Origin of the sequence: Alloalcanivorax sp. (assembly GCF_964221125.1) — a bacterium.
Lineage (GTDB): Bacteria > Pseudomonadota > Gammaproteobacteria > Pseudomonadales > Alcanivoracaceae > Alloalcanivorax > Alloalcanivorax venustensis.
In genome coordinates this window covers 1-55,587 of record NZ_CAXPXK010000096.1, presented here as the reverse complement: position 1 = coordinate 55,587, position 55,587 = coordinate 1, and the positions used below count along the sequence as shown (strand labels likewise).

General features: G+C 66.0%; 53 protein-coding genes. 19 read left to right on the top strand and 34 right to left on the bottom strand.

Annotated elements, in window-relative coordinates; translation table 11 throughout:
• Nucleotides 1–228: 228 nt before the first annotated feature.
• From mazG to cysM, 5 genes are all read right to left on the bottom strand, one after another.
• Nucleotides 229–1,032: a nucleoside triphosphate pyrophosphohydrolase gene (gene mazG / locus ACEQZD_RS11480; protein WP_370185563.1), complete on the bottom strand. Its 804-nt coding sequence runs from the start codon at nt 1,030–1,032 to the stop codon at nt 229–231.
• A 170-nt stretch (nt 1,033–1,202) separates the two neighbouring features.
• Nucleotides 1,203–3,440, bottom strand: a complete 2,238-nt coding sequence (relA, locus tag ACEQZD_RS11475) for a GTP diphosphokinase (protein ID WP_067611372.1) — start codon at nt 3,438–3,440, stop codon at nt 1,203–1,205.
• Between the two features lie 27 nt (nt 3,441–3,467).
• The gene (gene rlmD / locus ACEQZD_RS11470; protein ID WP_067611375.1) at nt 3,468–4,799 is read right to left on the bottom strand and encodes a 23S rRNA (uracil(1939)-C(5))-methyltransferase RlmD; all 1,332 of its coding nucleotides are present in this window, start codon (nt 4,797–4,799) and stop codon (nt 3,468–3,470) included.
• 135 nt (nt 4,800–4,934) lie between these two features.
• Complete coding sequence (locus tag ACEQZD_RS11465) at nt 4,935–5,708, bottom strand: 3'-5' exonuclease (RefSeq protein WP_142950102.1); 774 nt, start codon at nt 5,706–5,708, stop codon at nt 4,935–4,937.
• Nucleotides 5,705–6,619, bottom strand: a complete 915-nt coding sequence (gene cysM / locus ACEQZD_RS11460; RefSeq protein ID WP_142950106.1) for a cysteine synthase CysM — start codon at nt 6,617–6,619, stop codon at nt 5,705–5,707. The genes ACEQZD_RS11465 and cysM overlap by 4 nt, the downstream gene beginning before the upstream one ends.
• A gap of 100 nt (nt 6,620–6,719) precedes the next feature.
• Here cysM and ACEQZD_RS11455 point away from each other — a divergent pair, with 100 nt between their 5' ends.
• Together ACEQZD_RS11455 and ACEQZD_RS11450 are read left to right on the top strand one after the other, a co-directional pair.
• Entirely contained in the window at nt 6,720–9,440 is a 2,721-nt protein-coding gene (locus tag ACEQZD_RS11455; RefSeq protein ID WP_370185559.1) for a response regulator, read from the top strand.
• A gap of 65 nt (nt 9,441–9,505) precedes the next feature.
• Nucleotides 9,506–10,981: a YdiU family protein gene (locus ACEQZD_RS11450; protein ID WP_370185556.1), complete on the top strand. Its 1,476-nt coding sequence runs from the start codon at nt 9,506–9,508 to the stop codon at nt 10,979–10,981.
• A gap of 17 nt (nt 10,982–10,998) precedes the next feature.
• Here the strand turns inward: ACEQZD_RS11450 and pdxJ are convergent, their stop codons facing one another.
• The 12 genes from pdxJ to rpoE form a co-directional block, all read right to left on the bottom strand.
• A complete protein-coding gene (pdxJ, locus tag ACEQZD_RS11445) occupies nt 10,999–11,751 on the bottom strand; it encodes a pyridoxine 5'-phosphate synthase (protein WP_335628746.1) in 753 nt (250 codons plus the stop codon).
• A 54-nt stretch (nt 11,752–11,805) separates the two neighbouring features.
• Nucleotides 11,806–12,483, bottom strand: a complete 678-nt coding sequence (recO, locus tag ACEQZD_RS11440) for a DNA repair protein RecO (protein ID WP_370185553.1) — start codon at nt 12,481–12,483, stop codon at nt 11,806–11,808.
• Complete coding sequence (era, locus tag ACEQZD_RS11435; RefSeq protein ID WP_142950097.1) at nt 12,470–13,366, bottom strand: GTPase Era; 897 nt, start codon at nt 13,364–13,366, stop codon at nt 12,470–12,472. The genes recO and era overlap by 14 nt, the downstream gene beginning before the upstream one ends.
• Complete coding sequence (gene rnc / locus ACEQZD_RS11430; protein WP_194856645.1) at nt 13,363–14,043, bottom strand: ribonuclease III; 681 nt, start codon at nt 14,041–14,043, stop codon at nt 13,363–13,365. The genes era and rnc overlap by 4 nt, the downstream gene beginning before the upstream one ends.
• Nucleotides 14,043–14,423: a DUF4845 domain-containing protein gene (locus ACEQZD_RS11425; RefSeq protein WP_228548156.1), complete on the bottom strand. Its 381-nt coding sequence runs from the start codon at nt 14,421–14,423 to the stop codon at nt 14,043–14,045. Before ACEQZD_RS11425 ends, rnc begins: the two co-directional genes overlap by 1 nt.
• Nucleotides 14,423–15,214 (bottom strand): signal peptidase I, encoded by a 792-nt coding sequence (gene lepB / locus ACEQZD_RS11420; RefSeq protein ID WP_370185549.1) that lies wholly within the window; start codon nt 15,212–15,214, stop codon nt 14,423–14,425. The genes ACEQZD_RS11425 and lepB overlap by 1 nt, the downstream gene beginning before the upstream one ends.
• On the bottom strand, nt 15,215–17,014 hold the full coding sequence (gene lepA / locus ACEQZD_RS11415) for a translation elongation factor 4 (RefSeq protein WP_142950094.1): 1,800 nt from the start codon (nt 17,012–17,014) through the stop codon (nt 15,215–15,217).
• A 133-nt stretch (nt 17,015–17,147) separates the two neighbouring features.
• Nucleotides 17,148–18,635: a DegQ family serine endoprotease gene (locus ACEQZD_RS11410; RefSeq protein ID WP_335628749.1), complete on the bottom strand. Its 1,488-nt coding sequence runs from the start codon at nt 18,633–18,635 to the stop codon at nt 17,148–17,150.
• Between the two features lie 40 nt (nt 18,636–18,675).
• Nucleotides 18,676–19,164 carry a SoxR reducing system RseC family protein gene (locus tag ACEQZD_RS11405; protein WP_142950092.1) on the bottom strand — a complete coding sequence of 163 codons (489 nt, stop codon included), beginning with the start codon at nt 19,162–19,164 and terminating at the stop codon, nt 18,676–18,678.
• Nucleotides 19,161–20,135, bottom strand: a complete 975-nt coding sequence (locus ACEQZD_RS11400; RefSeq protein WP_142950091.1) for a MucB/RseB C-terminal domain-containing protein — start codon at nt 20,133–20,135, stop codon at nt 19,161–19,163. Before ACEQZD_RS11400 ends, ACEQZD_RS11405 begins: the two co-directional genes overlap by 4 nt.
• Nucleotides 20,136–20,139: 4 nt before the next feature.
• Nucleotides 20,140–20,769, bottom strand: a complete 630-nt coding sequence (locus ACEQZD_RS11395; protein WP_142950090.1) for a sigma-E factor negative regulatory protein — start codon at nt 20,767–20,769, stop codon at nt 20,140–20,142.
• Nucleotides 20,770–20,773: 4 nt separating this feature from the next.
• The gene (gene rpoE, locus ACEQZD_RS11390; protein ID WP_142950089.1) at nt 20,774–21,358 is read right to left on the bottom strand and encodes an RNA polymerase sigma factor RpoE; all 585 of its coding nucleotides are present in this window, start codon (nt 21,356–21,358) and stop codon (nt 20,774–20,776) included.
• Nucleotides 21,359–21,507: 149 nt separating this feature from the next.
• Between rpoE and nadB the strand changes: the two genes are divergently transcribed.
• On the top strand, nt 21,508–23,103 hold the full coding sequence (nadB, locus tag ACEQZD_RS11385) for an L-aspartate oxidase (RefSeq protein WP_142950088.1): 1,596 nt from the start codon (nt 21,508–21,510) through the stop codon (nt 23,101–23,103).
• Here the strand turns inward: nadB and ACEQZD_RS11380 are convergent, their stop codons facing one another.
• Both ACEQZD_RS11380 and ACEQZD_RS11375 read right to left on the bottom strand, forming a co-directional pair.
• Entirely contained in the window at nt 23,104–23,487 is a 384-nt protein-coding gene (locus tag ACEQZD_RS11380; protein ID WP_335628750.1) for a hypothetical protein, read from the bottom strand.
• Entirely contained in the window at nt 23,468–23,743 is a 276-nt protein-coding gene (locus ACEQZD_RS11375; RefSeq protein ID WP_142950086.1) for a succinate dehydrogenase assembly factor 2, read from the bottom strand. The genes ACEQZD_RS11380 and ACEQZD_RS11375 overlap by 20 nt, the downstream gene beginning before the upstream one ends.
• A gap of 142 nt (nt 23,744–23,885) precedes the next feature.
• On the opposite strand from ACEQZD_RS11375, the gene ACEQZD_RS11370 reads away from it, so the two are divergent.
• Together ACEQZD_RS11370 and ACEQZD_RS11365 are read left to right on the top strand one after the other, a co-directional pair.
• Nucleotides 23,886–24,851: a folate-binding protein YgfZ gene (locus ACEQZD_RS11370; RefSeq protein ID WP_370185541.1), complete on the top strand. Its 966-nt coding sequence runs from the start codon at nt 23,886–23,888 to the stop codon at nt 24,849–24,851.
• A 23-nt stretch (nt 24,852–24,874) separates the two neighbouring features.
• Entirely contained in the window at nt 24,875–25,879 is a 1,005-nt protein-coding gene (locus tag ACEQZD_RS11365; RefSeq protein ID WP_370185538.1) for an NAD(P)H-dependent flavin oxidoreductase, read from the top strand.
• 102 nt (nt 25,880–25,981) lie between these two features.
• Here the strand turns inward: ACEQZD_RS11365 and ACEQZD_RS11360 are convergent, their stop codons facing one another.
• From ACEQZD_RS11360 to recJ, 7 genes are all read right to left on the bottom strand, one after another.
• Nucleotides 25,982–27,088 (bottom strand): enoyl-CoA hydratase/isomerase family protein, encoded by a 1,107-nt coding sequence (locus ACEQZD_RS11360; RefSeq protein ID WP_370185535.1) that lies wholly within the window; start codon nt 27,086–27,088, stop codon nt 25,982–25,984.
• Nucleotides 27,089–27,125: 37 nt separating this feature from the next.
• A complete protein-coding gene (ung, locus tag ACEQZD_RS11355; RefSeq protein WP_370185532.1) occupies nt 27,126–27,809 on the bottom strand; it encodes a uracil-DNA glycosylase in 684 nt (227 codons plus the stop codon).
• Complete coding sequence (locus tag ACEQZD_RS11350; RefSeq protein ID WP_142949463.1) at nt 27,802–28,470, bottom strand: TetR/AcrR family transcriptional regulator; 669 nt, start codon at nt 28,468–28,470, stop codon at nt 27,802–27,804. The genes ung and ACEQZD_RS11350 overlap by 8 nt, the downstream gene beginning before the upstream one ends.
• A gap of 44 nt (nt 28,471–28,514) precedes the next feature.
• Nucleotides 28,515–30,008 carry a lysine--tRNA ligase gene (gene lysS / locus ACEQZD_RS11345; protein ID WP_370185529.1) on the bottom strand — a complete coding sequence of 498 codons (1,494 nt, stop codon included), beginning with the start codon at nt 30,006–30,008 and terminating at the stop codon, nt 28,515–28,517.
• A gap of 12 nt (nt 30,009–30,020) precedes the next feature.
• Nucleotides 30,021–31,140, bottom strand: a protein-coding gene (gene prfB / locus ACEQZD_RS11340; protein WP_142949465.1) for a peptide chain release factor 2 whose coding sequence is annotated in 2 segments (ribosomal slippage) — nt 30,021–31,067 and nt 31,069–31,140 — 1,119 coding nt in all. Because the reading frame shifts where the segments join, the coding sequence is not laid out codon by codon here.
• Nucleotides 31,141–31,237: 97 nt separating this feature from the next.
• Nucleotides 31,238–31,522 carry a hypothetical protein gene (locus tag ACEQZD_RS11335; RefSeq protein WP_142949466.1) on the bottom strand — a complete coding sequence of 95 codons (285 nt, stop codon included), beginning with the start codon at nt 31,520–31,522 and terminating at the stop codon, nt 31,238–31,240.
• A gap of 126 nt (nt 31,523–31,648) precedes the next feature.
• Nucleotides 31,649–33,352 (bottom strand): single-stranded-DNA-specific exonuclease RecJ, encoded by a 1,704-nt coding sequence (gene recJ / locus ACEQZD_RS11330; RefSeq protein WP_370185526.1) that lies wholly within the window; start codon nt 33,350–33,352, stop codon nt 31,649–31,651.
• A 292-nt stretch (nt 33,353–33,644) separates the two neighbouring features.
• On the opposite strand from recJ, the gene fadB reads away from it, so the two are divergent.
• From fadB to ACEQZD_RS11310, 4 genes are all read left to right on the top strand, one after another.
• Entirely contained in the window at nt 33,645–35,795 is a 2,151-nt protein-coding gene (fadB, locus tag ACEQZD_RS11325) for a fatty acid oxidation complex subunit alpha FadB (protein ID WP_335628757.1), read from the top strand.
• A gap of 24 nt (nt 35,796–35,819) precedes the next feature.
• The gene (fadA, locus tag ACEQZD_RS11320; RefSeq protein ID WP_370185524.1) at nt 35,820–36,995 is read left to right on the top strand and encodes an acetyl-CoA C-acyltransferase FadA; all 1,176 of its coding nucleotides are present in this window, start codon (nt 35,820–35,822) and stop codon (nt 36,993–36,995) included.
• Nucleotides 36,996–37,149: 154 nt separating this feature from the next.
• A complete protein-coding gene (locus ACEQZD_RS11315; protein ID WP_370185522.1) occupies nt 37,150–37,407 on the top strand; it encodes a type II toxin-antitoxin system ParD family antitoxin in 258 nt (85 codons plus the stop codon).
• Complete coding sequence (locus ACEQZD_RS11310; protein WP_370185520.1) at nt 37,407–37,703, top strand: type II toxin-antitoxin system RelE/ParE family toxin; 297 nt, start codon at nt 37,407–37,409, stop codon at nt 37,701–37,703. Before ACEQZD_RS11315 ends, ACEQZD_RS11310 begins: the two co-directional genes overlap by 1 nt.
• Here the strand turns inward: ACEQZD_RS11310 and ACEQZD_RS11305 are convergent.
• On the bottom strand, nt 37,700–39,565 hold the full coding sequence (locus ACEQZD_RS11305; protein WP_370185518.1) for a DEAD/DEAH box helicase: 1,866 nt from the start codon (nt 39,563–39,565) through the stop codon (nt 37,700–37,702). The two genes, ACEQZD_RS11310 and ACEQZD_RS11305, sit on opposite strands and share 4 nt — an antisense overlap.
• A gap of 563 nt (nt 39,566–40,128) precedes the next feature.
• Between ACEQZD_RS11305 and ACEQZD_RS11300 the strand changes: the two genes are divergently transcribed.
• The 4 genes from ACEQZD_RS11300 (at nt 40,129) to ACEQZD_RS11285 (ending at nt 42,371) form a co-directional block, all read left to right on the top strand.
• Nucleotides 40,129–40,848 (top strand): RNA polymerase sigma factor, encoded by a 720-nt coding sequence (locus ACEQZD_RS11300; RefSeq protein ID WP_370185516.1) that lies wholly within the window; start codon nt 40,129–40,131, stop codon nt 40,846–40,848.
• Between the two features lie 45 nt (nt 40,849–40,893).
• Nucleotides 40,894–41,526: a hypothetical protein gene (locus ACEQZD_RS11295; RefSeq protein WP_370185514.1), complete on the top strand. Its 633-nt coding sequence runs from the start codon at nt 40,894–40,896 to the stop codon at nt 41,524–41,526.
• A 73-nt stretch (nt 41,527–41,599) separates the two neighbouring features.
• Nucleotides 41,600–41,938 (top strand): hypothetical protein, encoded by a 339-nt coding sequence (locus tag ACEQZD_RS11290; protein ID WP_370185512.1) that lies wholly within the window; start codon nt 41,600–41,602, stop codon nt 41,936–41,938.
• Nucleotide 41,939: 1 nt separating this feature from the next.
• Complete coding sequence (locus tag ACEQZD_RS11285; protein WP_370185510.1) at nt 41,940–42,371, top strand: DUF2231 domain-containing protein; 432 nt, start codon at nt 41,940–41,942, stop codon at nt 42,369–42,371.
• Between the two features lie 76 nt (nt 42,372–42,447).
• Here the strand turns inward: ACEQZD_RS11285 and ACEQZD_RS11280 are convergent, their stop codons facing one another.
• Together ACEQZD_RS11280 and ACEQZD_RS11275 are read right to left on the bottom strand one after the other, a co-directional pair.
• Entirely contained in the window at nt 42,448–42,900 is a 453-nt protein-coding gene (locus ACEQZD_RS11280; protein ID WP_370185508.1) for an SRPBCC family protein, read from the bottom strand.
• Between the two features lie 109 nt (nt 42,901–43,009).
• Nucleotides 43,010–44,293: a hypothetical protein gene (locus ACEQZD_RS11275; protein ID WP_370185506.1), complete on the bottom strand. Its 1,284-nt coding sequence runs from the start codon at nt 44,291–44,293 to the stop codon at nt 43,010–43,012.
• A gap of 218 nt (nt 44,294–44,511) precedes the next feature.
• On the opposite strand from ACEQZD_RS11275, the gene ACEQZD_RS11270 reads away from it, so the two are divergent.
• The 5 genes from ACEQZD_RS11270 to ACEQZD_RS11250 are packed head-to-tail and all read left to right on the top strand — an operon-like array spanning nt 44,512 to nt 48,623.
• Nucleotides 44,512–45,147: a penicillin-binding protein activator LpoB gene (locus tag ACEQZD_RS11270; RefSeq protein WP_335628764.1), complete on the top strand. Its 636-nt coding sequence runs from the start codon at nt 44,512–44,514 to the stop codon at nt 45,145–45,147.
• Nucleotides 45,131–46,366 (top strand): hypothetical protein, encoded by a 1,236-nt coding sequence (locus ACEQZD_RS11265; RefSeq protein ID WP_370185504.1) that lies wholly within the window; start codon nt 45,131–45,133, stop codon nt 46,364–46,366. Before ACEQZD_RS11270 ends, ACEQZD_RS11265 begins: the two co-directional genes overlap by 17 nt.
• Nucleotides 46,363–46,809: a hypothetical protein gene (locus ACEQZD_RS11260; RefSeq protein WP_194855853.1), complete on the top strand. Its 447-nt coding sequence runs from the start codon at nt 46,363–46,365 to the stop codon at nt 46,807–46,809. Before ACEQZD_RS11265 ends, ACEQZD_RS11260 begins: the two co-directional genes overlap by 4 nt.
• On the top strand, nt 46,806–47,651 hold the full coding sequence (locus ACEQZD_RS11255) for a hypothetical protein (protein ID WP_370185502.1): 846 nt from the start codon (nt 46,806–46,808) through the stop codon (nt 47,649–47,651). Before ACEQZD_RS11260 ends, ACEQZD_RS11255 begins: the two co-directional genes overlap by 4 nt.
• Nucleotides 47,652–47,681: 30 nt before the next feature.
• Complete coding sequence (locus ACEQZD_RS11250; RefSeq protein WP_370185500.1) at nt 47,682–48,623, top strand: PDZ domain-containing protein; 942 nt, start codon at nt 47,682–47,684, stop codon at nt 48,621–48,623.
• Here ACEQZD_RS11250 and ACEQZD_RS11245 read toward each other — a convergent pair.
• From ACEQZD_RS11245 to ACEQZD_RS11235, 3 genes are all read right to left on the bottom strand, one after another.
• Nucleotides 48,596–49,990 (bottom strand): PepSY-associated TM helix domain-containing protein, encoded by a 1,395-nt coding sequence (locus ACEQZD_RS11245; RefSeq protein WP_370185498.1) that lies wholly within the window; start codon nt 49,988–49,990, stop codon nt 48,596–48,598. The genes ACEQZD_RS11250 and ACEQZD_RS11245 overlap by 28 nt on opposite strands.
• On the bottom strand, nt 49,990–52,152 hold the full coding sequence (locus ACEQZD_RS11240) for a TonB-dependent receptor (protein ID WP_370185496.1): 2,163 nt from the start codon (nt 52,150–52,152) through the stop codon (nt 49,990–49,992). Before ACEQZD_RS11240 ends, ACEQZD_RS11245 begins: the two co-directional genes overlap by 1 nt.
• Nucleotides 52,153–52,239: 87 nt before the next feature.
• On the bottom strand, nt 52,240–53,832 hold the full coding sequence (locus tag ACEQZD_RS11235; RefSeq protein WP_370185494.1) for an ABC-F family ATPase: 1,593 nt from the start codon (nt 53,830–53,832) through the stop codon (nt 52,240–52,242).
• A gap of 128 nt (nt 53,833–53,960) precedes the next feature.
• Between ACEQZD_RS11235 and ACEQZD_RS11230 the strand changes: the two genes are divergently transcribed.
• Complete coding sequence (locus tag ACEQZD_RS11230; protein WP_370185492.1) at nt 53,961–54,620, top strand: YoaK family protein; 660 nt, start codon at nt 53,961–53,963, stop codon at nt 54,618–54,620.
• 39 nt (nt 54,621–54,659) lie between these two features.
• On the opposite strand, the gene ACEQZD_RS11225 is transcribed toward ACEQZD_RS11230, so the two are convergent.
• Complete coding sequence (locus tag ACEQZD_RS11225; protein WP_194855845.1) at nt 54,660–55,073, bottom strand: hypothetical protein; 414 nt, start codon at nt 55,071–55,073, stop codon at nt 54,660–54,662.
• 152 nt (nt 55,074–55,225) lie between these two features.
• A partial coding sequence (locus ACEQZD_RS11220) for a phosphoadenosine phosphosulfate reductase family protein (RefSeq protein WP_370185490.1) occupies nt 55,226–55,587 on the bottom strand: 362 nt, incomplete at its 5' end.

The following is a 55,587-nucleotide window of genomic DNA, read 5'->3' as shown; positions in this document are numbered from 1 at the left end:
ACCATCGGTTACGGACTGCCGGACTTCGCAGAGGAACTCAACTACGGAGTCGATCTATCAACCATCTGAGGGTGGTATCAGATTGATGGGGTGAAGGTGCCCCATCAACCATTAAATCCGTATACCCCTTTTTATTTCACCCGGAACTTTCTCGGATTTTACCGAGCTAGAACCCCCGGCTGAGGCGGTGGCCGGTCGGGGTAGGAAGGTCGGGTTAGCGGCCCGGCACTAATCGGATTGGCGTTTGGCCTGACGCCAGAGGGCGTCGAGGTGGTCGTCGTCGAAATCGGACAGCGGCGCGCCGGCCAGTTGTTCAACCTGGCGGAAACGGCCCTCGAACTTGTTCGAGGCGCGGCGCAGGGCCAGGTCCGGGTCCAGCTTCAGGTGCCGGGCCAGATTCACCAGGGTGAACAGCACGTCGCCGAATTCGTCCTCGATGGCGTCGCGGTCGCCGGACGCCATCGCCTGATCCAGTTCCTCAAGTTCGCTGTCCACATGGGCGCGCACCGGCGCCGTGGCGCGCCAGTCGAAGCCCACCTTGGAGGCTTTCTTCTGCAGCTTGTGAGCGCGCTGCAGGGCCGGCAGCCCCTCCGGCACACCGTCCAGGGCGCTGTCGTACTCACGGCCCTTGCGGGCGCGCTCCTCGGCTTTGATCGCCTCCCAGTTTACTTTCACCGCCTGCTCGTCCTCGGCGGTCCGGTCCCCGAACACGTGCGGGTGGCGGCGCACCATTTTGTCGTTGAGCACCGCTACTACTTCGCTGAAATCAAACAGCCCCTGTTCGCGGGCCATCTGCGAATGGAACACTACCTGCAGCAGCAGGTCGCCGAGCTCTTCCTTGAGCTCAGGGTAATCCCGCCGCGCCACCGCTTCAGCCACTTCAAAGGCCTCTTCCACGGTGTAGGGCACGATGCTGTCGAAGTCCTGTTTCAGGTCCCAGGGGCAGCCGCCGTCCGGGTCGCGCAGCCGGGCCATGATCGACAGCAGTTCGGCGATGGCGGCTTCGGCGGAAGGGCGGGACTTATCGGACATGGGAGTGCTCCGTTTTTGGTTTGGCTTCAAGCCGCAAGCTTCAAGCTGCAAGCAGGCCGTGCCACCCGCTGGGCCGTGCTAATGACGGGCGTAGCAAGATGAAACTCACCATTAGCACGGCCTTGCCCCCGGGCACGGCCTGCTTGCGGCTTGCAGCTTGAAGCCTGCAGCTATTTTTTATAGCGGCGCACTTCGAGGACGCCCTTGAGCTGGTCCATCTTCGCCAGCACCTTGCCGAGGCCGCCCAGGGAGGCGATTTCCAGGGTCAGCAGCATGGTGGCGGTGTTGTCCTCGGTGTGCGACTCGGTGTGCACGGCGGTGACGTTGACCTTCTCGTTGGCGAGCACGGCGATCACGTCGCGCAGCAGGCCCTGGCGGTCCCAGGCGCGCAAGAAGATGTCCACCGGGTAGAAGATGCGGTCCGCTTCCCCCCAGCTCACTTCGATGACCCGGTTAGGCTCTTCGCCCTGCATCGCCAGAAGATTGTGGCAGTCGGCGCGGTGCACGGTGACGCCGCGCCCCTGGGTGATGAAGCCCATCACCTGGTCGCCGGGCACCGGCCGGCAGCAGGCGGCCATGTGGGTGAGCAGGTTGCCCACCCCCTGGATGGTCACGTCGCCGCTTTCCGACGCCTTGGAGCGCGCCGGCACGAACGCCAGCTCCTGCTGCGGGTCGTCGCCGAGCAGGGACTGGGCCTGGTTGACCACATGGCCGGGGCGCAGATCGCCGGCGCCCAGGGCGGCGAGCAGGTCGTCGCCGGTCTTCAGGTTCATTTGCGGCGCCAGGGCGTCCAGATCAATGCGGTCCAGGGCCAGGCGGGAGGTTTCCCGCTCCAGAATGGCGCGGCCCTGGGCAATGTGCACGTCCCGGTCCTGGCGCTTGAACCACTGCTGAATGCGCGCCCGCGCCGAGGACGTGGCCACATAGCCCAGCGACGGCGTCATCCAGTCGCGGCTGGGGCCGCCTTCCTTGGCGGTGAGAATCTCCACCTGCTCGCCGGTGTTGAGGTTGTAGTTGAGCGGCACGATGTGGCCGTTCACCTTGGCGCCCCGGCAGCGGTGCCCCACCTCGGTGTGGATGTGGTAGGCGAAATCCACCGGCGTGGCGCCGGCTTCCAGATCCACCACATGGCCGTCCGGCGTGAACACATAAACCCGGTCGCTGACCAGGCCGTGCTTGAGCTCGTCGATCATGGTGTCGGCGTTGTCGCCCAGCTCGTCGTGCCACTCCAGCACCTGGCGCAGCCAGGCGATGCGCTGCTCGTAGGAGCGGCTCTTGCGGCCGGCCTTGCTGCCTTCCTTGTAGCGCCAGTGGGCGCACACGCCGAGCTCCGCCTCTTCGTGCATGTCGAAGGTGCGGATCTGCACCTCGAGCATCTTGCGCTCCGGGCCGACCACGGCGGTGTGCAGGCTCTGGTAGCCGTTGTCCTTGGGGCTGGCGATGTAGTCGTCGAATTCCTTGGGCACGTGTTTCCACAGCGAGTGGACGATGCCCAGGGCGGCGTAGCAGTCTCGCACTTCGCGCACCAGCACGCGCACCGCGCGCACGTCATAGACCTCGCCGAAATCGAGATGCTTTTTCTGCATCTTCCGCCAGATGCTGTAGATGTGCTTGGCGCGGCCGTACACCTGGGTGCCCTTGATGCCGTTGCGGTCAAGATGGCCGCGCAGGCTGTCGATCACCTCGTCGATGTAGCCTTCCCGGTCCAGGCGTTTTTCGTCCAGCAGCTTGGCGATCTTTTTATAGGCGCCGGGCTGCAGGTAGCGGAACGACAGGTCCTCCAGCTCCCATTTCAACTGCCCCACGCCCAAGCGGTGGGCCAACGGCGCGTAGATGTCGAAAATCTCGCGGGCCACTTTCTGCTGGCGCTCGGGGTCGGATTCCTTCACCGCGCGGATAATCACGGTTCGCTCGGCCAGCTTGACCAGCGCCACGCGCACGTCGTCGACCATCGCCAGCAGCATCTTGCGGACGTTATCGAGCTGGCCGTCCTGCTGGCCGAGCACCGCCTTGCGGGTGGGGTTGAGGCTGGTGCCGATGGCGGCCATGCGCAGCACGCCCTCGATCAGGCGCGCCACCGGCTCGCCGAAATCCTTGTTGACGTCCGCCAGGGTCAGTTGCCCTTCGCGCACCGCCCGGTACAGCACCGCCGCCGGCAGCGCTTCCGCGTCGGCCCCCAGGTCGGCGAGCACATCGGCCATTTCCAGGCCAATGGTCAGGCAGCCCTTTCCGTAGGGCCACAGGCGACCGGCGGCTTCGCCGGCCCGCTCACAGCGCTCGGCCACCTGGCAGGCACGCTCCAGAAGCGCCGGGTCGCGCACCGGCACCCGGGCATTAAGTTGTTCCAGCCATGCGTTCCAGTCCCGCGCATCCACTTCGGCGGGCTGTTGCCGGCGTACGGTTACCATTGGCTATCCTCTAACGACGGTCGCTCTTTAACGACGATCAAACACGGCAATCGATTCCACGTGCGCGGTGTGCGGGAACATATCCATCACCCCGGCGCCACTAAGACGGTAACCCCGGGCCACCAGTTCCCCAGCATCGCGGGCCAGGGTGGCCGGGTTGCAGGAAACGTACACCAGTTTCTCCGCACCAAATTGGGGCATCATGCGCACCATTTCCAAGGCGCCGCTGCGCGGCGGGTCCAGCAGCACCCGCTCGTAGCGCTGCCGCGCCCAGGGCTGGCCCTTGGGCTCGCTGTCCAGATCCCAGGCGTGGAAGGCCAGATTCTCCAGGCCGTTGCGCCGGGCGTTCTCGTAGCCGCGCCGCACCATGGCGTCGCTGGCCTCCACGCCCACCACCCCGGCGGCGCGACGCGCGGCGGGGATGGTGAAGTTGCCCAGGCCGCAGAACAGGTCCAGCACCTGGTGGTGCGCCTGCACCTCCAGCAATTCCAATGCCAAGGGCACCATGCGGCGGTTGATCTCCGCGTTGACCTGGGTGAAGTCCGACGGGTGGAAGGCCATTTCCACGTCCGCTTCCGGATGGCGGTAGTAGAGCCGTTCCTCGCCCTCTTCCGGCCACACCCGGTGCACCGTGCTCTCGTTGCCCGGCTGCAGATAGCACTGCAGGCCGTGCTCGCGGCAGAACGCCACCAGCGCGTCCTGGTCGGCCTGGGACAGCGGGTCCAGATGGCGGAACACCAGCGCCACGGCGTCGTCACCCCGGGCCACCTCGATCTGCGGCAGGCGCCGCCGGCCATCGAGCCCGTTGATCAGCGCGCGCAGGTCGCGGAAGCGGTGCCCCACCTCGGGAATCAGCACCTCGCACTGCGCCAGGTCGGCGATCAGGCTGTTCCGTTTCTCGCGGAAGCCGACCAGGGTGTCCCCCTTGGCGTCCACGTACTTCACGCCCAGCCGCGCCTTGCCCCGGTAGCCGGTGACCGGCCCGGTAAGCGGCTCCAGCCAGCGCTCCGGGCGCAGGCCGCCAAAGTGCTCAAGCTGCTCGGCGAGCACCGCCTGCTTGCGCTGAATCTGCACCGCCGGGTCCAGGTGCTGCAGGCTGCAGCCGCCGCAGATCAGGCTGTGCGCGCAGGGCGGCGTGACCCGGTCCGGGGACGGCTCGAGGATGTCCACCGCGCGGCCCTCGTCGAACTTGCGGCGCATGAAGGTGTACTGGAAGAACACCTGCTCGCCGGGCAGGGCGTTGTCGATAAAGGTGGTCTTGCCGTTCAGGCGGGCAATGCCCCGGCCATCGTGGCTGAGACTCTCGATGGTGGCGGCCACCGGCGTTTCCGGCAGCTGCTTCTTGCGACGTCGAGCCATAGATCAAATTCAGTTGATAGTTGATAGTGGACAGTTGATAGCTACGCGATAGAGGTTTGCAGAGACAGCGCCGTGGGGGGCCGCGCCGAAAGTCTGAGCGCGGTTTTTACGCTGTCAATTATCAACTATCAACTGTCAACTGCCCTCCCAGGCTTCCAGGAAGCTCAGGAAGTGCGGATGCCCTTCGGCTTTCAGGTAATCCCGGAGCAGGTCCAGCTCGGCCTGGTAGCCGGTGGCGTCGAGTTCGCCGCGCAGCATTTGGAAGCGCAGGAACACCAGCCAGGTGTTGAGCACGTCGGTTTCGCAGTAATCGCGGATCGCCTTGAGGTCGCCGGCCTGGAAGGTGTCGAACACCTTGGCGCCGCTCATGCCCATCTTGCCGGGAAAACCCAGCAGGGTGGCGATCTGGTCCAGCGGCGCGTTGGCGCGGCCGTTGAACATGGCCAGTTGTTCCATCAGGTCCAGGTGGCGCTGGTGGAAGCGGCTCAGGTAGTTATTGAAGCGGAAGCTGGTGTCCTCGTTGCCGGTTTCCCAGAACCGGCGCGCCACCACGCCGTGCTTGAGGGCGCGGTAGTTGAGCACCGGCAGGTCGAAGCCGCCGCCGTTCCAGCTGACGATCTGCGGGGTGAAGCGGTCGATGCCGTCGTAGAAGCGTTCGATCAGCTCCTTCTCGGTGCTGTCCTCGTCCCCCAGGGACCAGACTTTCACGCCCTGGGCGGAGCGCAGCACCACGGAGATCGCCACCACCCGGTGCAGGTGCAGGCGCAGAAACTCGGAGCCGTTTTCCTGGCGGCGCAGATTGAACAGCGCGCTGGCGGTGTCCTTGTCACTGAGGCCGTGCAGGTCGTAAATGCGGCTGCCGCCTTCCAGGTCGGGCACCGTCTCGATATCAAACACCAGCACGTTCATTGGCCGGCCTCCGCGTTGCCCGCCTCATTGAAGACGCCGGTGGACAGGTAGCGGTCGCCCCGGTCGCAGACGATGGCCACGATCACCGCGTTCTCCAGTTCCTCGGACAGCTGCAGGGCGGCCGCCACGGACCCGCCGGAGGAGACCCCGCAGAAGATGCCTTCCTCGCGGGCCAGCCGGCGCATGGTGCGCTCCGCCAGGTCCTGGCCCATGTCGATCACGCGGTCGACGCGGGCGGCGTCGAAGATGCTCGGCAGGTAGGCCTCGGGCCAGCGGCGGATGCCGGGAATCGAGGCGCCGTCGGTGGGCTGCAGGCCGACGATCTGGATCTCCGGGTTCTTCTCCTTGAAGAACTGGCTGCAGCCCATGATGGTGCCGGTCGTGCCCATGGAGCTGACGAAATGGGTGATCGCGCCGCCGGTCTCTTCCCAGATTTCCGGGCCGGTGCTTTCGTAATGGGCCAGCGGGTTGTCCGGGTTGGCGAACTGATCCAGCACCCGGCCCTCGCCGCGCGCCTGCATCGCCTGGGCCAGGTCGCGGGCGCCTTCCATGCCCTCTTCCTTGGTCACCGAGATCAGCTCGGCGCCGTAGGCGGCCATCGCATCGCGGCGCTCCTGGCTCTGGTTGGCGGGCATGATCAGCTTCATCTTGTAGCCGCGCATGGCCGCCGCCATCGCCAGAGCGATGCCGGTATTGCCGCTGGTGGCCTCGATCAGGGTATCGCCGGGCTTGATCTCGCCGCGCTGTTCCGCCTTGATGATCATATTCAGCGCCGGCCGGTCCTTGACCGACCCGGCCGGGTTATTGCCTTCCAGCTTCACCAGAATGGTGTTGGTCGTGTTCCCCGGCAGGCGCTGCAGGCGCACCAGTGGCGTGTGGCCCACCGTGGATTCAATGGTCTTGTAGGTCATGGGGCGCATTGTAGCTTAACTCCGGGGCCGTGACAGGGCGGGATGCGCCGCTCGCCAACTGCGGCATAATGGCGACACAAGAACAACGTTCAGGGGAACCATGGCCCATTCGAGCCTGCGCACACGCATTCTGATGATGACCGCCCTGCCCGCCTTTCTGGCGGCGCTGGTGATCGGCGGCTACACGCTGGTCCACCGGGTGCTGGAGGTGCGCGCCGACACCGCCCACCGCCAGCAACTGATCATCGAGAGCTACGCGGCCCGTCTGGCGGCGCTGGGCGACGCCGACCAAGCGGCCTATGAGCCGCTGCTGCGCGCCCTGCTGGAAGAGCCGGACGTGCGCGCCGCCTCGTTGCTGGACAACCCGTCCGGCTGGCAGTCCCACGCCGGCCCGCGGCTGCGCCCGGTTCAGGAGGCGGAGAGCCTGGAAGGCGGCGACCGCCGCCTGGTCACCGATTCCAGCTGGCAGCTGGTGCGCGCCCTGCCCGGCCAGCGCAACCGGCTGCTGACGGTGGAGTTTTCCCGGCAGGGCCAGTACATCGAGATCCTGGAAGCGGTGCTGACGATGATCGCCGTGGTGGCGGTGCTGGTGCTGGTGGCGGTGGTGCCGGCGGTGCGCTTCGCGAAACGGCTGACGCAGCCGGTGGACACGCTGGTGGACACGGTGCGCCGGGTGCGCGACGGTGACCTCAGCCCGCCGCCGCCGGCCGGCGCCCAGGGCGAGCTCAAGGAACTGGAAGACGCGCTCGGCAATATGGTGGCGGCCCTGGACGAGGCCCAGGCCGAGCTGCAACAGAACGTGGACCAGGCCACCCAGGATCTTCGCGAGACCCTGGAAACCATCGAGATTCAGAACATCGAGCTGGACATGGCCCGCAAGGAGGCGCTCAAGGCCAGCCAGATCAAGTCGGAATTCCTGGCCAATATGAGCCACGAAATCCGCACGCCGCTGAACGGCATCATCGGCTTCACCCGCCTGCTGGAGCGCTCCACCCTGTCGCCCCGCCAGCAGGATTATCTGGGCACCATCCGCAAAAGCGCCGAATCCCTGCTGTCGATCATTAACGACATTCTCGACTTCTCCAAGATCGAGGCGGGCAAGCTGTCGCTGGAACATATTCCACTGGATCTGCACGACATCATCGAGGACGTGCAGACCATGCTGGCGCCGATGGCCCAGGAAAAAGGCCTGGAGCAGGCGGCGATCATCTACTCCGACGTGCCCACCGGCCTGCTCGGCGACCCGCTGCGTATACGCCAGGTGCTCACCAACCTGGTCAGCAACGCGATCAAGTTCACCGAGCGCGGTTCGGTGGTGGTGCGCGCCATGCTTGAGGAAGAGCGCGGCGCCGAGGCGGTGGTCAAGATCACCATCACCGACACCGGCAACGGCCTGTCGCCGGACCTGCAGAAAAACCTGTTCAACGCCTTCACCCAGGTGGACCAGAGCGCCCGCCGCCGCGAAGGCGGCACCGGCCTGGGCCTGGCGATCTGCAAGCGGCTGGTGGAAGGCATGGGCGGCGAAATCGGCATCGACAGCACCTCCGGGCGCGGCTCCACCTTCTGGTTCACGGTGCGCGCCGAACGGGACGGCGGCGGCGAGCCGGAGGCCGCCCCGGCCGCCCTCAACGGCCTCAGCGTGACCCTGGTGGAAGCCAACGAACACGCCCGCCTGGCGCTGTACCACATGCTCAGCGGCTGGCGCATGGCGGTGACCGAGCTGCAGGCCCTGGAGCAACTGCACGGCCACCTGGAAACCGGCACCCTGGCGAGCACCGACTATTATCTGCTGGCGGCGCCAGCGTCCCTGCCGGACCCCTCACCGCTGACGCCGCTGGTGGAACGCCTGCTGGACACCACCGGCAAACCGGTGATCGTGCTCACCGCCCACGCCGACGCCCTGTCCGGCCAGCTCAGCGGCCACGCCGAGCACTGCCGGGTGCTGGGCAAGCCGCCGACCCGCCGGCGGCTGCGCGACGGGCTGCTGGAGCTGGGCGGCCTGGCGGAACCGGCGTGCGCCGGCGCGGCGGCCGGCGGCGCGGTGCTGCACGCCCGGGTGCTGGTGGTGGACGATCACCCCGGCAACCTGAAACTGGCGCGGGTGTTCCTGGAAGAGATGGGCGTCGACGTGGTGCCCTGCGCCAGCGGCGAGGAAGCGCTCACCGCGTTTTCCCGGGGCACCTTTGATCTGGTGTTCATGGACGTGCAGATGCCGGGCATGGATGGCCTGGAAACCACCCGGCAGATGCGCGAGCGCGAGGGCGAGGGGCTGCGCACACCGATTATCGCGCTCACCGCCCATGCCCTGGAAAGCGAACGGCGCTCACTGCTGGCGGCGGGCATGGACGACTACCTGAGCAAGCCGATCACCGAAGGGCAGTTGCGCCACACCCTGGAGCGCTGGACCCGCAGCGACGGCGCGGAGTGCGAACCGGCCAGCGAGGAAGCGCCGCCGGCGCCGGAGCCGGAGCCGGACACCACCGACCAGGTGGTGGACGAGGCGCTCGGCAAGCAGCGCGCCGGCGGCCGTGAGCACCTGGCCCGGGACATGTTCAGCATGCTGTTGGCGAGCCTGGAGCAGGACGCGCCGGGAATTAACGCCCTGTCCGAGAGCAACAACCGGGACGCGCTGCTGGAGCGCGTGCACAAGCTGCACGGCGCCTGCCGCTACTGCGGCACGCCGCGCCTGGAGCGGGCCGCCCGGGAGCTGGAAGAAGGCCTCAAGACCGATGTCGACGACGACCGCCTGGAGCATCTGGTGGCGACCCTGCTGGCGGAGATCGAAAGCGTTCGTCAGTACGGCCAGGCGGCGCGGCTTTAGGTCCGGCCCGGCCGGTGGAGTCTGTTACCCTTGGGGCCGCAGTGACGACCTTATGGAGTACCCGCATGAGTACCCGCATGTCCGCCAACCCGTTCGGCTTCCGGTTCGACACCGGTTACGCCCACCTGCCCGAAACCCTGTTTGCCTTCTGTGACCCGCAGCCGGTGCAGGCGCCGGAGCTGCTGTTGTTCAACAGCGCGCTGGCGGCGCAACTCGGGCTCGACGCCGAAGCACTGAACAGCGACGCCGGCGCCGCCGTGCTGGGCGGCAACCAGCCGATACCCGGCGGCCAGCCGCTGGCCCAGGCCTACGCCGGCCATCAGTTCGGCAACCCCACCATGCTCGGCGACGGTCGCGCGGTACTGCTCGGCGAGCAGCTCACCCCGGACGACCAGCGCCGCGACATTCAGCTCAAGGGCTCCGGGCGCACGCCGTTTTCGCGCGGCGGCGACGGCCGCGCCGCTCTCGGCCCGATGCTGCGCGAATACATCATCAGCGAAGCGATGCACGCCCTGGGCGTGCCCACCACTCGCGCGCTGGCGGTGGTCGGCACCGGCGAGCAGGTGCTGCGCGACACCGCCCAGCCCGGCGCCATCCTCACCCGGGTGGCGGCCTCGCATCTGCGCGTGGGCACCTTTCAGTACGCCGCCGGCCGCCAGGACACGACGCTGCTGGACACCCTGGTGGACTACACCCTCAAGCGGCACTACCCGGAACGGGTGGGCGCCGACGTGCCGGCGCTGGCGCTGCTGGAAGCGGTGATGGACCGGCAGATCGCGTTGATCACCGAATGGATGCGCGTGGGCTTTATCCACGGCGTGATGAACACCGACAACGTCGCCCTGTCCGGGGAGACCATCGACTACGGCCCCTGCGCCTTCATGGACCGCTACCATCCGGAGACCGTGTTCAGCTCCATCGATCAGCGCGGCCGCTACGCCTACGGCAACCAGCCGGTGATCACCCAGTGGAACCTGGCGCGCTTCGCGGAAACCCTGATTCCGCTGATCGACGACGACGCCGACCGCGCCGTGGAAACCGCGGAAGCGCTGATCAAAAGCCACACCGAGCGCTACGCGCGGCGCTGGCTGGTGATGATGCGCGGCAAACTGGGGCTGGTCGGCGAGGAGGACGGCGACGCCGCCCTGGCCGCCGACCTGCTCGACTGGATGGCCCGCCACGACGCCGACCACACCAACACCTTCCGCGATCTGATCGGCGGCGCCACGCCGCCGGGCGAGCCGTTCCAGAACGACGAGTTCGGCGACTGGCACCGGCGCTGGCAGGCGCGGCTGGGCCGCAACGGCAAGGCCGAGGAGGACGCCTGGGCGCTGATGGGCCGCCATAACCCGGCGGTGATCCCGCGCAACCACCAGGTGGAGGCGGCGCTGTCGGCGGCGGTGCGTGACGGTGACCTGGCGCCGGTGAAGGCGCTGCTGGCGGCGCTGGACGACCCCTACCGGGACCGGGGGCCGGACGACCCCTACCGGCAGCCGCCGGCGCCGGACGAGCAGGTGCTACGCACCTTCTGCGGCACCTGACACTTTCTTCGGTCTGACTAAAGGGCGCTGCCGGCGGCACCGTCAATCAGCACACGCATGGCGCGCACCGCTTCGTCCAGGCCGGTCATCACCGCGCGGGCGATGATGCCGTGGCCGATGTTCAGTTCGTTGATGCCCGGGATCGCCGCGATCTCGCGGGTGTTGTGGTAGTGCAGGCCGTGGCCGGCGTTGACGATCAGCCCGGCCTCGCGGCCCAGCGCCACCGCGTCGCGGATACGGGTCAGCTCGCGGGCCGCCGCCTCCTTGTCGCGGGCTTCCGGCGCGGTGAGGTCGGCGTAGTGGCCGGTGTGGATCTCGATGGCCGGTGCCCGGCAGCGCACCGCCGCTTCGATCTGCGCCGGGTCCGCGTCGATGAACAGGGACACTTCGATGCCGGCGTCCGCCAGCCGCGCGCAGCAATCACGGATCCAGTCTTCGTTGGCGACCACGTCCAGGCCGCCTTCGGTGGTCAGTTCCTCGCGCTTTTCCGGCACCAGACAGCTGTGCGCCGGGCCGATGCGGCGGGCAATGCCGACCATTTCCTCGGTGGCGGCCATTTCCAGGTTCATGCGCGTCTGCAGGGTGTGCGCCAGCAGCTCCACGTCACGGTCCTGAATGTGCCGGCGGTCTTCGCGCAGGTGCACGGTGATGCCGTCGGCGCCGGCCTGCTCGGCGATCAGCGCGGCCTGCACCGGGTCCGGGTAGCGGGTGCCGCGGGCCTGGCGCAGGGTGGCCACGTGATCGATGTTGATGCCGAGAAGAACGGACATGGGGGGTGCTCCAGCAACGGATTCAAAGGTTGGGGGAATGGTAGCAGAACCGCTCTAGCGGAACAGTTCGCGGCTGCGCAGGGGCCGGTCGCCGAGGTGCGGGGCCAGCGCCTCGCGCAGCAGCGCCTTGGCGGTGCGGCGCACGTCCGCGTCCCACTGGTCGCGGCCCAGGGCCAGCAGGTGCTCGCCGTAGTAGCCCTCGACGGCGGGCCGCAGGCCTTCGCCGCCTTCCCAGCGGTAGCGGCTGGCCGGGTCCAGGGGCTCGCCCTGCAGGTCGTGGTCCAGGGCCAGGCCGTAGCCGACGTCTTCCAGCAGCATCATTTCGAAGCGGCGCAGGGTGATGTCCAGGGGCGTGTCGCCGGCCAGCTCGGCCAGGGTGCGTTCGTACACCGGCCACAGGTCCGGGTGGGCGTCGTCGCGGTGCAGCAGGCGCACCAGCAGTTCGTTGACGTAGAAGCCGCAGTAGAGCGCCCGGCCGTGCAGGGCCAGGCTGGGGCCGCGCGGCTCCACCTGGCGCAGGGTGAACAGCTCGCCGCCGGCTTTCAGGTCCACCCAGAGCGGCGCGAACGGCGCCAGGGAGGCATCCCGGCGGCCGCCGCGCGCCACCGCGCCGACCCGGCCCTGGCGGGGCAGGAACAGGTCGACGATCAGGCTGGTGTTGCGGAAGGCGCGGCGGTGCAACAGCCAGGCCGGGGCGAGGCCGTTCGGGCCGCCGGTCTCAGCGGTGGTCATAGCCCAGCGAACGCAGGGCGCGTTCGTCGTCGGACCAGCCGGCTTTGATCTTGACCCACAGGGTGAGCATCACCTTGCGGTCGATCAGGCGTTCCATGTCCTCGCGGGCCTGGGTGCCGATGCTTTTGATGCGCGAGCCCTTATCGCCGATCAGGATTTTCTTCTGGCCGCGCCGCTCCACCAGGATGGTGGCGGCGATGTCGGTGACCTTGGGGCCGTCTTCCCAGATGTCGATTTCCACGGTGATCTGGTGGGGCACTTCCTGGCCCAGCTGGCGCACCACTTTTTCGCGGATGATCTCGGCGGCCATGAAGCGCAGGCTGCGGTCGGTGAGCTGGTCGTCGTCGAACCAGAAATCCCCCTCCGGCAGGCGGCTGGAGAGCGCTTTCTCAAGCACGTCCAGGTTGTGGTCGCGCAGCGCCGACACCGGGATCACCTCGGCGAAGGCGAAGCGCGCCGCCAGGCTTTCCAGGTGCGGCAGCAGCAGGGATTTGTCGGTCAGGTTGTCGACCTTGTTGACCAGCAGAATCACCGGCGTGTCGCCGGCGCGCTGCAGCAGGCCAAGCACGTGCTCGTCGCCTTCGGTCCATTTCAGAGCGTCGACCATGAAGCAGATCACGTCCACGTCGGACAGCGCCGACTGGGCGGCGTCGTTCATTGCCCGGTTGAGGGCGCGCTCCTGGCCGGTGTGGATGCCGGGCGTGTCGGCGAACACGATCTGATAGCCGGGGCGGCTGAGAATGCCGTGGATCCGGTGACGGGTGGTCTGCGGCTTACGGGAGGTAATGCTCACCTTCTCGCCGATCAGATGGTTCATCAGGGTGGATTTGCCCACATTGGGGCGGCCGACGATGGCCACCACGCCGCAACGGGTGTCGCTCATGCTGACTGCTCCAACCAGTCCAGGGCCTGTTCCGCGGCCTGCTGCTCGGCGCGGCGGCGGCTGGCGCCGCTGGCGGTGAATTGCCGGGACAGATCCGGCAGGCTGCAAGCCACTTCGAAGGTCTGTTTCGGCGCCTGTCCGGTCACCGACAGCACTTCGTAGGCGGGTAACTCATGCTTGCGCGCCTGCAGCCATTCCTGCAAGCGGGTTTTGGCGTCCTTGCGCACGCTCTGCGGGGAGATCTGCTCCAGGCGATCGGCGAACCATTTCAGCACCACGTCGCGGCAGGCGTCTTCGCCGCCGTCGATGACGATGGCGCCGATCAGCGCTTCCAGGGCGTCGGCGAGGATCGAATCACGGCGGTTGCCGCCGCTTTTCAGTTCGCCGCCGCCGAGAATCAGGTACTCGCCCACGCCCAGCTCCCGGGCCACTTCCGCCAACGTCTGGCCACGCACCAGGAAGGCGCGCATGCGGGTGAGCTGGCCTTCGGCGGCTTCCGGGAAGCGGTGAAAAATTTCCGAGGAAATAATCAGGCTGAGCTGGGAGTCGCCGAGAAACTCGAGCCGTTCGTTGTTGCGGCGACGGCTGACGCTGCGGTGGCTGAGCGCCAGTTGCAGCAGCGCCGGATCCTTGAACTGATAGCCGAGACGGCGGGTAAGACGATCCAGATCATCCATTACTGACCAATATTCTTGCTGAAGGTGTGGTCGAACTCCATCACCACGAAGACGTTGTAGAACATCGGCTCGCGGACTTCGTAATCGACGCCCACGGACAACTGCCCGCCGGCTTTCTGGATATCCAGATCACGCACGCCGATGGCGTTCACCTGGTTGATGGTAAAGCGCTTGCCGATGGCGTCGTAGACTTCGCGCTCGGACATCAGCGCGGTCTTGCTGTCGGAGAGCACCGAATTGATCGCCGAGCGGATGGTGTTGTATTCCATGTAGGCGGGCACCATGCGAAACGCGGCAGTGCCGAACACCGCCAGGATGATCAGCACCACCACCCAGCCGATCAGGGAAAGCCCGCGCTGACGGGAAGGACCTGTGATCATTATTCTGCCTCCACTTTATCGATCGCCCCATTACGGGAGAAGCTCGGCCAGGAGAAGATCGGGTCCCAGTGCATCCAGATCAGGAAGGCTTCCCCCACCACCAGGTCCTCGGACACCACGCCCCAGAACCGGCTGTCGTTACTGTTGTCGCGGTTGTCGCCCATCACGAAGTAGCTGCCCTCGGGCACCTGCCATTCGCCCTGGGTGCGCTCCGGAATCATGGCGTCGCCGCTGTACGGATTGACCCGCCCTTCCTGCCGGATCAAATGCGGCTGTTCGCCCAGGGTCTCGACGTATTCACGGCGCCACACCTGCGAGTTGCGCTCGCGGCCGACCAGCTCACGGGGCACCGCCTCGCCGTTGACGTAGAGCACGTTGTCACGCACCGCGATGCGGTCGCCGGGCAGCCCCACTACCCGCTTGATGAAGTTCTGCCCGGTGTCTTCCGGGTACTTGAACACCATCACGTCGCCGCGCTCCGGCTCGCCCAGCGGGATGATCTTGGTGTTGGTCACCGGCAGGCGCAGTCCGTAGGAGAACTTGTTGACCAGAATAAAATCATGAACTTTGAGGGTCGGCAACATGGAACCGGAGGGAATGGTGAACGGCTCGACAATAAAAGAGCGGATCACCAGCACGATGAACAACACCGAAATCAGCGAATTGGAGGTCTCCACCGTGTTGCCGATCATGCCCTTGCGCTGGCGCAGTTTGAGCGCTTTGTCCGCCAGCCAGATGATTACCGTGACGAACAGCGCCAGGGTCAGCCACATTCCCACATCAATATCCATTTAGTCGTTCACCTTGAGTACGGCCAGGAACGCGGCCTGGGGGATTTCCACGTTACCCACCTGCTTCATGCGCTTCTTGCCTTCTTTCTGTTTCTGCAGCAGCTTCTTCTTCCGCGACACGTCGCCGCCGTAACACTTGGCGGTGACGTTCTTGCGCAGCGCCTTGACGGTCTGGCGGGCGATGATCTTGCTGCCGATGGCGGCCTGGATCGCCACGTCGAACATCTGGCGCGGCACCAGCTCCTTCATCTTTTCGATCAGGGCCCGGCCGCGATGGGCGGACTGGTCCAGGTGGCAGATCATCGCCAGGGCGTCCACCTTGTCGCCGTTGATCAGCACGTCCACTTTCACCAGCTTGGTGTCCTGGAAGCGCTCGAAGGAGTATTCCAGCGACGCGTAACCGCGGCTGGCGGACTTCAGGCGGTCAAAGAAATCCAGCACCACTTCCGCCATGGGAATGTCGTAGGTGAGCGCGATCTGCTTGCCCAGGAACTGCATGTTGATCTGGTCGCCACGGCGCTCGGTGCACAGCGTGATCACATTGCCCACGTACTCCTGCGGCACCAGGATATTGACCCGCGCGATGGGTTCGCGGAATTCCTCGATCAGGTTGCTGTCCGGCAGCGACGACGGGTTGTCCACGTACAGGGTGGAGCCGTCGTTGAGGATCAGCTCGTAGACCACGGTGGGCGCGGTGGTGATCAGGTCGAGGTCGTATTCCCGTTCCAGGCGCTCATGGATGATCTCCATGTGCAGCATGCCCAGGAAACCGACCCGGAAGCCGAAGCCCAGGGCGTCGGAGCTTTCCGGCTCGTAGAACAGCGAGGCGTCGTTGAGCGCCAGCTTGGAGAGCGCGTCGCGGAAGTCCTCGTAGTCGTCGGCGTTGACCGGGAACATGCCGGCGTAGACCTGCGGCTTGACCTTCTTGAAGCCGGGCAGCATTTCCACGTCCGGCGTCTTGGCGTGGGTCAGGGTGTCGCCCACCGGCGCGCCGTGGATGTCCTTGATGGTGGCGCTCACCCAGCCCACCTCGCCGGCTTCCAGGATGTCGGTCTCTTTGCGCTTGGGGGTGAACACGCCCAGGCTGTCGACCACGTGGTTCTGGCCGGTGGATTTAACGTGGATCTTGTCGCCCTTCTTGAGGCGGCCGTAGCGGATCCGCACCAGCGAGATCACGCCCATGTAGTTGTCGAACCAGGAATCGATGATCAGCGCCTGCAGCCGCGCGTCGCGCTCGCCCGCCGGCGCCGGGATACGCTCCACCAGCTGCTCGAGCAGGTCGTCCACGCCCAGGCCGGTCTTGGCCGACACATGGCAGGCGTCGGTGGCGTCCAGGCCGATGATCTCCTCGATCTCCTCGGCGACCCGGTCCGGTTCCGCCTGCGGCAGATCCACCTTGTTGAGCACCGGCAGCACCTCCAGGTCCTGCTCGATGGCGGTGTAGCAGTTGCCCACCGACTGCGCTTCCACGCCCTGGGCGGCGTCCACCACCAGCAGCGCGCCCTCGCAGGCGGCCAGAGAGCGGGACACCTCGTAGGAGAAGTCCACGTGGCCGGGCGTGTCGATGAAGTTGAGCTGGTAGGTCTCACCGTTACGGGCGGTGTAGTAGAGCGTCACGCTCTGAGCCTTGATGGTGATGCCGCGTTCGCGCTCCAGATCCATGGAATCCAGCACCTGCTCCTTGAGCTCGCGGTCGGACAGCCCGCCGCAAACCTGAATGAAGCGGTCCGCCAGGGTGGATTTGCCGTGATCAATGTGCGCGATGATGGAGAAATTGCGAATGTGCGTAATGTCGGTCACGTATACCCGCCAGAGCCGGAAATGAAAGAAGACACAATGGAGCGCGATTCTAGCGGATTAGGGCGCCAGTGGATAATCCTGTGCGAGCGGCCTGTGGGAGGGGGCCCGCTCCCACAGCCCCGATGATGCCGGGTCAGAGCTTGATGGCGACGAAGCGGGCGTTGCCGTCGCGGTTGACCAGGGCCGGCACGGTGCCCTCGTCGGGCAGGTCGGCGGCGATCTCCCGGTAGGCGTCCAGGCTGTCCACCGGCTTGCCGTTGAGGCTCACCAGCAGGTCGCCGCTGCTCAGCCCGGCGCGGGCGGCGGGGCCGTCCTGGACGCCGGTGATCACCACGCCGTGGTCGGCCTTGACCCGGGCCAGCTCGGCGGCGCTGGCGGCGCGCACTTCCAGGCCCAGCTTGTCGGATTCACCCTGGTCCTGGTCCGGCTGGCCGGCCATGCCCGCCTGGGGGTTGTCCGGCAGCTCGCCGACGGTCACTTCCAGGGTTTTCTCGTCGCCGTCGCGCACCACGGTCATTTCCGCCTCGGTGCCGGCCTTGAGCGCGCCCACCCACTTGGGCAGCTGCGCGGAGCGCTGAATTTCACGGCCGTTGAAGGCGATGATCACATCGCCGGGCTGCAGGCCGGCTTCCGCCGCCGGCGAGCCGCTCTGCACCTGGGCCACCAGGGCGCCCATGGGCTTGTCGAGGCCGAAGGATTCGGCCAGATCGCGGTCCACTTCCTGGATCAGCACGCCCAGCCAGCCGCGGCTGACTTCGCCGGTTTCCTTGAGCTGGTCGGCCACGTCCATGGCCAGGTCGATGGGAATGGCGAAGCTCAGGCCCATGTAGCCGCCGGAGCGGCTGACGATCTGCGAGTTGATGCCGACCACCTGGCCGTTGAGGTTGAACAGCGGGCCGCCGCTGTTGCCCGGGTTGATGGCCACGTCGGTTTGAATGAAGGGCACGTAGTTGTCGGTGGGCAGGCTGCGGCCCTTGGCGCTGACGATGCCGGCGGTCACCGAGCTGTCGAAGCCGAACGGCGCGCCGATGGCCAGCACCCATTCGCCCACCTGCAGGTCGTCGGAGGAGCCGATGTCCACCACCGGCAGGTCGCTGGCGTCCACCTTGATCAGCGCCAGGTCGCTCTGCGGATCGGAGCCGATCAGCTCGGCGTCCAGTTCGCGGCGGTCCTGCAGACGCACCACGATCTCGTCCGCTTCGCCGACCACGTGGTAGTTGGTCAGCACATAGCCGTCGCTGGAGATAATGAAACCGGAGCCCAGCGACTCCGTTTCGGAGCGCGGCGCCGGGCCGCCACCGGGGCCGCCCGGCCCGCCGCCGAACTCGTCGAAAAAGCGGCGGAACATTTCGGGAAGCTGGTCCAGCTGCGACTGCTGGCTGCGCTCGCGGCGGGTGACGGTGCTGATGTTGACCACCGCCGGCGCTTCTTTCTTCACCAGGGCGGTGAAGTCCGGCAGGCCGGTGACCAGCGGCTCGCCGTCACCGGCGTCGGCACGGGCCGGCGCTGTGTCGCGGCTGTCACTGGTGTCCTGCTTGGTGGTGTTGTCGGTGTCCTGGCCGCAGGCGGCGAGCACGCCGGCCAAGGCCAGCATCAACACAATACGATGCGTTATCCCCATGGAAAGGCTCCCTTCTACCCTGTTCTAGGTTCAGGCCGGGTCAGCGCGCGGGCCGCACCCGGATCGTGGTTTCAGCGTCGGCGCCGCCCGGGCGGCTCAGCACGCGCGGCTGATAGCGCCCGGCGCCGGCGACACGGCGACCGTGCAGGCGGGTGATCAGGAAGCCCAGAAGCAGGCCGCCGACGCCGAACAGCGCGGCGCCGTCCACGGCGCGCCCGGCCAGCGTCAGCGACAGCGCGTCGCCCAGCAGGGCGCCGCCGAACAGCAGCGCCAGCGGCAGGGCGTACACCCAGAGGGCGCCGTAGAGCACTGCTTTTTCCGGCACCCCGATCACCACCGGGTCGCCGTCGCGAAAACTGAGATCGGTGACCACCCGCAGGCGGGCGCGCTGGCCGGCGGCCTGGCGGTTGATCACGCTGTGCCCGCAGCCCTGGCGGGCCTGGCACGACGAGCAGGTGCCGGCGCGCACCGTTTCCACCCAGATCGCTCCGGGCTCACGGGCCACCACGCGCCCCTGCTCTTCTATCATGGCCGTTTGTCCGTGGCGCGAATCGCCACCGCTTCCATGATGCGTTCGGCGGTGGGCTGCGGAATTTCGCCCACCAGGGTCATCAGGTAGACGCGCTCGTCCAGGTTCTGCACCCGGCTGATCGCCACGGTGGGGCCGACGCGGCTGACGCCCTCTTCCACCTGATCGTTGGCCACGCTCTCCACGAACAGGGTAAAGGTGGCCAGGCCGTCGGTGTAGCTTTGCGCGGTGACCGGCTGGCGCAGGTCCGCCACCCGCCGCCAGTCGCGGTCGGCGGCTTCAAAGCCGGACGGCAGCCAGCCGGCTTCCACGTGTACGCGCTCGGGGCTGGCCGCGGCCACGTTCTCCAGGGAGCGCTCGGCGATCACCTTGGGCAGCTGGAAATCGGCACGCTCCAGGCCCGGCTCCAGGTCCAGGGACACGAACTCGACGCGCTCCACGGCCAGGCCGCTGGCGTCCACCATTTCGGATTTCAGCAGCAGGCTGCTGTCGCGGTCCACCCACAGCCGGTAGCCGTAGCGGTGGTTGTCCAGGGGCGCCACGCGCATGCGGGTGGTGACGCGGCCGGCCACGCGGCCGTCGCCGTCCACCAGCACGTTGTATTGTTCGGGAATCGATGAGGACAGCCGGTCGCGGAACGCCAGCAGGCCGGTGTCGTTGTCGTTGATGCGGGTCAGGGTGCCGTTGGGGTGCAGGCACACCACTTCATCGCCCAGCTGCAGCACTTCCACCAGGCGGCCGTCGAGGTGGGTGAGGCGCTGGTACTGCTTGCCGTCGATCACCGCGTGGCTCAGTTCCATGGTGCTCACCTCGCCGCCCAGCTGATACAGAAAGCGACCCCGGTACTGCAGCTGCTGGGAGGCTTCGGTCATCTCCTCCAGCAGCGCCTGAGCGGGCGTGGGGTCGGCAATCGCGACGGGTGCGGCGAGGGGGGCGGCCAGGGCGAGGCCGAGGGCGAGGGTCCGCATCATTTCGTTAGCGTGCTCCGTTGCGGGCGTCCATGCTCACCAGGCGGGCATAGGGCATCATGCCCTGGCTGCTGTGGCGAGCGGTGAATTCACTGTGGCGCAGCAGCATGGCGTTCACCCGCGGCTGGGCGGTGTTGACGGTGCCGGTGGCGCGCTCGCCCTGACGGGCGCCCTGCGCCACCAAGGAGGTCTCGCCGAACGGCCGCGTCAGGCGCTGCTCGGCGGCCACCGGGGTGGCGCCGATGGTGGCGCTGCCGGTGGGCGCGGACGGCGCGGCGCCGTCATTGGCGGCGATGGTGGGCGCCGCCGCGCCGTTGCCGGCGGGCACGCTCCAGTACTGCCAGCCGATCACGGTGGCGGCGGCCACGGAGGCGGCCACCGCCACCCGGGCAAAGCCGCCCATCATGCCGGCCCGCTTGGCGGGCTTCGATTCCGCCGCCAGGGCGGCGGAGAGCCGTGCGTTGAACGCCGGCGGCACTTCCCGGCTGGCGTGCCCGCGCAGGGTATCGCTGGCCAGTTGCCAGCGGCCCAGGGTCGCGATATCGGCCTGGTCCAGGTCGCGCAGTACGCGCCGGGTTTCCAGTTCGTTGGTTTCGCCGTCCAGGAAGGCGGAAAGCGCTTCGTAGTCCCTGTTCATGTCCTCACCCTCTGTCGCCGCGCTGCGACCCGAGCAGGGGACGCACCGCTTCATCGATGGCTTCACGGGCCCGGAAAATGCGGGAACGAACGGTTCCCACCGGGCACTCCATGACCGCCGCGATATCCTCATAGCTGAGACCTTCGAATTCACGCAAGGTGACGGCGGTCCTCAGCTCCTGGGGCAGCTCCTCGATGGACTTGTGGATAACTGCCTCCAACTCATCGGACAACAGATGCGACTCCGGGGTTCCAATTTCATGGAGCATCTCCGCGCCACTGTACTGTTCCGCCTCGGCGGCATCCAGGTCGGAGCCCGGCGGACGGCGGCTCAACGACACCAGATGGTTCTTGGCGGTGTTCACGGCGATCCGATAGAGCCAGGTGTAAAAGGCACTGTCGCCACGGAAACGGGGCAGCGCGCGCCAGGCTTTGATAAAGGCTTCCTGGGCGACGTCCTGGACCTCGTCGTGGTCACGCACATAGCGGCTGATCAGCGCGAAGATACGCTGCTGGTACTTGAGCACCAGCACCTCGAAGGCGCGCTGATCGCCGCTCTTGGCTTTCTTGACCAACTGTTCGTCTGACACCGGGGCTCCCGTCAAGGTATCACTGTTCCCAGCCTGGCTGGAGGGTAAAACGCGGTATTGTATCAGGTGTTCCACGGGCGGCTATACTAGCGCCTCCGGAAGCACCGGTTTTCACATTGGTTCAACATTTCCCCAGCTAAAGAGGCTTCATGGCCACCTTCCGCTACGACGTTCTGATCATCGGCTCCGGCGCCGCCGGCCTTACCGTGGCCCTGGGCCTGCCCGACGGCGTGCAGGCGGCGCTGCTGTCCAAGGGTGAACTCACCCATGCAAGCACTTACTACGCCCAGGGCGGCGTGGCCGCGGTGCTCGACAGCGACGACTCCCTGGAGAGCCACGTGCGCGACACCCACCTGGCCGGCGGCGGCCTGTGCCATGACGACGCGGTGCGCTACACGGTGGAAAACGGGCCGCGCGCGATTCGCTGGCTGATCGACCAGGGGGTGGACTTTACCCGCCTGGAGGGCTCGGAGGCCAATCCCCTGCCCTACCACCTGACCCGCGAGGGCGGCCACAGCCACCGGCGCATCATCCACGCCGCCGACGCCACCGGGGTGGCGATCTCCAGCACGCTGATCGACCGCGTCAAGGAGCGCGACAATGTACAGCTTTTTGAGCACCGGGTCGCCGTGGACCTGATTCTGCAGGAGCACAACAGCGAACGTCGTTGCTGCGGGGCCTATGTGCACAACATCAAAACCGGCGAAACCGACGTGATTCTGGCGCGCTCGGTGGTGCTGGCCACCGGCGGCGCCTCCAAGGTGTACCTGTATACCTCCAACCCGGACGTGGCCACCGGCGACGGCATCGCCATGGCGTGGCGCGCCGGCTGCCGGGTGGCGAACATGGAATTCATGCAGTTCCACCCCACCTGCCTGTACCACCCCAAGGCGAAGAGCTTTCTGATCACCGAGGCGATCCGCGGCGAAGGCGGCCGCCTGCTGCTGCCCAACGGCGAGCGTTTCATGCCGCGCTTCGACGAGCGCGCCGAGCTGGCGCCCCGGGACGTGGTGGCGCGCGCCATCGACCATGAAATGAAGCGTCTGGGCGCGGACTGCCTGTATCTGGACATCAGCCACAAGCCGGCGGATTTCATCATCGAGCACTTCCCCACCGTGTACGCCAAGTGCCTGCAGCTGGGGCTGGACATCACCCGCGATCCGATTCCGGTGGTGCCGGCGGCGCACTACACCTGCGGCGGCGTGATCATCGACCGCGACGGGCGCACCGACGTGCCCGGGCTGTACGCGCTCGGCGAAACCGGCTTCACCGGCCTGCACGGCGCCAACCGCATGGCCAGCAATTCCCTGCTGGAGTGCTTCGTCTACGGCCGCGCCGTGGCGGAGCATATCGGCGAGCATCTGCACGACCTGCCCGAGCCCCGCGAGGCGGCGCCCTGGGACGATTCCAAGGTGACCGACTCCGACGAAGACGTGGTGATCAGCCACAACTGGGACGAGCTGCGCCGCTTCATGTGGGACTACGTGGGCATCGTGCGCACCACCAAGCGCCTGGAGCGGGCCCAGCACCGGGTGGAGATGCTGAAAAAGGAAATCACCGAGTATTACAGCAATTACCACATCAGCAACGACCTGCTGGAGCTGCGTAATCTGGTGGTGATCGCCGATCTGATTATCCGCTCGGCGCTGCAGCGCAAGGAAAGCCGGGGCCTGCACTTCATGCGTGAATTCCCGGACGCGGACCCGGTCGGCAAGGATTCGGTGCTGGTGCCGGGACGGCCCTGATCAGCGGCGCTGCAGGTAGAGCACCTGGCGCAGCGGCGTCAGCGCCGCCGGGCCGGCCTGGTCCGGGAACACCCACACCCAGCCCCGGCGCGGGCAGTGCAGGGCCAGCCAGTGCTCGCGCAGCATCACCCGGAACGGCGGCGTCAGGGTCACCCGGCGGCCGTCGCGCAGGCTCAGCCGCACGGCGCCGGGGGTGACGTCCACGCTGCGCGGCGTGGCCGGGCGCCAGCGGCGCGCCGCCACCAGCGCGGCCAGCCCGGTGAGCGCCGCCAGGCTCAGCGGCAGGCCACTGAGCAGGATCGCCGCCGCGCCCAGGCCGAGCGCGGCGCACCGCAACCGCCGCGGGTAGCGGGAGCCGGCCAGCTCAACCCTTCTGGGCCACACGGTCGAGCAACTCGGCGACGAAGGCGCGCAATTCCGGGTCCTCGGGCTGGGAGCGCCGGGTGAACCATTCCAGCAGGTCCACGTCCTCGCATTCCAGCAGGCGGGCGAAGCGGGCGCGGCGCTCATCGTCGTCGACCTCGAAAAAACGCTCCAGATAGGCGTTGAGCACCACTTCCACCTCGGAGGCGCCGCGCCGGCATTGCCAGTGGAAACGTCGCTTCTGTTCGGCGATATCAAGGGATTCCGGGGGTGTCATTGATGGCGCCTCTTTGGCTGATGGACTGACAGATCAGGGGTGGATTATCTATCATCATGGGCCTTGGTTTACAGCCATGCGCCCCAAACTCTGGCGCGGCACTCGCTATTTCCAAGCTCGATATTCTAAGGAAAGGGGCATTATGAGCACCTGGCAAGCCATTCTCGGCGATCAGCAACCCAGCGCGGGCGGCGTGCGGCAACCGGCGCTGGCGCTTTGCGACCACCTGGCGGTTATCCGCGTGACCGGCGACGAAGCCGGCGACTATCTGCAGGGGCAGATCACCGCCGACCTCAAGCACATCGACGAAGGCGCCCAGCGGCTGGCCATGCACCTTTCCCTGAAGGGCCGGGGGCTGGTCAGCGCCCGGGTGGCGGCGATGCCCGGCGGCTACCTGCTGGTGGTGCCCCAGGCCCGGGTGGACGACACCCTGCGCTGCTTCGAGAAATACAAACTGCGCGCCAAGGCCGATTTCCAGCCTGACCCGGAACTGGCGGTGGCGCAGCTCAGCGGCGGCGTCGACGGCACCCTCGCCGAGGCCGGCCTGCCGGTGCCCGGCGCCGGGCAGAGCGCGCACCGCGACGGCATCACCGTGCTGCGCTACGCCCACGCGGACGTGGCGCTGCTGGTGGCGGCGCCGGGCCTGCTGGGCGCCCACTGGCAGGCGCTGAGCGCCGAGCGCGCCCTGGTGGACAGCAACGGCGCCCGCTTCCAGGACATTCTGGCGGGCGAGGCCCAGGTGTTCTCCGGCGGCGAGGACCTGTTCCTGCCCCAGGTGCTGAATTACGACGTGCTCGGCGGCGTCAGCTTCAAGAAAGGCTGCTACACCGGCCAGGAAGTGGTGGCGCGGATGCACTTCAAGGGCAAGCTCAAGCAGCGGATGCGCGCCTTTCAGTACCAGGGGCCGCCGCTGCAGGCCGGGGAAAGCCTGCGTAACGCCGACGGCAAGGCGGTGGGCGAAGTGGTCGACAGCGCCCCGGGCGCGCCGGCCCCGGTGGCACTGGCGGCGCTGCGCGTGACCCACGAGGGCGAGCTCTACCACGGTGACCAGCCGCTGCACGCCGAGCCGCTGGACCTGCCCTACTCGCTGCCGCAACCGAAATCCTGAACCGTTAGCACACCGGAGGCGCCATGGCGTTCCAAGACTACTCCTTGATCCAGGCGCCGATGGCCGGCGGCCTGTCCACCGCTGACGTCGTGGCGGGCGCCAGCCGCGCCGGCGCGCTCGGCTCGGTGGGCGCCGGCTATTTGAGCGGCGACGCCATCATGGCCGCCGCCGAGGGCGTGCGGGCGGCGGGCGGCGACGCCTTCGCCATCACTCTGTTTATTCCCGCCGAACGGGACGCCACCGACGCGGAATGGCGGGCGGCCCTGAAGGCGCTGTCGCCCTGCTACCGGCAGGCCGGCGTGCCGCTGCCGGATGATTTTCCGCCGCTGCCGGATTTCCGTGAGCAGTTCGAGGCCATGCTGGAGGCGCGCCCGGCGGTGTTTTCCTGGACCTTCGGGCGCCTGCCCAAATCGATGATGGCGGCCTGCCGGGCGCGCGGCATCGCCCTGGTGGGCACCGCCACGCACCGTGACGAGGCGCTGGCGCTGGCCGGCGACGGCGTCGACGGCATCGTGCTGCAGGGCGAGGAAGCCGGCGGCCACCGTGGCGGGGCCGACCCGCAGGGCGAAGGCCAGCCGCTGGACGCGCTGCTGAGCGCCTGCCAGGACATCGCGACGCCGCTGATCGCCGCCGGCGGCCTGATGGACGGCGCCGACGTGGCGCGGGTGATGGCCGCCGGCGCGGCCACCGGCCAGCTGGGCACGGCGTTTTTGCGCTGCCCGGAGGCCGGCACCGCCGAGGGCTGGCGCCAGGCATTGGCCGACGCGGGGCCGGACGCCACCGCGGTGACCCGGGCGGTGTCCGGGCGCTGGGCGCGGGGCATCGCCAACGCCTGGATGGACGGGCGGGCGCCCACCGAGGTGGCGCCTTACCCGGACCAGCACCGGCTCACCTCGCCGTTGCGCAAGGCCGCCGGCGTCGAATGGAAGAGCCTGTGGGCCGGGACCGGGGCGCACCGGAGCCGGGCGTTGCCGGTCGAGGAGCTGGTCCAAGTCATCGAGGAGGAGCGTCGGGCGGCGGGTCGGTAGACCGCCCGGTGTGACCCTCCAGGGAGGCGCCTCTGGGATCCTGCCGGCCGGCTTGCCGGCCTTTCGCGGGCGAGGCCCGCTCGCACAAGGCCACCCTCAGGCTCAGAGGTCGGCTAGGGGGTGCTGCGGCGCCGGGTTCCGGAAGAAGCCGTCGATGTATTCGGGGTCGACCTGGTCGACGTCGCGGTGGCGGAAGCGCGGTTTGCCGTCCTTGTCGATGAGCAGGGCGCGGACGCCTTCGCGGAAGTCGGCGTGCAGGGTGCATTGCACCGCCAGGCACCATTCCATGCGGAACACTTCGGCCAGGGACAGGTGGCGGCTGCGCCGCAGTTGTTCCCAGACCAGGTGGGCGGTTTGCGGGCAGCCGTCGGCGAGGGTGGCGCGGGCTTTGTCAAGCCAGCCGTCGCATTGTTTGTGCTCTAGGATGCGGTGCACCACTTCGTTGACGGTGGCGGCGTCGCAGAGGGTGTTGATGGTGTCGAGATGATCCATCACCGCCGGGGTGAGGCTGTCCGGGCGGGTGGCGAGATCCTGCAGGGTGCGGTGCAGTTGCCGGCGGTTGGCGGCGCGGTCGTCCTGGTAGTGGGTTTCGGCCAGGGCGTCGAGCACCTGCTCGCGGTCGGCGTCGACGAAGCGGTCGGCGAGCCCCAGGTCGAGGGCGTCGCGGGCGTTGAGGTGGACGCCGGTGAGGCCCAGGAACAGGCCGGTTTTGCCGGGCAGGCGGTTGAGGAACCAGCTGGCGCCCACGTCCGGGAACAGGCCGATGGTGATTTCCGGCATGGCGAGCCGGCTTTTCGGGGTCACCAGGCGGAACTGGCTGGCCTGCATCAGGCCCATGCCGCCGCCCATCACCACGCCGTCCGCCCAGCAGATCACCGGGGTCTCGGAGGTGTGCAGGCGATGGTCGAGGCGGTATTCACTGGCGAAGTAGTGCTCGGTGAACGGGTTCCGGCTTTGTCCGGCGTGCTTGACCATGGCGCCGTGCAGGGCGACCACGTCGCCGCCGGCGCTGAGCGCCTTGCCGCCGTTGCCTTCCAGCCAGATCGCCACGACCTCTTCGCGGGCCTGCCAGTCGGTGATTTGCCGGTCGAGGGCTTCGATCATTTCCAGGCTGAGGGCGTTGAGCGAGCGCGGCGCGTTGAGCGTGGCGCGGCCGATCAGGTGGCCGCTGCCGGTGGGGCGTTCTTCGAACTGTACACTGTCGGTCATGCCGAAAGGGTCCTTAATGGGTCGGTGATGCGAAGGTTCACAGGGACCAGTCGATGGGGTCCTTGCCTTGTTGCAGAAGGTACTGGTTGGCGCGGGAAAAGTGCCCGCAGCCCAGGAAACCGCGATGCGCGGAGAGCGGCGACGGGTGCGGCGCGGTGAGCACGCAGTGGCGCTGGCGGTCGATCAGCTTGCCTTTTTTCTGGGCGTAGCTGCCCCACAGAAAAAACACCACGCCTTCGCGCTCGCGGTTGATGTGCTCGATGGCCTGGTCGGTGAATTCTTCCCAGCCCTGGCGCTGGTGGGAAGCGGCCTGGCCGGCGCGCACGGTGAGCACCGCGTTGAGCAACAGCACACCCTGGCGCGCCCAGGCGTCCAGGTTGCCGTGGTCCGGGGCCGGGATGCCCAGGTCCCGCTCGATTTCCTTGAAGATATTGATCAGCGACGGCGGCGTGCGCACGCCCGGCTGCACCGAGAAGCACAGCCCGTGGGCCTGGTTGGGGCCGTGGTACGGGTCCTGGCCGAGAATCACCACCTTGACCTGGTCGAAGGGGGTCTCGTTAAAGGCGCGGAAGATGTCCGGGCCGGGCGGGTAGACGGTCTCGCCGGCCTGCTTTTCCTGGCGCAGGAAGGCTTTCAGATTCTGCATGTAGGGCTTGGTGAATTCGTCACCGAGCACCTGCTTCCAGCCCGGCTCCAACTCCACCGAGGACTGTTCAGCCATGGGGGACCAGCTTCTCCAAAAGGTGGTGCATGCGTTTGTTGAGCGCCTTTTCGTCGGCCCATTCCGGGTGGGCGAGCAGGCGCACCTCGGTGGCGAGCAGGAAGCTGTGGATCAGCTCCGCGTCCAGTTCCGGGCTTTCCGACCCCACCGCCCGGCAGGCGTCGATCAGTAGCGACGACATTTCCTTGAGGTACAGATCCGCCAGCCCCCGCAGGCGCGGGTCGAGAATCGCCTCCTGGAAGAACGCCTGCTCGGCGATCAGATGCTCGCGGCGGTTGGTCACCTCATCGAGGATGAACGCGGTGGTCATCGACGCCAGCGACTCGATCAGACGGGCGCGGTCGGGCTCCTGGTGGCTGGCCTGGGCCTGGAACTGCTGGATCAAGCCGAACGCCTGGTCGCGGAACGGGCGGATCACCTCTTCCAGGGCACGCTCCGCGAACAGCGTGAAGGCGTCCGCGATCAGGTCGGAGATGTCCTTGAAGTAATAGGTGGTGGCGGAGAGCGGCACATCCGCCTCGCGGGCCACGGCGCGGTGGCGCACCGCGCGGATGCCGTCGGTGACGATGATGTTAAGCGCCGCGTCCAGAATGGCCTGGCGGCGTTGTTCACTGCCGGCGCGACGGGCCTTGCGGCCCTGATACTGAATGGCTGAACTCATAACGGCCTTCACTTTGTTATTCGTTAATGCGCACTGATGTCGGGCTAGCGCGGTCGCATGTGAGGAAACAGGATTACATCACGAATAGAGGGAGAATTCGTGAATAACATCACCAGACGGTCGATGCCGATTCCCTCACCGGCGGTGGGCGGCAGGCCGTGTTCCAGAGCGGTGATGTAGTCTTCGTCGTAGAACATGGCTTCGTCGTCCCCCGCTTCTTTTTCGGCCACCTGGGCGCGAAATCGTTCCGCTTGATCCTCGGCGTCGTTGAGCTCGGAGAAGCCGTTGGCGATCTCGCGGCCGCCGACGAAGAACTCGAAGCGCTCGGTGACGAAGGGGTCGTCGTCCTTGCGGCGGGCCAGCGGCGACACCTCGGTGGGGTAATCGGTAATGAAAGTGGGGTCCTTGAGGCGGTGCTCGACGGTCTTCTCGAAGATCTCGATCTGCACCTTGCCCAGGCCCCAGCCGTCCTTCACGGCGATGCCCAGCCGTTCGGCGATGCCGCGGGCGCCCTGCTCGTCGGCCAGGGTGGCGGCGTCGATGTCGTCGTTGTACTGCAGGATGGAATCGAACACCGACAGCCGCGCGAACGGCTTGCCGAAGTCGTAGACGTCATCCTGGTAGGGAATCTCGGTGGTGCCGAGCACGTCCTGCGCCAGGGTGCGCAGCATGTCCTCGGTGAGGTTCATCAGGTCGTTGTGATCCGCGTAGGCCTGGTAGAACTCCAGCATGGTGAATTCCGGATTGTGCCGGGTGCTGAGGCCCTCGTTGCGGAAGTTGCGGTTGATCTCGAACACCCGCTCGAAGCCGCCCACCACCAGACGCTTGAGGTACAGTTCCGGCGCGATGCGCAGGTACATGTCCAGGTCCAGGCTATTGTGATGGGTGATGAACGGCCGCGCCGTGGCGCCGCCGGGGATCACCTGCAGCATGGGCGTTTCCGCTTCCACGAAACCGTGGCGCACCAGGTAGTTGCGGATGCCGGCCACCATCTGTGAGCGGATCTGGAAGGTGCGGCGGCTGTCCTCGTTGACGATCAGGTCCACGTAGCGCTGACGGTAGCGGGACTCGGTGTCGGTGAGGCCTTTGTGTTTTTCCGGCAGCGGGCGCAGCGATTTGGTGAGCAGCAGGTACTCGTCCATCATCACGTACAGGTCGCCCATGCCGGATTTACACAGGGTGCCGCGCACGCCCACCACGTCGCCCAGGTCCCAGTGCTTGGTGTCTTTCTGCACCGGCTTGGGGGCGAAGATCTGGATGCGCCCGGACATGTCCTGCAGCACCTTGAAGGCTTTGCGGTCGAGCATCAGGCGCCCGGCCACGGCCACCTGGATGTTCTTTTCTTCCAGCTCTTCCTTGCTCAGCTCGCCGTACTGTTTTTGCAGGTCGGCGGCCAGGCTGTCGCGGCGGAAGTGGTTGGGAAACGCCTCACCGCTTTCGCGCCACTCGTTGAGCTTGGCGCGCCGCTCGGCGATCAGACGGTTTTCGTCGGCGCCTTCGTGGGCGGCGTCGTTGGGGGTGTTCTGTTCGTCAGCCATGTGTTTAACCTTTTAAAGCCCTGCCTTCAGCGAGGCCTGGATAAAGCGGTCCAGGTCGCCGTCGAGGACCTGCTGGGTGTTGTGGCTTTCCACGTTGGTGCGCAGGTCTTTGATGCGGCCGTCGTCGAGCACGTAGGAGCGGATCTGGCTGCCCCAGCCGATGTCCGATTTGCCCTCTTCCTGCTTCTGCTTTTCGGCGTTGCGCTTTTGCAGCTCCAGGTCGTAGACCTTGGCCTGCAGCATGCGCATGGCCTGGTCCTTGTTCTGGTGCTGGGAGCGGCCGTTCTGGCACTGCGTCACCAGGGTGGTTTCCTCGCCGGTTTCCGGGTCGGTGTGCACATAGGTCAGACGCACCGCGGAATCGGTCCGGTTGACGTGCTGACCGCCGGCGCCGGAGGCCCGGTAGGTGTCGACGCGGATCTTGGACGGATCGATGTCCACGTCGATGTCCTCGTCCACTTCCGGGGACAGGAACACCGAGGCGAAGGAGGTGTGGCGGCGACCGCCGGAGTCGAACGGGCTCTTGCGCACCAGGCGGTGCACGCCGATCTCGGTGCGCAGCCAGCCGTAGGCGTACTCGCCCTCGAAGCGCACGGTGGCGGACTTGATGCCGGCCACGTCGCCGTCGGAGGCTTCCACCAGCTCGGTCTTGAAGCCGTGCGCCTCGCCCCAGCGCAGGTACATGCGCAGCAGCATCTCGGCCCAGTCCTGGGCTTCGGTGCCGCCGGAACCGGCCTGGATGTCCAGATAGGCGTTGGAGGCGTCCATCTCGCCGGAGAACATGCGGCGGAATTCCAGGTCGGCGACCATGCGCTCCAGGCGCTGCAGGTCCGCTTCCACTTCCGCGACGGTGGCTTCGTCGCCCTCTTCCACCGCCAGTTCAAGCAGATCGCGGGTGTCACCGATGCCCTGACCGGCCTGGTCCAGGGTGGCGACGATGTGTTCCAGTTGCGAGCGCTCCTTGCCCAGGGCCTGGGCCCGCTGGGGCTCGTTCCAGACGTCCGGCAGGGCCAGTTCGCGCTCTACTTCGACCAGTCGTTCGCTCTTCTGGTCGTAGTCAAAGATACCCCCTCAGCGCATCGACGCGCTCGGCCAGGTCGGTGAGGTGGGTTCTCAGCGGATTCACTTCCATAAAGGTTCTCAGTGCGCTTTCAATAGAATGGGAAAAGCCGCGTATTCTACCGTTTCAGCCGGCCCCTGACGAGGCCGGGGCCGGCGGGCACCGGGGGTCAGTCCACCAGTTCGTAGACGTGGAAGGCCTCGGGTTTGAGGTTATCCAGGGTGGTGCCGATGTAGACGGCGTTGTTGGGGATGCCGCTGCCGGTGGCGAATACTTTGAAGCGGCGCACTTCCTTGGGGGTGTCGATGACGGTGTCGGCGTCCACTTCCACCCACATGTAGATGGCGCGTTCCTGCTGGATAAAGTCAACGCGCAGCACATCACCTTCTTCCGGCAGGCGCAGTTCCTGCACATCGGTGCCGGCTTCCAGGCGGTGTTTGTGAATTGTTTTCATGCTTCCCTCCGTTAGGGGCTGCCAGACATCGCCGGCCTTTTGGGCCGCGCGAGAATCGAATCGGGTACAACACGCCGGGGCGGCGCGAACGGCAATGCTAGCAAAGTGCCCGCGGGGAGGCACCTGTTACGCGGGTCTGAGGTGCTCGAAGAGCAGCTGCGGGTTGCGGTTGCCGCGGAATTCGTTCACTTCCAGGCGGTAGACGCCGTACACCCGACGCAGGCGGTCGCCGAGCTGGTCCAGGTCGGCGTTGAAATGGATGCCGTCCACCACCCCGCCGCAGCCGGGCAGGCCCAGGGTGAGCTTGAGGTGGCGCTCGCCGACCACGCGGCTGTCCAGCACCTCGAACTCGCCGTCGAAGCGCGGCGGCGGGAAGCCCTGCCCCCACGGGAAGCGGTGGCTGAGGAGTTCCGCGGTGTCCAGGCAGAGGTCCGCTTCCTCCAGGGCGCCGTCGGTTTCCACCACCTCGTCGAACAGGTCGGCGCCGGCCACCGCCGCCACCGCGTCCCGGAACGCCTCGGTGAAGGCCGGCAGATGGTCGGCGCGCAGGGTCATGCCGGCGGCCATGGCGTGGCCGCCGAACTTGTGCAGCATTTCCGGGTGGGCGGTGGCCACCGCGTCCAGCACGTCGCGCAGGTGCAGGCCGGGTATCGAGCGGCCGGAGCCCTTGAGCATGCCCTTCTCGCGGGCCGGGGCGAAGGCGATCACCGGCCGGTGCACCGACTCCTTGACCCGCGAGGCGAGGATGCCCACCACCCCTTCGTGCCAGTCCGGGCCGTGCAGGCAGAGCGCGGCGGGCAGCTCGCGCTCGCGCAGCCGCGCCACTTCCAGCATGGCGGCGTCGCGCATGCCCTGCTCGATGCCGCGCCGCTCGCGGTTGATGGTGTCCAGCTCTTCGGCGAAGCGGCGCGCCTGTTCCTCGCTGTCCGCCAGCAGGCACTCGATGCCGTGGCTCATATCGGTGAGGCGGCCGGCGGCGTTGAGGCGCGGCCCGGCGGCGAAGCCCAGGTCCGCCGCCACTACTTTGGCCGGGTCGCGGCCGGCCACGCGCAACAGGGCGCGCAGGCCGGGGCTGCCCTTGCCGGCGCGGATGCGGCGCAGGCCCTGCTCCACCAGGATGCGGTTGGCGTCGTCCAGGATCACCACGTCGGCCACGGTACCCAGGGCCACCAGGTCCAGCAGGTCGAGCACCGGGCTTTTGACGCCCAGGCGGCGCTGCACCGCCAGCAGTAAATAGAAGGCGACGCCGACGCCGGCCAGGTTGCGGGCCGGGAAGCCGTCCTCGCACAGGCGCGGATTGACCAGGGCGTCCGCGTCCGGAAGTTGGTCGCCGGGCAGGTGGTGGTCGGTGATCAGCACGCGCATGCCGGCGGCCCGGGCGGCGGCCACGCCGTCGACGCTGGCGATGCCATTATCCACGGTGATGATCAGGTCCGGGGCCAGGGTCTCCCGGGCCAGCTCGACGATCGCCGGCGACAGGCCGTAGCCGTACTCGAAGCGGTTGGGCACCAGGTAGTCCGGGCGCCGGAAGCCCAGGCCGGCCAGCCCGCGCACCATCAACGCGGTGGCGGTGGCGCCGTCGGCGTCGTAGTCGCCCACCACACAGATGCGCCAGTGCTCGTCGCGGGCCTGCTGCAGCAGGTCCACCGCGGCGCCCAGGCCGTTGAAGCCGTCCGGGTGCGGCAGGCGGCCCAGGCTCAGCTGCAGCTGCTCTTCCCGGGTGACGCCGCGGGCGGCCAGCACCCGGGCCAGCAGCGGCGACACGCCGGGCCAGTCGGGCACGGTGTCCAGGGTACGGCGGCGGATCTCGGGAAAAGGACGTGCGCTCATCAATTCAGCCTGGCGGAAAGACGCGGCAAGGGTCCGCATAGACGCCTCCCGAGTCAAGATACTCCGGGCCCGGCTTGCTGTATCCTCCTCATGGCTGAAAGCGCCGGTGGTTGAAAGACCCCGCCCCGCACCCAATACAGGCGGGAAGCGGGCTTGCAACGACCGGCAAGTCACAAAAAGGGACTGAATGTATGCCCTTTGCTTTCATATACTTGGCGCCCCCGAGTGAGGAACCACAGGCTCACCAAGGCGGCTGGCCGGCCGCATACTTTGGGACTGGAGAGCAAACGATATGATTTACCAAGGCAACGCCGTAAGCGTACAACTGCTTGACGACGGGATCGCCGAACTGAAGTTCGACCTTCAGGGCGAGTCCGTGAACAAGTTCGACCGTGCCACCCTGGAAGACCTGAGCAAGGCCACCGAGGCCCTCAAAGGCAACGACCAGGTGAAGGGCATCGTCGTCACCTCCGCGAAAAACGTGTTCATCGTTGGCGCGGACATCACCGAATTCACCGAAATGTTCGCCCAGGACGAAGCGGAGATCGCCAAATGGTCCCGCCAGGCGAACGACATCTTCAATGCCTTCGAAGACCTGGACGTGCCGAAAGTGGCCGCCATCAACGGCTTCGCCCTGGGCGGCGGCCTGGAAATGTGCCTGGCCTGCGAATTCCGAGTGATGAGCGAACAGGCCCAGGTGGGCTTCCCGGAAGTGAAGCTGGGCATCTACCCCGGTTTCGGCGGCACCGTGCGCGCGCCGCGCCTGATGGGCGTGGACAACGCCATTGAGTGGATCTCCGCCGGCGGCCAGCACAAGCCGGAAAAAGCCTTCAAGGACGGCATGGTGGACGCGGTGGTCAAGCACGACGACGTGCGTGACGCCGCCATCGACCTGGTCAAGCAGTGCCTGGCCGGCAAGATCGACTTCCGCGCCAAGCGCCAGGAAAAGCTGGAGCCGCTGCCGATGCCCCCGATGGAGCAGATGATGGCGTTCCAGACCGGTTCCGCCATGGTCCAGCAGCAGGCCGGCAAGAACTACCCGGCGCCCATGGAAGCGGTAAAATCCATGCAGAAAGCCGCCGGCATGAAGCGCAACGAAGCGCTGGACGTGGAGTCCAAGGGCTTCGCCAAGGTCGCCAAGACCCCGCAGGCCACCGCCATGGTGGGTCTGTTCCTGGCCGACCAGCAGGTTAAGAAAGTGAACGGCAAGACCGCCAAGGCCAGCCGCGAGATTAACAACGCGGCGGTACTGGGCGCGGGTATCATGGGCGGCGGCATCGCCTTCCAGTCCGCCCTGAAAGGCACCCCCATCGTCATGAAGGACATCAAGGCGGAAGCCCTGGACCTGGGCATGAACGAAGCCTCCAAGCTGCTCGCCAAGCGCGTCAGCAAGGGCAAGATGGACGCCGCCAAAATGGGCAAGACCCTGTCCATGATCCGTCCCACCCTGAGCTACGGTGACTTCACCAACATCGACGTGGTCGTCGAGGCGGTGGTCGAGAACCCGAAGATCAAGCAGTCCGTGCTGGCGGAAACCGAGGAAGTGCTGGGTGACGACGCGGTGCTCGCGTCCAACACCTCCACCATTTCCATCACCCGCCTGGCGGAAGCCCTGAAGAAGCCGGAGAATTTCGGCGGCATGCACTTCTTCAACCCGGTGCACATGATGCCCCTGGTGGAAGTGATCCGCGGCGAGAAGACCTCCGACGAAACCGTCGCCACCCTGGTCAAGTACGCCCAGAAGATGGGCAAGAACCCGGTGGTGGTGAACGACTGCCCCGGCTTCCTGGTGAACCGCGTTCTGTTCCCCTACTTCGCCGGCTTCGGCATGCTGGTGCGCGACGGCGCCGACTTCCAGCAGGTCGATAAGGTGATGCAGAAGTTCGGCTGGCCCATGGGCCCCGCCTACCTGCTCGACGTGGTCGGCATCGACACCGGCGTGCACGCCGCCGAAGTGATGGCCGAAGGCTTCCCCGACCGCATGCAGCACGACTTCAAGGACCCGTCCGAGATCATGTTCGAAAACGAACGCTATGGTCAGAAGAACGGCATCGGCTTCTACAAGTATGAAGAAGACAAGAAGGGCAAGCCCAAGAAGGTGGTCGACGAGAAGACCTACGAGCTGATCAAGCCGATGGTCACCGGCGAGTCCAAGGAGTTCGACGCCGACGACATCATCGCCCGCATGATGATCCCGATGTGCACCGAAACCATCCGCTGCCTGGAAGACAACATCGTCGGCTCCGCCGCCGAAGCCGACATGGCCATGATCTACGGCATCGGCTTCCCGCCGTTCCGCGGTGGCCCGCTGCGCTACATCGACAGCATCGGCACCAAGGCGTTCGCGGAACTGTGCGACAAATACGCCCACCTGGGTAAGCTTTACGAAGCCCCCCAGATGCTTAAAGACAAGGCCGCCAAAGGCGAAGCCTTCTTCGCGTAAGGCACGGGCAAAGGAGATTTTGAAATGAGTTTGAATCCGAAAGACGTTGTCATCGTCGATGCCGTGCGCACCCCGATGGGCAAAAGCCGTAACGGCCAGTTCCGCAACGTGCGCGCGGAAAAACTGTCCGCGCTGCTGATCCAGGCGCTGATGGCGCGCAACCCCAACTGGAGCATCGAAGAAACCGAAGATGTGATCTGGGGCTGCGTGAACCAGACCAAGGAACAGGGCATGAACATCGCCCGCAACATTTCCATGCTGGCCGGCCTGCCGCGCACCAGCGCCGCGCAGACCGTGAACCGCCTGTGCGGCTCCTCCATGCAGGCCCTGCACAGCGCCGCCCAGGCCATCGAAACCGGCAACGGCGACGTATTCGTGATCGGCGGCGTGGAGCACATGGGCCATGTGGCCATGGACCACGGCGTGGACCTCAACCCCGAGCTGTCCAAGTACACCGCCCGGGCCTCCAACATGATGGGCCTGACCGCGGAAATGCTCGGCCGCATGCACGGCATCACCCGTGAACAGCAGGACCAGTTCGGCGTGCGCTCCCACAAGAAAGCCTGGGAAGCCACCGAACAGGGCCGCTGGAAGAACGAGATCGTGCCGATCGAAGGCCACGACGCCGAAGGCCGCAAGGTACTCTGCGAAATCGACGAGACCATCCGCGCCAACGCCAGCCTGGAAGACATGACCAAGCTGCGCCCGGTGTTCGACCCGGCCAGCGGCTCCGTGACCGCCGGCACCTCCTCGGCCCTGTCCGACGGTGCCAGCGCCATGCTGGTGATGAGCGCCGAGCGCGCCCAGGCCCTGGGCCTCAAGCCCCGCGCCAAGATCCGCAGCATGGCCGTGGCCGGCTGTGACGCGGCCATCATGGGCTACGGCCCGGTGCCCGCCACCCAGAAAGCCCTGAAGCGGGCCGGCCTGACCATCGACGACATCGACTACGTCGAGCTCAACGAAGCCTTCGCCGCGCAGTCCCTGCCGGTACTGAAGGACCTCAAGCTGCTCGACAAGATGGACGAGAAGGTCAACCTGAACGGCGGCGCCATCGCCCTGGGTCACCCCCTGGGCTGCTCCGGCGCGCGCATCACCGGCACCCTGCTCAACGTACTGGAAGGCAACGACGGCCAGATCGGCCTTGCCACCATGTGCATTGGTCTGGGTCAGGGTATTGCCACGGTGATTGAGCGGGTTTAAGTCTTCCCGCTTCCTTCACTGATAGTGATATGAAGAAGCCCCGGCGGGTTTTCCCGTCGGGGCTTTTTATTGGGCGGCGGCCTCTAAAACCAAGGATTGACAATCTTTGCAGCCCGTCTAAGATTAGCTCAATCCCCCTTCCAGGAGAGTGAACATGCACATCTCACTGACCCCGGAACTCGAAGCCCGCATCAAGGCTAAGGTGGAAAGCGGTCTTTACAACAACGCCAGCGAAGTCATCCGGGAATCTCTGCGTTTCGTGGAAACTCATGAGGAATGGATCAACGAACTCAAACTGGCTCGGCTGCGTGAACAGCTTCAAGAAGGCATGGTACAATTGGACCAAGGCGACGGCATGCGCGTTGACAGCAAAGCCAACCTCGACGACCTGTTCGAAGACCTGAAAGCTTGATGGCTCTGTCGTTACTGGTTTTACCCCCCGCCGCCCGGGAGGACTTGCGTGCCATCTACCAATACGGATCACGCCAATGGGGCAAACTCCGATCCGACGAATACATGAGCTCGCTCAAGGACAAACTCTGGCTGCTACCCCAGCAACCGGAGATCGGCAAAGCGCGGCCCGAGCTATTGCCTGACGTTCGCAGTGTGTCCGTTGCCAGCCATGTCATTTTCTATCGAGTCCAGGGGGAAGAGTTGCAGATCATCCGGATTCTTCATGGCAGACAGGATGTCGCTCGGCACTTTTAATCGTGCTCAGAAAACCGTTCCACGAACCAATTCTCACCGCTTCCCGTGAGTAACAGCTGCCGCCGCGCCCGTGTCATTCCCACATAAAGCAGCCGCACCTCATGCTCCTGATCCTCTTCGTCGTTTTTTAAGCTCCCCAGCCCCGCCAGCACCACGCTATCGAACTCCAACCCCTTACTGCTTTGCCGAGTAAGCAGAGCCACGCGGTCAGCGCTGGCATCATAAGCACTTTTTTCTGTCTTACCCTTCAACCAGCAACAGGCTATCCCTTTGGCTTTTATTTCTTCGTGTATTACGCCAGCCTGCCAATTGTAGCCATACACCACAGCCATGCTGTTAAGCGGTTTGCCTTGCTTGTGCCATTTGCTAACACAACGGGCGATATAGGCAGCTTCCTCGCTGAAATGATCAAAGCGGCGAAATTGAGGCGCGGGACCGCTGGTACCGGCCACTTCGGGCGCGATCAGCGGAATGTGGTCGTCGTCGGCATCCTGGGCTTGCAGAAAATCCTTGGCGAAGTCGTAGGCAAAACTAAGTATCTCGCGGGTGTTGCGGTAATTGAGCCTGAGGATGGTGGTGCGCCCACGGGCCTCAATGCCGGCACTGGACAGGGGGAATTTCAGGCTGCGCTTTTTGTAGATGGACTGGGCGTCGTCGTAAAGCAGGAGCAGGGAGTTGGTGTCCGGGTCGATCATCTGAACGATAAGCTTGAGCCATTCCTGTTCGAAGTCGTGGCCTTCGTCGATCATTACCGCGCTGTATTGGGCGCGGGGTATCTGGTCTGTCTCCACACCCTGAATGACGGTTTCCACTTCCCGCTCCCAGTGGGGTGCCGCGCCTTGTATCAGGTCCACGTTGTAGGTCTTGCGCTGCAGGCCGCACCATTCGTGGAAGTGGTGCACCTGCACTTTTTCCTCGATGCCTTTTTCGGCGATGAAGCTGCGCAGCCGGGCAGCGAGGGTGATGTTGAAGCAGAGCACCAGAATCGGTTTGGTGACGGCCTGGGCCAGGTGCAGGCAGCGGTAGCCGAGGATCAGGGTTTTGCCGGAGCCGGCGACGCCGTGGATGACGCGGTGGCCTTCGCCCATGCTTTTGGCGAGCTGTTCCTGCTGGAGATCCATGACGCGGACGATGTCCGGGATGACCAACTCCGTTCCTACGCCGGTTTGTCCATCGGCCGGGTCGTCGTCCTGGTCATCCTGGTCGAACAGGGTTTGCTGCGGGGCGTTGATGCGGATTTCCGGAAAGAGCTGCCAGCGGATGCGGTCGATTTGCGGGAGGGTGAGCTTTTCGCCGAAGGCGTATTCGAACATGCCCCAGAGCCGCGCCTGGAACACTTCCGGGTCGGCGGTGGCGGTCATTTCGTCCTTGCAGATCAGGCGATGCGGCGGCAGGACCAGTTCCTGGTCCGCTTCGTCGATGGCCTCGTTCCATTGTTTTCGGGTGATATTGGGGAAGACCACCCCATAGCCCCACGGAAAACAGAGATTGCCTTTGAAGCGCCCGTCGGTCTGCATCAGGTGTGGGTCGCGCTGCAGGCGATTCACGGCCACCAGGGCGTACTGGCGCGCCTGCTCCAGCGGGTTGCTGACGGTTTTCAGGCCCTGCGGGGTATATATCTCGGCGTCACGCGGGGTAAGACGCTTGAGGGTGTCCAGCTTCCAGTCCTTCACCTCCAAAAACAGCAGGCCCCGGCCGGGGTGCAAGATAATGTAGTCCGGGTAACGGCGCTGGCGGCCCAAGGGGATGTCGTACCAGACGGTGTAGTCGTCTTCGAGCAGGCTTTCCAGGCGCTGGCCCAGTCGCCGTTCGCCCGGTGTCATGCCGCGAATAGTGCCGAGGCTGGGGATCACCGTCGCCATGCGGCTTGCCCCCGGCGAACAACAGCGTGGCGAGTATGTAACCAGGGCCCGGTGAAAGGCCAATAGGCGCGCTTACGGACAGACACCCCTTTCCCCCTAAATCACTGTTTTTTTTCGCCGCGCCTCTTTGGGCTGGCTATTATTTTTGTGATGCAGTTCCGAAGTTACATCATCCAGCGACACAAATAAATGTAGGGAACCGACTACTGCTCGAGTCATGTGTCTTGAAGGGGTGGAACCTCAAGTCGGTTGGCGAGGCCTGAAGGGTTTTATTCGGTGGGATAGTTTCGGCACTTGTAGCTTGGGGAGGCTGCTGCGCTCACTCTTCGTCGCCCAGGAGGCCGGGCCAGGGATTACCGGACAGCGACGGCTCGTCATTGCTATGGAAGGGTGCGTTGCGTTCATTCCCCAGCCCTCTTTTGCCCTCCAATACAAGGACGCGTGTCGGCGAATCGTGTTGCCGGTCTCACGGGTGTAGGAGTCTGAATTTGTCACCTTTTCCGTTAGCTTGCGTCCAATAAGGTAATAATCAAGAAAAGAGCCATCAACGGGAGGGTCTCAGCATGGTCTCTTCAGCGGCCAATCCCCATGAGCCACTAGCCGATTTGAGCGATAACGGATTGGTAGAGCAGGCGCGCCAGGGGAACGGCGCGGCCTTCGAGCTGATCGTACGTCGCCATAATCAGGCCTTGTTTCGCGCCGCCCGGGGAGTGCTCGACGACGAAAACCAGGCGCAAGACGCGGTACAGGAGGCGTATTTGAACGCCTTTAAGCGCCTGGATTCCTACCAGGGGCGCGCCTCACTCAAGACCTGGTTGACTCGCATCGTTGTCAATCGGTCTATCGATATCAAGCGCCGAGAAGGCCCGTTGATATCGCTGGACGATAAGGTCGCCCTTCTTCACAGCAAGCAAGCCGAGGAGGGCGGCATGGCATCCTATATCGCCGACAAACACACCCCGGAAATCGCTGCCAACCAGCAGGAAATGAAACACCTGCTGGAAGCCGCCATCGCTCGTCTGCCGGAAATCTATCGTAGCGTTTTCATGCTTCGGGCCGTAGAGGGCCTATCGGTAACCGACAGCGCTTTTTGTCTGGATATTAGCGAGGTTCTGGTTAAAAAACGCCTGTCCCGGGCTCGTGATTTGCTGCGCCGGGATCTGATACAGCGGATGGAAGTCCAGGCATCCGACGCCTTTGAGTTCGCCGGCAAGCGCTGTGACGCCGTTACCTATCATGTGATGGCTGAGCTGGCCCGTCGAGGAATGATCAAGCCAGGTTGATTCGGCCAGTCATTGATTACGTTTTTAAAAATAAGGAGAAGGTCCATGAAAGCGACGACGCTCTTTCTGACAGCCGGCATGGCTGTGTTTTCCGCCAGCCCGGTAGTGGCGATTGCCGCCGATCACACAACGCCCGCTGAACACGGGCATTCCACAATCAATATGTTTGGCGGTGCCTCGTATCAGGGTGAACCGGCGCTGGCGGTGACCGCCGCGCTGATCAAAGCGGGTGGCGGTGCCGGCGACTTCAATTTCGCACACGCTCTGGTAGCCATGCTCGGTGAAGACACCGTGAACGCCGAGATAGCCAAACTCACCAAACAGTATGGCGAAGCTGAGGTGAATACCTTTATAGGAGGTATGGACACGACCATCGCCTACGCCCTACAGCGTGCCACCGAAGCCGGTATCAGTCTGCCCGAACCGGTCGATCTCTCCGGCGCCGCCCTGGCGAAGACACTGGTTAATGCCGGCGTCGCTCCGGATGGTACATTCTGGAGCGGTTACTTCTTCGACCATGCGATCTCCCACCAACTGCATAACCAGGTAATGGCGGATATCAATGCCAACGTGAGCTATGAGGCCGACAAGATCACTCATAAGATTTTCAACCAGGCTATGTATGACGTCGCCCAGGCATTGGGAATGAATGACGTGAAGTTGGCGGAGCTGCACTAAAGGGCGCCGCCGCTGCCCTGTCGCCTGGCGACGGGGCAGCCCATGTCGACCTATAAACATAAAGGAGAATGCCATGTTGGCTTTTGCTGTGATCATCTTTGCCCTGGCTGCCGTTGGCGGGCTGGTTCTTGCCAGCCATGTGTTGCGCGGTCGCCTGGCGCCCTGGGCCCTGTCACTGGCGCATGCGCTGTTGGGGGCCGTTGGTTTGGTCACTTTGGTTATCATGCTGATGGAGGGCGATGCCGGTCAGCGTCTGATTGCCGCCTTTGCCCTTCTGTTGGTGGCGGCCCTGGGTGGCTTCTTCCTGGCCTCGTTTCACCTGCGCGGGAAGTTGGCGCCCAAGGGCGTGGTGGTATTGCATGCCGGCCTCGCGGTGATCGGTTTCTTGACGCTTCTGAGCCTGATGATCTGACATGCGCCATCCCTTGCACCCCGCTCTGGTCCATTTCCCGGTTGCCTGCTGGTCATTGGCGGTGATGGCGGACTTCGCCGGGCTCTGGCTCGGCGAGCCCGCCTGGCGCTGGTCGGGCGGGCTGCTTGTGGTGGGTTGTGTGATGGCCCTCGCGGCCATGCTCGCGGGCCTGTTTGAACTGCCCCGTGTGCCTGAAGGTTCCGCGATGCGGATTGCTTACTGGCACATGGGGGTGATGCTCGTCGCCGGCACTCTGTTTGGCGCACGCCTGCTGCTGCGGCTGGAAGGTTTACGTCCGTTGGCGCCGAATACGGTTTCCTTGTTGTTGGATGCGGGCGGTTTCATTTGTTTGATTGCCGGTGGCTGGCTTGGTGGCAAGCTGGTTTATCAGCACGGCGTCGGGCGCGCCGACCAGGCGGCGCCCGGAAGTTGAGCAAAAGCCACAAGACGGCCTGTTAATTGCTTTTACCGATCAAGAAACATGGCCGCCCTCTTGCTTCGTTCCAGCCTCACTCCTCGTCCGGAATTTCCGGATCGACCAACTGCGCCAGCTGGATCAGCGACTCCTGCCAGCCCTGGTAGCACATCTCCACCGGGATCACTTCCGGCACGCCTTCCTGAACAATGTGCAACTCGGTGCCGCAGAGCACGGCTTTCAGGGTGACGGTGACCTGCATCTCGCCGGGGAGGTTGGGGTCGTCGAACTGGTCGGTGTAGCGGATGCGTTCGTTGGGCTTGAGCTCCACGTAGGTGCCGCCGAAGGTGTGGCGGCTGCCGGTGGTGAAGTTGGTGAAGGACATGCGGTAGCCGCCGCCTTTGCGGACGTCGCTGTCGTGCATGGTGGCGGTGAAGCCGAAGGGTGGCAGCCATTTGACCATGGCGTCCGGGTCGGTGAAGGCACGGTAGAGGCGGTCCGGAGTGCCGCGCAGGACGCGGTGCAGGCGGATGGTTTGGCCGGTCATGGGGTCTCTCCTTTGCTGTGGATACCCCTGGTCGAACGCCGAATCTGGATTTCGACAACCGGTCCGTCAGGGCGCGCTCGCGAGCACGCCCTGACTGCTGGCCCCTCTCCTAGGGGAGCGGCACAAATGTTTGTGTTGTGCCTCGACGGCCTTCGTGGACGTGCTCCCAGGTGGCTTTCACCGTGGGTTGGGCGTCGCTCAGATCGATGGTGGCATCGACCAGGTAGCCGCTCATGGACAGGGCCATCAGGCGGAGTGTCCGGCCATCGGTTTCCACGATCTCCGCGGCTATTAGATCGCCGAACTCCAGGTCGTTTTGCTCCTTCGAGGAAGCCGGCGCCCCGGCGACACCGCCCTCTGACCCCCTGGATCCGAACGGCGCGCCGTCCAGATCGTCGTCTGTGTCTTGGATGACAAACGGGGCATCATCGTTCTCGCCGATACCGATGGCCAGGGGCAGAAGATCGGCGAAATCCCCGGCCAGCGCCTGATCGTAGAGCGGATCGAACGCCAGGCGGCGGGTGGCTTCAAAGCGCGGATAGTCGCTGCCATCCGGACTTCCGGAAGCACGGCCATCCGCCATCGACGCTTCAATGAAATGGGTCGCGGCGGTGGTGCCGTCGATTTTGAAACCTTCACCCTGACCCGATGTATTCAACCAATTCGCCGACTCTTCAAAGCCGGTGGCGGCGTATCGGCCATCGGTGGATCGGTTGGTGCCGTAGGCGGCGCCTTGCCGGGTCACCAGGAACGTCATGCCGGTAAGCGCGTTCCCGGCGTGGCGGACGGTACCGCGATAAAGCCCGGCGTTGGTCAGATGCAGCGCCATGACCACGTGATTCTGGGCGTCAGGCGCCGCGACCAGCGGATAGGGCCCACCGGGCAAATCGGCGGTGAGCATGTCCAGCGCGGAGGCGATGGCGGTTTCAAAGGCCACCGGATCCAGGCTGAAGTCGATGGCCAGGCCCAGATCCAGATGCGAGGCCGGGTCGATCTGGATGCCGTTGGTCAGGTCCTGGTCGGCGTCCAGGCTGATCAGGAAGCGGCTGATATTGGTCACGGTGTTGTCGTTTTCGTCGGCGCCGTCGCCGGCCAGGTCCGCCGGGGTGATGAACACCGTATTGCCGTTCACCACGGCGTCGCCCAATTCAATATCGCCGATCAGAAAGCGCGCCGTGGCGCCGTCCGGGCAGCGCAGCACGCCCTGTTCGCCGGTGGTTTTGGTGCTTGAAGAGCCGCAGGTGTAATGCAGGCCGGTGACGGCGTTGTCCACGAAGTGCGCGGTGCGTGTGGCGGTACCGCCGCCGCTGCTGCTGGAGCTGCTTGATCCGCCACAACCGGTGATGGCCAGGATCGCGACGACAGCCGCCCCGGCGAGAAAGGTCTTATCCATGTTATCCCCCAAATTCCATGTCAGCGCGCCCTTGCTGTTATGCGGTCCTGGGCACGTCGTTGCATAAGTCTAGGGATGGCCCACGGGAATGCTGTGATCCAAAACACACTCCGCTTACCCCATATGGGGTATGCGCGCCCTGCTCTGCCCTGGCTACTCTTGCCCGCATGGGGACGCCGGTGTCTGTCACCGGCGCATACAACAAGACGGAGCAGGACATGAAGAGACGTCATCTGATGGCGGGCCTGGGGGCCCTGATGGTGATGGGGGGATGCACGCCGTCCTCGCAGGTGGATAACGTGGCCGGCCAGGCCTCGGTGTACGAGGACCCGTCTTCCTCGGGCCGCGTTCAAGGGGTCGGCATCGAGTCCCAGGACGTGGTGGCGATGACCGACGAGATGATGCGGGACATGCTCTCCAACCGCATTCTGGCGGCGCGGGACGTGCCGCCGCGGATCATCATCGACAACGAATACTTCAAGAACGAAAGCTCTTCGATCATCAACACCAACCTGCTCACCGACCGTCTGCGCGTGGAGCTTAACCGCGCCGCCAACGGCCGGATGGTCTTTGTGGGCCGCCACTTCGCGGACATGGTGGAGAAAGAGCGCGAGCTCAAGCGCGACGGCGCCGTGGACGGCGGCACCATCCGCCAGACGCAGGCCACCGCCGGCGGTGATTACCGGCTGGGCGGGCGCATCGCCTCGCTGGACGCCATGGACCGCAACAGCCAGACGCGCTCGCGCTACCACCAGGTGACGTTCGAGATGATCGACCTGGAGCTGGGCACTATTGTCTGGAGCGGCTCTTATGAGATGAAGAAGGCGAGCCAGGACAATGTGCTTTATCGCTAAGGCCGGGGCGCCGCTGGCCGCCGCCTTGCTGCTCGCCGGTTGCGCCACCGGGCCCACCCAATACGAAACCCGCGCCCTGGACCCGGACCAGCAGGCGGTGGTGGCGAGCAAGCCCGCCGCCCTGCAGCCGCTCTACCAGGACCTGTTCGAGGAAGGCCGCCGCAACGAGGTACTGAACCTGATGGAGATCGGCGCCGCCGCCTTCCACCGGGGGCACTACGACCTCTCCAAGGCGGCGCTGGACCGGGCCATCGCCAATATCGAAAGCGTCTACGCCGACAACGAGGCGGCCCACCGGGCGCGCAGCCTGTGGTACGAGGAAGGCGAGAAGGACTTCAAGGGCGAGCCCTATGAACGCTCCATGGTGTTCTATTACCGGGGCCTTCTGTTCCTGCGCGACGGCGATTACGGCAACGCCCGCGCCAGCTTTATCAGCGGGCTGCTGCAGGACGCCTTCGCCGAGGAGGAGCAGAACACCACGGATTTCGCCTCGCTGATCTATCTGGCGGGCTGGTCCGCCAAGCTGGCCGGCAGTAACACCCTGGCCGAGCAGCACTTCGAAGAGTACCGGCAGTTCCGCCCGGACGGCCCGGTGCCCGCCGCCGACCACAACACCCTGGTGATCGCCGAAACCGGCACCGCGCCGCGCAAGCTGGCCGACGGCGTCGGCCATTACGAGCTGGTCTACCGGCGCGGCAAGCGGATCCGCGCCCAGGGTGCGGAGCTTATGCACGGTGGTGACAGCGTCGCCCTGTTCCCGGTTGAGGACGTGTTCTTCCAGGCCTCCACACGGGGCGGGCGCACCGTGGACCGCATTATCGAAGGCAAGGTGCAGTTCAAGAAGAACACCCAGGCCACCGGCGACGTGCTCACCGCGGCCAGCGGCAACAGCGCCGTGGCCGGCCTGAGCATGGCCGCCGGCGGCGGTCTGGCGGCGGGCTTTCATACCGTGACCGCCATCGGCGTGGCCGCCCAGGGTTTGTCCGCGCGTTCGCGCACCGAGGCGGACACCCGCTACTGGCAGCGCCTGCCGGACGGCCTGCATGTCACCACCCTGCGTCTGGCGCCCGGCGCCGGGCCCCTGGAAGTCCGTTTCCTGGACGCGACCTCGCAACCGCTGCCGGACGGCACCGAGACCGTGCCCGTGCATTTCGATGACCGGGGCAACGGCCTCGCCTTCGCCAGCAGCCGCCCCACAGAAGAAGGAAAGCCACTATGAAAACCCTGATCGTCAGCGCGCTGCTGGCCGCCGGCCTGGTCGTCACCGGCTGCCAGAGCAGCATGAGCAAGGAAGAGTTTCAGCAGCGTACCGAAGACACCGGCTACAACACCGTGATCTTCACCGACTACGACCTCAACCGGCGCTTCAAGGACGGCCTCACCGGGCCGGACAACGTGATGCGCCTGTCCACCACCGGCCACGGCATCGAGCGCACCGACACCGGCACCTCCCAGGTGTGGGTGGAGCTGCGCAACCACACCGACTTCAACTACATGGTGGAAGCGCGCACCTCGTTCTACTCGCAAAGCGGCCGCCCCCTGGACGCCCGCCCGGTGTGGCGGCGCATCTCGGTGCCGGCCAACGCCCGCGCCGTGTACGAAGAAAAATCGGTCAGCACCGACCGGCTGCAATACCGCGTGGAAGTGAGGCAAGCACGATGAACCGACAACGGCTGATCCGCTTCGCGGCCCTGGGGACGGCGTTAGCGCTGGCCGGCACCGCCGCCGCCCAGACCGATCACGCCCCGGCGCCGATGATGGCCCCGGCCAAGGCCCCGCTCAGCGAGGAGGCTTACCGGGAACAGCAGGCCCCGGGCGGCCGCCGGGACGACGCCGACACCATCACCGCCCGCTTCCGCGACCGCTTCAGCGGCGACGGCGAAGCGCGCATCGCGGTGCTGTGGAACGAGGCGCTGTCCAGCCGGGTGAGCGACTGGCAAAGCCGGCAACGGGCCACCGTGGGCGTGCGCGGCGAGTTTGAAGCGAGCGGCCCGGACGGCGACAGCAAGGGCAACGCCCAGGGCCAGGCCACCGCGCAGAACGAATACCGCGATGGCGAACGCCCCACGGATAACCGCGCCGCCCACGAGCTGCAGTCCGGGCTGATCACCACCTTCCGCAGCGCCGGCGCCAGCGTGGTGGACCGCGCCCTGGCCGCGCGGCTCACCGACAACGCTCTGGAAGACGGCAGCTTCTCAAGGCTGTCGCCGGACAACGCCCGCCTGCGCATGCGCGCGCTGGCGGAGCACGCCGACTTCGTCATGGAGCTCACCGCCGGTCCCTCCTTCGAGGACCAGCCGGTCTACCAAGTGCGGGTGTTGTCCACCCGCGACGCCTCGGTACTGGCGGTGTTCACCAGCACCGGCCGGCGCGACAACGACGAAGACCCGCCCTACCAGTGGGTGGCCACGGATCGGGGCTATCAGAAACGGGTACAGCCGGTGTCCCTGGCCGAAACCGGCCGGGAACTGGCGCTGCAGACCATGGCGCGCATGGCGCCGTAACAACATCAATCAAGCAGTAGGGGAACGACGATGACTTTTTCCACCAAACACGCAATGCGCTACGTAGTGCTGGCGGCGGCGCTGGCCACCCTGGGGGGCTGCGCCACGCCGCAACAGCAACAACAGCAGTTGCAACAGCAGCAGCTTATCGCCGCTAAGATCCAGCAAATGCGGGCCCAACAGGAAGCGGCCAGCCAGCCCGGCCAGATCGGCGTTCTGATGGATACCAACCAGGACGGCAGCGTCACCGTCGCCGGCATCGCCCCGGGCACCGACGCGGCGGAAAGCGGCGACCTGAAAGTGGGTGACCGCATCACCGCGGTGGCCGAGGAAGGCGCCGAGCCGGAATCCCTCACCGGCAAGAGCTTCTTGCAGACCGTCGGCCTGATTCGCGGGGCGCCGGGCAGCCAGGTGCGGCTGATCGTCACCGAGGGCGACAGCAGCCGGGAAGTGAGCCTGACGCGCGCTGAATTGTCCGAGCAGCAGGCGCAGGCCCTGGCGAAAATCAAACAAGCCAAGGCCGAGGAACAGGTCGAAGGCCTGGCGATTGAAGACAACTCCGGGGAATACCTGAGCCCCTACACCAGCGACGGCGTCACCGCCGAGTGGGTGAACAAGGCGATCAACGCCAAGATGGGCTCGGCGGCGGGCTCCGCGGTGGGCGCGGCGGCCGGTGCCTACGCCGGACGCAAAGCCCTGGAGAGCGTGCCGGGCGGCAGCCTGATCGGCAGCTTCTTCGGTGGCATGGCCGGTTCCAAGGCGGGCCAGAACGTGGGCCGCGACGCCGCCATCGAAGCCTCCGGCGGCTGGGACTACATTCGCCAGACTTCCGACCTGTCGTTCCGGTCGCTCAACGACATGGCCCGCTGGATGACCACGGTGCACGGCCAGAAGAGCAACTTCCAGGAAGTGCTCAACGCCACCCTGCAGGTCTACCCGGAGCTTCAGCCGGCGCTGGCCAGCGCCCGCTGAACGCGGCGCCGGAGCGCGTCCACCGCCAGGATCACCGCCAGGCTGGCGCCGGCCAACGGCAACAGCGCCAGCAAGGTGATCAGCAACGCCAGTAAATAACGGCGCGGCAACGGGGCCCTGTCCGGGCCCCGTCCCGGCGGCGGCGCCAAGCCGCCGGGTGGCCGGCGCCGCCACCACATCACCACGCCGGTGATCACCAGCGCCACGATGGCGACACAGGTGAGCAGCATGAGCCCCTGGTTGGCGACGCCGAAGTAGTTGCCCATGTGCAGGGCGACGCCGTACTCCACCGCTTTGGCGACGGCGCCGTAATCGTCAAACCCCACCTCCAGCAGCACCTTCCCTTCGTCGTCCAGATGCAGCGTCCGTTGCCCCTGCGGCCGCGCCGGATAGGTATAGGCGCTGTACGGCTCGCCGGCCCCGGCGGGAATCGACAGCCGATAGCCGTACGCCAGCCCCCGTTCGGCCAGCGCCCGGTGCACCCGGTTGATCGCCGCCGGGCGGGTGTCCGGCAGCGCGCCGCCGTGGTGGTGCGCGTGCGGGTCCGCGCCGGCGCCGTTGTCCGGCAGCGGCGCCTGCAACAAGGCCCAGGGCGCTTCGCCAAGAGTATCGAGTAGCGTCTTGCCGTCACCGCCGCCGTGGTGGCGCAGTTCGGGTGGGTAGCCCAGGCCCAGGGCGTTGCTGGCCGGCGCCAGCACCCGGTCGCCCCAGAAGCCCGCCCAGGGCAGGCCGGTGACGATTAGAAAGACGATCATCACCGCGGTGTAGGCGCCCACCAGGCGGTGCACCTCCCGCCAGCGGCCGCGCCCCTGGCGGCGCCGGTCGAAGCGGAACGCCCTGCCCTTGCGGCGGCCGCGCGGCCACCACAGCCACAGCCCGGTGACCACCAGCACCAGCGCCCAACTCGCCGCCAGCTCCACCAAGGCGTCGCCACCCTCGCCCAGCAACAGCGACCCGTGCATGCGGTCGGCGAAGCCGACCAGGGTGTGGCTGTAAATCAGGTCGCCCAGCACGGCGGCGTCGACGGGGTCGACGAAGGCGCGGAAGGGTTCGCCCCCAGCGGCGGGCGTGACGAACGCCATGGCGGTGCGGCCCGGTGTCACCGGCATGTCGATGCGGGTGACGGTGGCGTCCGGGTAGTGATCGCGCACCGCCGCCACCAGATCGCCGGCGGGCAAAACGCGGTCGCCTCCGGGGGCGAAGCGCAGTTGCGGATAGAGCCGGTCGTTCAGTTCATCGTTGAACAGATAGATGGCCCCGGTGACCGCCAGCATCAACAGGAACGGGGCCGTGAACAGCCCCGCGTAGAAGTGCCAGCGCCATGCCGTGGCATAGCCGGTCGCCGCAGGGCGGCGGTCGGCGGCCATCAAAAGCGGCCGGTCCAGCCCAGTTCCACGGTGCGCGGCGCGCCCACGTAGACCTGGGTGGGGCTGTAGCCGGACCAGTCGACGTAGAACTCGTCGGTGAGGTTGCGCCCGCGCAGGGTCAGGGTGCCGTTGGCCAGCGGGTAGCTGACCCAGGCGTCCAGCAGGGTGCGCTCGTCCACCCGGTACTCATTGGCGGTGCCGGTGTAGAAGTCGCCGGTGTGGCGCACCGCGCCGCCCAGGGTCAGCGGCAGCGCCGCCAGGGTGTAGGCGCTGCTCAGGTTGGCGGTGGTGTCCGGCACGTTGGTGAGGCGGTTGCCGGACAGGTCCTCGCCGCCGGCGCCCAGCAATTGATCGTATTCGGCGTCGTTCCAGGCGCCGTTCAGGTTGACCCACCAGCGCTCATGGGGGCGCACCGTCAGGTCCACTTCCACGCCTTCGGCCTCGATGCCGCCGCCCTGCACGGACAGCGCCGGGTTGGCCGGGTCGCGGGTGACGATGTCGTCCTGGCTCAGGCGGTACACGGCGGCGGTGAGCGTGACCCGGTCACGCCACAGGTCGGCGCGGGCACCCAGTTCCGTGGCGCGGCCGTCGCTGAGATCAAAACGCGCGTTGGTGGGGTTGCTGAGCAACAGGCTGCCGATCGGCGACGACGCCTGGTTGTACTGGGCGAACACCTGCACGTTGTTGGTCAGGTCGTAGACCGTGCCGAGCCGCCAGGACAGGTCCTCGAAGGTCTGCCCGAAGGTGTCCCGGGTGCCGGCGCTCAGGTCGTCGATGCCCCGGTCCAGTTCCAGATATTCGTAGCGCAGGCCACTGACCAGCACCCAGTTGGGGGTCAGGTTGAGGGCGTCTTCCAGGAACACCGCGCCGCCGGACACGGTGCTGTCGAAGTCAGCCCGCGAGCCATAGTTGGCCGGGCTGTTTGGCGGCATCTCACCGCGGTCCGGGTTGAACGGGTCCACCGGGGTGGTGTCGCCGAAGCGGCGGCGGCTGTCGAAATCGGTGTACTGGTATTCGGCGCCCACCACCAGGCGGTGACGGCGCTCGCCCAGGTAACCGTCGTGGACGCCGTAGAAGCGGTCGGTGGCGAAACGGTGGTGGTGGTTGATGCGGGTGGTGAGCCGGTCCAGTTGCCCGGTGGCGTCGTTGTAGGTGAAGTCTTCCGAGTTGGCCCAGTCCCGGTTGGCGTTGTAAAAGCTCAGCTCGTTGACCAGCCGCCAGGTGCCGCTGAGCTGATAGTCCGCCTTGGTGCGCAGCCACTGGCTGTCGGCGGTCATTTCGCCGTCGCGCACGTTGTAGTTGTTGTCGCGGATCGCTTCGTCCAGCACCAGGCCGCCGCCGGAGACCACGTCGCTGGGATCGCGGGCCACGTCCTCGGGCAGCAGCGGCGCGCCCTGATAGGGGGTGGCGTAGCGGTCGCTGTACAGATCCAGGGCGGCGCTCAGGGTGAGACGGTCGCTGGCCTGGATCAGGATGCCGGTGGTCAGCGCGGTGGTCTCGGAATCGGTGTCGTCCACATAGCCGCTGCTCCGGCCGTGGCTGAGGTCGGCGCGCACCGCCACGTTCGGATTGACCACCCGGTTGGTGCCCACGCCCAGCCGCAGGCTGTCGTGGCTGCCGTATTCCAGCATGCCGTCGTGACGGTCGCCGGCCAGGTCCGGCTTGCGGGTCACCAGGTTGAGGGTGCCGCCCAGGGCGCCGGTGCCGTGCAGCACCGAGGCCGGGCCCTTGAGCACCTCCACCCGTTCCAGGTTCCAGGTGTCCAGGTTGCGCGACACCAGCGACGGGTCGGCCACGCGCACGCCGTCGAACAGATAGCCCACATCGGTGAGCCCGCGCATCGACACCGAGGCCGGCGAGCCGGGAATGTTGCCGGCGGCCACGCCGGGGGCGCTGCGGTACAGTTCGATCAGATTGCGCAGGCCGAGCTGTTCGATGTCTTCGCGGTCCACGGTGCTCACCGTGGCCGGGGTCTCGCGCTCACTCAGGCCGAGACGGCCGTCGGTGGTGGTGGGCGTCACCGGGGCGGCGGCGTCGTCATCGACGCGCACCGTCTCCAGCTGGTGGCCGGAGGGTGCCGACCAGGCGGCCGGCGCCAGTATGGTCAGGGCGATCGCCAGGGGGGCGTGGCGGGAAAAGCGGGACCGGGCAACAAACAACACTGGGGCCTCCAGGCTGGCACATCGAGAGTGTGCGCAAGCCTAGCGGCCCGGCGGGCAAAGGGAATGCGGCAAATTGTCGCGGTGCGCTCAGGCGACGCCCTGGCTGCGCAGGTAGTCCTCGTAGCTGCCGTGGAAATCGACGATGCCGGTGGGCGTCAGCTCGATGATGCGGGTGGCCAGGGACGACACGAACTCACGGTCGTGGCTGACGAACAGCAGCGTGCCCGGGTAGTTTTCCAACGCCAGGTTGAGCGACTCGATGGACTCCATGTCCAGGTGGTTGGTGGGTTCGTCCAGCAGCATGATGTTGGGGCGCTGCAGCATGATCTTGCCGAACAGCATGCGGCCCTGCTCGCCGCCGGAGATCACGTTCACGGTTTTGTTGATCTCGCTGGAGGAGAACAACAACCGGCCCAGGGTGCCGCGAATGATCTGCTCGTCGTCGCTTTCCTTGCCCCACTGCTGCATCCAGTCGAACAGGTTCAGCTTGTCCTCGAAGTCGGACGCGTGGTCCTGGGCGTAATAGCCGAGGGTGGCGTTTTCCGACCACTTCACTTCACCGGCGCTGGGATCCAGGTCGCCCATCAGGCAGCGCAGCAGGGTGGTCTTGCCGACACCGTTGGGGCCGATGATGGCGATGCGCTCGCCCACTTCCACGCGCAGATCCAGGCTGGAGAACAGCTCTTCGTCATCGAAGCTTTTCGCCAGGCTCTTCACTTCCACCGCGTTGCGGAACAGCTTCTTGTCCTGCTCGAACACGATGTAGGGGTTCTGGCGGCTGGACGGCTTGATGTCCTCCAGCTTGATCTTGTCGATCTGTTTGGCGCGGGAGGTGGCCTGCTTGGATTTCGACGCGTTGGCCGAGAAGCGGCTGACGAACTGCTGCAGATCGGCGATCTGCGCTTTCTTCTTGGCGTTGTCGGCGCGCTTGCGTTCCAGCGCCTGGGTGGCGGCGGTCATGTACTCGTCGTAGTTGCCCGGATAGACCCGCAGCTCGCCGTAGTCCAGGTCCGCCATGTGCGTGCACACGCTGTTCAGGAAGTGGCGGTCGTGGGAGATGATGATCATGGTGCAGTCGCGCTGGTTGAGCACGCCTTCCAACCAGCGGATGGTGTTGATGTCCAGGTTGGTGGTGGGCTCGTCGAGCAGCATGATGTCCGGCTCGGAGAACAGCACCTGGGCGAGCAGCACGCGCAGCTTCCAGCCCGGCGCGATCTCGCTCATGGGGCCGAAGTGCTGGTCCACGGGAATGCCCACGCCGAGCAGCAGATCGCCGGCGCGGGATTCGGCGGTGTAGCCGTCCAGCTCGGCGAACTCGGCTTCCAGCTCGCCGGCGCGCAGGCCGTCTTCCTCGGTCATCTCCGCCTTGGCGTAGATGGCGTCGCGCTCCTCCTTGACCTTCCACAGTTCGTCGTGGCCCATGATCACCGTGTCCACCACGGAATACTGTTCGTAGGCGAACTGGTCCTGGCGCAGTTTGCCGATGCGCTCGTTGACGTCCTTGGACACGTTGCCGGAGGACGGGTCCAGGTCACCGCCGAGAATCTTCATAAAGGTGGACTTGCCGGAGCCGTTGGCGCCGATCAGGCCGTAGCGGTGGCCGTCGCCGAATTTCACGGAGACGTTCTCGAACAGCGGCTTGGCGCCGAACTGCATGGTGATGTTGGCGGTGGTGAGCAAGGTCGGGTTCCGAATTGGTGTGGCGTGGAGGGGCGAAAAGGGGGCGGATTATGCCACAGAGCCTGGTTCGGGTCACACCGGGGCTTTGCTATGATGTGTCTTTTACATCCCGTCATAAGGACAAGCCATTGCTCACCCGCCTGCCCCGCTGGGTGGAGGTCGGCGCTTTTTTGCTGGCCTTTCTCGCCGGCAGCGTCAACGCCGTGGGACTGCTGGGTTTCAGCCACCAGTCGGTGTCGCACCTGACCGGCACCACCTCGTTGCTGGGGCTGGCGCTGGCGGATCTGGCGCTGACCCAGGCCGGCCACCTGCTGCTCACCCTGATCAGCTTCCTGGCCGGCGCGGCCCTGAGCGGCGTGCTGATCCCTAGCTCCGCCCTGAAACTGGGCCGGCATTACGGGTTTTCATTGCTGATCGAAGCCGCGCTACTGGTGATGGCGATGCTGACCCTGCAACAGGGCAGCGATCTGGGGGTGTATCTGGCGTCCATGGCCTGCGGCCTGCAGAACGCCATGGTGACCACCTACAGCGGCTCGATTATCCGCACCACCCACCTGTCGGGCATCTTCACCGACCTGGGTATCATGCTCGGCAATCGGCTGCGCGGTGTGCCGATAAACGGGCGGCGGCTGTTGCTGTTCCTGTTGTTGATCGGCGGGTTCGTTTGCGGTGGCCTGGTGGGAACCCTGCTGTTCCGTGGGCTGCACTTCACCGCCCTGCTCGTACCCGCCACTCTGGCGGCGCAGCTGGCCAGCGTGTACTGGGTCTACAGTCGCCGCTACCGGTAACGCCCCACCGGCCGCGCAGCTCCTTGGCGGGGCCGCCCCTCACTCCTCGATCACCACCTCAATACGCCGCCGCACACGCTGCTGGCCGACGTCGTCGTAGCTGAAACCACCCACACGGTGGCGTCCGGGGCGCAGCACCACCGTGGAGCGCATCCGCCGCTCCAGCGGCGCGATACGCTCGTCCAGCAGGGCGATATCCAGATGGTAGAGGTCCGCGCCCTCGCGGCGAATGTCCACGCGATGATTGTCGCCTTCGCTGTGCCAGTGCCGGCGCGTGGCGGCGTCGCGCAAGCGCAATTCCGTTATCCGGATGTCACCGCGCATCTCCTCGGTGACGGTAATGGCGGCGGCCTCCGGCGGAGCCGGTGCGCGAAAGACCCCACTGAAATAGCCGGCCAGCATCAGCGCGGTGAGCACCAACAGCAAGACGAACGCTACGGCGAAACGTTTCATGGCGTTGTCGACTCCCTTTGATCACGCCATGGCCCCGAAGGCCGGTCTTGATCATGGTACAACGCAGCCTAAAGGCGGAGCCATCAGCCCGGTCACCATAAAAACGCCCGGCGAAGCCGGGCTTTGAAAGGAGGCCAGAAATCAACGCGTTGTCAGAGGTGGATGCCGCACTCGGTTTTCGAGGAGCCCTGCCAGCGGCCTTCGCGGCCTTCGCCTTTCCAGGTGCAGTGGCTGCAGCCGATGGAGTGGTAACCTTCCTCGACCAGCGGGTGGAACGGCAGGTCGTGGTCGGCGATGTAGGCGTCGCGCTGCTCGCGGGTGACGTCGATCATCGGGTTGAACTTGATCATGCCACGGCGCTCTTCGAACACTTCCAGGCCGGCGCGGTGCTCGGTCTGCCAGCCCATCAGGCTGGAGATCCACAGGTCGTAGTGCTCCTTGGCGTCTTCCAGGGGCTGGACCTTGTTCACCTGGCAGCACAGATCGGGATCAGTGCGCCACATCTGTTCGTCCT

What these genes read in the sequence shown, in the direction of transcription:
- ACEQZD_RS11295 (WP_370185514.1), top strand. Translation starts at nt 40,894, where the DNA reads ATGAAAGCGACGACGCTCTTTCTGACAGCCGGCATGGCTGTGTTTTCC.
- rnc (WP_194856645.1), bottom strand. Translation starts at nt 14,043, where the DNA reads ATGGATGATCTGGATCGTCTTACCCGCCGTCTCGGCTATCAGTTCAAG.
- ACEQZD_RS11395 (WP_142950090.1), bottom strand. Translation starts at nt 20,769, where the DNA reads ATGAACAGGGACTACGAAGCGCTTTCCGCCTTCCTGGACGGCGAAACC.
- ACEQZD_RS11350 (WP_142949463.1), bottom strand. Translation starts at nt 28,470, where the DNA reads ATGAGTTCAGCCATTCAGTATCAGGGCCGCAAGGCCCGTCGCGCCGGC.
- ACEQZD_RS11225 (WP_194855845.1), bottom strand. Translation starts at nt 55,073, where the DNA reads ATGAAACGTTTCGCCGTAGCGTTCGTCTTGCTGTTGGTGCTCACCGCG.
- cysM (WP_142950106.1), bottom strand. Translation starts at nt 6,619, where the DNA reads ATGACCTACAAGACCATTGAATCCACGGTGGGCCACACGCCACTGGTG.
- ACEQZD_RS11305 (WP_370185518.1), bottom strand. Translation starts at nt 39,565, where the DNA reads ATGGCGACGGTGATCCCCAGCCTCGGCACTATTCGCGGCATGACACCG.
- ACEQZD_RS11335 (WP_142949466.1), bottom strand. Translation starts at nt 31,522, where the DNA reads ATGAAAACAATTCACAAACACCGCCTGGAAGCCGGCACCGATGTGCAG.
- ACEQZD_RS11370 (WP_370185541.1), top strand. Translation starts at nt 23,886, where the DNA reads ATGAGCACCTGGCAAGCCATTCTCGGCGATCAGCAACCCAGCGCGGGC.
- ACEQZD_RS11245 (WP_370185498.1), bottom strand. Translation starts at nt 49,990, where the DNA reads ATGGCCGCCGACCGCCGCCCTGCGGCGACCGGCTATGCCACGGCATGG.
- ACEQZD_RS11280 (WP_370185508.1), bottom strand. Translation starts at nt 42,900, where the DNA reads ATGACCGGCCAAACCATCCGCCTGCACCGCGTCCTGCGCGGCACTCCG.
- ACEQZD_RS11270 (WP_335628764.1), top strand. Translation starts at nt 44,512, where the DNA reads ATGAAGAGACGTCATCTGATGGCGGGCCTGGGGGCCCTGATGGTGATG.
- ACEQZD_RS11400 (WP_142950091.1), bottom strand. Translation starts at nt 20,135, where the DNA reads ATGATGCGGACCCTCGCCCTCGGCCTCGCCCTGGCCGCCCCCCTCGCC.
- pdxJ (WP_335628746.1), bottom strand. Translation starts at nt 11,751, where the DNA reads ATGTCCGTTCTTCTCGGCATCAACATCGATCACGTGGCCACCCTGCGC.
- ACEQZD_RS11455 (WP_370185559.1), top strand. Translation starts at nt 6,720, where the DNA reads ATGGCCCATTCGAGCCTGCGCACACGCATTCTGATGATGACCGCCCTG.
- lepB (WP_370185549.1), bottom strand. Translation starts at nt 15,214, where the DNA reads ATGGATATTGATGTGGGAATGTGGCTGACCCTGGCGCTGTTCGTCACG.
- ACEQZD_RS11405 (WP_142950092.1), bottom strand. Translation starts at nt 19,164, where the DNA reads ATGATAGAAGAGCAGGGGCGCGTGGTGGCCCGTGAGCCCGGAGCGATC.
- lysS (WP_370185529.1), bottom strand. Translation starts at nt 30,008, where the DNA reads ATGGCTGACGAACAGAACACCCCCAACGACGCCGCCCACGAAGGCGCC.
- recJ (WP_370185526.1), bottom strand. Translation starts at nt 33,352, where the DNA reads ATGAGCGCACGTCCTTTTCCCGAGATCCGCCGCCGTACCCTGGACACC.
- ACEQZD_RS11250 (WP_370185500.1), top strand. Translation starts at nt 47,682, where the DNA reads ATGACTTTTTCCACCAAACACGCAATGCGCTACGTAGTGCTGGCGGCG.
- relA (WP_067611372.1), bottom strand. Translation starts at nt 3,440, where the DNA reads ATGGTAACCGTACGCCGGCAACAGCCCGCCGAAGTGGATGCGCGGGAC.
- ACEQZD_RS11300 (WP_370185516.1), top strand. Translation starts at nt 40,129, where the DNA reads ATGGTCTCTTCAGCGGCCAATCCCCATGAGCCACTAGCCGATTTGAGC.
- fadA (WP_370185524.1), top strand. Translation starts at nt 35,820, where the DNA reads ATGAGTTTGAATCCGAAAGACGTTGTCATCGTCGATGCCGTGCGCACC.
- ACEQZD_RS11255 (WP_370185502.1), top strand. Translation starts at nt 46,806, where the DNA reads ATGAACCGACAACGGCTGATCCGCTTCGCGGCCCTGGGGACGGCGTTA.
- rlmD (WP_067611375.1), bottom strand. Translation starts at nt 4,799, where the DNA reads ATGGCTCGACGTCGCAAGAAGCAGCTGCCGGAAACGCCGGTGGCCGCC.
- ACEQZD_RS11360 (WP_370185535.1), bottom strand. Translation starts at nt 27,088, where the DNA reads ATGACCGACAGTGTACAGTTCGAAGAACGCCCCACCGGCAGCGGCCAC.
- ACEQZD_RS11410 (WP_335628749.1), bottom strand. Translation starts at nt 18,635, where the DNA reads ATGGGGATAACGCATCGTATTGTGTTGATGCTGGCCTTGGCCGGCGTG.
- ACEQZD_RS11315 (WP_370185522.1), top strand. Translation starts at nt 37,150, where the DNA reads ATGCACATCTCACTGACCCCGGAACTCGAAGCCCGCATCAAGGCTAAG.
- ACEQZD_RS11365 (WP_370185538.1), top strand. Translation starts at nt 24,875, where the DNA reads ATGGCGTTCCAAGACTACTCCTTGATCCAGGCGCCGATGGCCGGCGGC.
- ACEQZD_RS11310 (WP_370185520.1), top strand. Translation starts at nt 37,407, where the DNA reads ATGGCTCTGTCGTTACTGGTTTTACCCCCCGCCGCCCGGGAGGACTTG.
- ACEQZD_RS11465 (WP_142950102.1), bottom strand. Translation starts at nt 5,708, where the DNA reads ATGAACGTGCTGGTGTTTGATATCGAGACGGTGCCCGACCTGGAAGGC.
- mazG (WP_370185563.1), bottom strand. Translation starts at nt 1,032, where the DNA reads ATGTCCGATAAGTCCCGCCCTTCCGCCGAAGCCGCCATCGCCGAACTG.
- ACEQZD_RS11375 (WP_142950086.1), bottom strand. Translation starts at nt 23,743, where the DNA reads ATGACACCCCCGGAATCCCTTGATATCGCCGAACAGAAGCGACGTTTC.
- ACEQZD_RS11290 (WP_370185512.1), top strand. Translation starts at nt 41,600, where the DNA reads ATGTTGGCTTTTGCTGTGATCATCTTTGCCCTGGCTGCCGTTGGCGGG.
- recO (WP_370185553.1), bottom strand. Translation starts at nt 12,483, where the DNA reads ATGACCACCGCTGAGACCGGCGGCCCGAACGGCCTCGCCCCGGCCTGG.
- ACEQZD_RS11425 (WP_228548156.1), bottom strand. Translation starts at nt 14,423, where the DNA reads ATGATCACAGGTCCTTCCCGTCAGCGCGGGCTTTCCCTGATCGGCTGG.
- nadB (WP_142950088.1), top strand. Translation starts at nt 21,508, where the DNA reads ATGGCCACCTTCCGCTACGACGTTCTGATCATCGGCTCCGGCGCCGCC.
- era (WP_142950097.1), bottom strand. Translation starts at nt 13,366, where the DNA reads ATGAGCGACACCCGTTGCGGCGTGGTGGCCATCGTCGGCCGCCCCAAT.
- ACEQZD_RS11275 (WP_370185506.1), bottom strand. Translation starts at nt 44,293, where the DNA reads ATGGATAAGACCTTTCTCGCCGGGGCGGCTGTCGTCGCGATCCTGGCC.
- ACEQZD_RS11265 (WP_370185504.1), top strand. Translation starts at nt 45,131, where the DNA reads ATGTGCTTTATCGCTAAGGCCGGGGCGCCGCTGGCCGCCGCCTTGCTG.
- fadB (WP_335628757.1), top strand. Translation starts at nt 33,645, where the DNA reads ATGATTTACCAAGGCAACGCCGTAAGCGTACAACTGCTTGACGACGGG.
- ACEQZD_RS11450 (WP_370185556.1), top strand. Translation starts at nt 9,506, where the DNA reads ATGAGTACCCGCATGTCCGCCAACCCGTTCGGCTTCCGGTTCGACACC.
- ACEQZD_RS11285 (WP_370185510.1), top strand. Translation starts at nt 41,940, where the DNA reads ATGCGCCATCCCTTGCACCCCGCTCTGGTCCATTTCCCGGTTGCCTGC.
- ung (WP_370185532.1), bottom strand. Translation starts at nt 27,809, where the DNA reads ATGGCTGAACAGTCCTCGGTGGAGTTGGAGCCGGGCTGGAAGCAGGTG.
- ACEQZD_RS11260 (WP_194855853.1), top strand. Translation starts at nt 46,363, where the DNA reads ATGAAAACCCTGATCGTCAGCGCGCTGCTGGCCGCCGGCCTGGTCGTC.